Source organism: Haloferax sp. Atlit-48N, assembly GCF_003383015.2.
GTDB classification, from domain to species: domain Archaea; phylum Halobacteriota; class Halobacteria; order Halobacteriales; family Haloferacaceae; genus Haloferax; species Haloferax volcanii.
This window is the reverse complement of the sequence record NZ_CP137693.1, coordinates 343,661-400,961: the sequence shown is the minus strand read 5'-3', so window position 1 is coordinate 400,961 and position 57,301 is coordinate 343,661. Positions and strand designations below refer to the sequence as shown.

General features: G+C 62.3%; 47 protein-coding genes and 11 pseudogenes (2 of these 58 cut by a window edge). 35 read left to right on the top strand and 23 right to left on the bottom strand.

Annotated features, from left to right (window positions below; genetic code table 11):
* Positions 1–373, bottom strand: partial view of a DoxX family protein gene (locus DEQ67_RS19685; RefSeq protein ID WP_115891556.1) — the 5' portion only. The gene continues 71 nt to the left of window position 1, outside the view; 373 of the gene's 444 nt are visible here — the first part of the coding sequence; its start codon is at positions 371–373; the stop codon falls past the left edge of the window.
* Positions 374–1,066: 693 nt separating this feature from the next.
* Between DEQ67_RS19685 and DEQ67_RS19680 the strand changes: the two genes are divergently transcribed.
* The 9 genes from DEQ67_RS19680 to DEQ67_RS19640 all read left to right on the top strand — a co-directional run bounded on the left by DEQ67_RS19680 (position 1,067) and on the right by DEQ67_RS19640 (position 13,333).
* Positions 1,067–1,804 (top strand): 2-phosphosulfolactate phosphatase, encoded by a 738-nt coding sequence (locus tag DEQ67_RS19680; protein WP_006600132.1) that lies wholly within the window; start codon positions 1,067–1,069, stop codon positions 1,802–1,804.
* On the top strand, positions 1,797–2,594 hold the full coding sequence (locus DEQ67_RS19675) for a sugar phosphate isomerase/epimerase family protein (protein WP_115891557.1): 798 nt from the start codon (positions 1,797–1,799) through the stop codon (positions 2,592–2,594). The genes DEQ67_RS19680 and DEQ67_RS19675 overlap by 8 nt, the downstream gene beginning before the upstream one ends.
* Before the next feature lie 282 nt (positions 2,595–2,876).
* The gene (locus DEQ67_RS19670; RefSeq protein ID WP_223174106.1) at positions 2,877–3,740 is read left to right on the top strand and encodes a hypothetical protein; all 864 of its coding nucleotides are present in this window, start codon (positions 2,877–2,879) and stop codon (positions 3,738–3,740) included.
* A gap of 19 nt (positions 3,741–3,759) precedes the next feature.
* The gene (locus tag DEQ67_RS19665) at positions 3,760–5,601 is read left to right on the top strand and encodes an ABC transporter ATP-binding protein (protein ID WP_115861590.1); all 1,842 of its coding nucleotides are present in this window, start codon (positions 3,760–3,762) and stop codon (positions 5,599–5,601) included.
* Positions 5,598–6,557 (top strand): energy-coupling factor transporter transmembrane component T, encoded by a 960-nt coding sequence (locus tag DEQ67_RS19660; RefSeq protein WP_115861588.1) that lies wholly within the window; start codon positions 5,598–5,600, stop codon positions 6,555–6,557. Before DEQ67_RS19665 ends, DEQ67_RS19660 begins: the two co-directional genes overlap by 4 nt.
* A 236-nt stretch (positions 6,558–6,793) precedes the next feature.
* Complete coding sequence (locus DEQ67_RS19655) at positions 6,794–8,050, top strand: sensor histidine kinase (protein ID WP_115891558.1); 1,257 nt, start codon at positions 6,794–6,796, stop codon at positions 8,048–8,050.
* A 120-nt stretch (positions 8,051–8,170) separates the two neighbouring features.
* Positions 8,171–8,812 carry a rod-determining factor RdfA gene (gene rdfA, locus DEQ67_RS19650; protein WP_004041361.1) on the top strand — a complete coding sequence of 214 codons (642 nt, stop codon included), beginning with the start codon at positions 8,171–8,173 and terminating at the stop codon, positions 8,810–8,812.
* A gap of 361 nt (positions 8,813–9,173) precedes the next feature.
* On the top strand, positions 9,174–11,162 hold the full coding sequence (locus DEQ67_RS19645; protein WP_115861584.1) for an archaea-specific SMC-related protein: 1,989 nt from the start codon (positions 9,174–9,176) through the stop codon (positions 11,160–11,162).
* A 956-nt stretch (positions 11,163–12,118) separates the two neighbouring features.
* Positions 12,119–13,333: an inorganic phosphate transporter gene (locus DEQ67_RS19640; protein WP_006600136.1), complete on the top strand. Its 1,215-nt coding sequence runs from the start codon at positions 12,119–12,121 to the stop codon at positions 13,331–13,333.
* On the opposite strand, the gene DEQ67_RS19635 is transcribed toward DEQ67_RS19640, so the two are convergent.
* The gene (locus tag DEQ67_RS19635; protein ID WP_115803374.1) at positions 13,334–13,657 is read right to left on the bottom strand and encodes a hypothetical protein; all 324 of its coding nucleotides are present in this window, start codon (positions 13,655–13,657) and stop codon (positions 13,334–13,336) included.
* A gap of 212 nt (positions 13,658–13,869) precedes the next feature.
* Positions 13,870–14,100 (bottom strand): annotated as a pseudogene (locus tag DEQ67_RS19630) (hypothetical protein); the annotation flags it as partial.
* Positions 14,101–14,323: 223 nt separating this feature from the next.
* On the opposite strand from DEQ67_RS19630, the gene DEQ67_RS19625 reads away from it, so the two are divergent.
* The 6 genes and pseudogenes from DEQ67_RS19625 to DEQ67_RS19600 all read left to right on the top strand — a co-directional run.
* On the top strand, positions 14,324–14,764 hold the full coding sequence (locus DEQ67_RS19625) for a helix-turn-helix domain-containing protein (protein WP_233506099.1): 441 nt from the start codon (positions 14,324–14,326) through the stop codon (positions 14,762–14,764).
* Positions 14,765–14,862: 98 nt separating this feature from the next.
* Positions 14,863–15,009, top strand: a pseudogene (locus DEQ67_RS19620) (SDR family NAD(P)-dependent oxidoreductase); the annotation flags it as partial.
* A 126-nt stretch (positions 15,010–15,135) separates the two neighbouring features.
* On the top strand, positions 15,136–15,918 hold the full coding sequence (locus DEQ67_RS19615; RefSeq protein ID WP_115861582.1) for an SDR family NAD(P)-dependent oxidoreductase: 783 nt from the start codon (positions 15,136–15,138) through the stop codon (positions 15,916–15,918).
* A 50-nt stretch (positions 15,919–15,968) separates the two neighbouring features.
* Entirely contained in the window at positions 15,969–16,334 is a 366-nt protein-coding gene (locus DEQ67_RS19610) for a cyclophilin-like fold protein (protein WP_115861580.1), read from the top strand.
* 292 nt (positions 16,335–16,626) lie between these two features.
* Complete coding sequence (locus DEQ67_RS19605) at positions 16,627–17,304, top strand: helix-turn-helix domain-containing protein (RefSeq protein WP_115861639.1); 678 nt, start codon at positions 16,627–16,629, stop codon at positions 17,302–17,304.
* A gap of 96 nt (positions 17,305–17,400) precedes the next feature.
* Positions 17,401–17,547: pseudogene (locus DEQ67_RS19600) on the top strand (IMP dehydrogenase); the annotation flags it as partial.
* Here DEQ67_RS19600 and DEQ67_RS19595 read toward each other — a convergent pair.
* Together DEQ67_RS19595 and DEQ67_RS19590 are read right to left on the bottom strand one after the other, a co-directional pair.
* A complete protein-coding gene (locus tag DEQ67_RS19595; RefSeq protein ID WP_115891559.1) occupies positions 17,525–19,189 on the bottom strand; it encodes a spermidine synthase in 1,665 nt (554 codons plus the stop codon). The pseudogene DEQ67_RS19600 and the gene DEQ67_RS19595 overlap by 23 nt on opposite strands.
* A gap of 236 nt (positions 19,190–19,425) precedes the next feature.
* Positions 19,426–19,609 (bottom strand): annotated as a pseudogene (locus tag DEQ67_RS19590) (short-chain dehydrogenase); the annotation flags it as partial.
* Positions 19,610–19,931: 322 nt separating this feature from the next.
* Between DEQ67_RS19590 and DEQ67_RS19585 the strand changes: the two are divergent.
* Positions 19,932–20,612, top strand: coding sequence for a helix-turn-helix domain-containing protein (locus DEQ67_RS19585; RefSeq protein ID WP_115861576.1), 681 nt, complete (start codon positions 19,932–19,934; stop codon positions 20,610–20,612).
* A 94-nt stretch (positions 20,613–20,706) separates the two neighbouring features.
* On the opposite strand, the gene DEQ67_RS19580 is transcribed toward DEQ67_RS19585, so the two are convergent.
* The gene (locus tag DEQ67_RS19580) at positions 20,707–21,573 is read right to left on the bottom strand and encodes an oxidoreductase (protein ID WP_233506097.1); all 867 of its coding nucleotides are present in this window, start codon (positions 21,571–21,573) and stop codon (positions 20,707–20,709) included.
* Positions 21,574–22,129: 556 nt separating this feature from the next.
* On the opposite strand from DEQ67_RS19580, the gene DEQ67_RS19575 reads away from it, so the two are divergent.
* From DEQ67_RS19575 to DEQ67_RS19560, 4 genes are all read left to right on the top strand, one after another.
* On the top strand, positions 22,130–22,534 hold the full coding sequence (locus DEQ67_RS19575; protein WP_115861637.1) for a (R)-mandelonitrile lyase: 405 nt from the start codon (positions 22,130–22,132) through the stop codon (positions 22,532–22,534).
* 80 nt (positions 22,535–22,614) lie between these two features.
* Positions 22,615–23,853: an alcohol dehydrogenase catalytic domain-containing protein gene (locus DEQ67_RS19570; protein ID WP_199519419.1), complete on the top strand. Its 1,239-nt coding sequence runs from the start codon at positions 22,615–22,617 to the stop codon at positions 23,851–23,853.
* Between the two features lie 5 nt (positions 23,854–23,858).
* Positions 23,859–24,008 (top strand): DUF7563 family protein, encoded by a 150-nt coding sequence (locus DEQ67_RS19565; protein WP_424020188.1) that lies wholly within the window; start codon positions 23,859–23,861, stop codon positions 24,006–24,008.
* Between the two features lie 200 nt (positions 24,009–24,208).
* Positions 24,209–24,760, top strand: a complete 552-nt coding sequence (locus tag DEQ67_RS19560) for a metal-dependent hydrolase (RefSeq protein WP_115861570.1) — start codon at positions 24,209–24,211, stop codon at positions 24,758–24,760.
* Between the two features lie 136 nt (positions 24,761–24,896).
* Here DEQ67_RS19560 and DEQ67_RS19555 read toward each other — a convergent pair.
* A pseudogene (locus DEQ67_RS19555) lies at positions 24,897–25,061 on the bottom strand (SDR family oxidoreductase); the annotation flags it as partial.
* A gap of 18 nt (positions 25,062–25,079) precedes the next feature.
* On the opposite strand from DEQ67_RS19555, the pseudogene DEQ67_RS19550 reads away from it, so the two are divergent.
* A pseudogene (locus DEQ67_RS19550) lies at positions 25,080–25,383 on the top strand (transposase); the annotation flags it as partial.
* 314 nt (positions 25,384–25,697) lie between these two features.
* Here DEQ67_RS19550 and DEQ67_RS19545 read toward each other — a convergent pair.
* Positions 25,698–25,979, bottom strand: a pseudogene (locus tag DEQ67_RS19545) (transposase); the annotation flags it as partial.
* On the opposite strand from DEQ67_RS19545, the pseudogene DEQ67_RS19540 reads away from it, so the two are divergent.
* From DEQ67_RS19540 to DEQ67_RS19530, 3 genes and pseudogenes are all read left to right on the top strand, one after another.
* Positions 25,972–26,301 (top strand): annotated as a pseudogene (locus tag DEQ67_RS19540) (IS6 family transposase); the annotation flags it as partial. The pseudogenes DEQ67_RS19545 and DEQ67_RS19540 overlap by 8 nt on opposite strands.
* 194 nt (positions 26,302–26,495) lie before the next feature.
* Entirely contained in the window at positions 26,496–27,818 is a 1,323-nt protein-coding gene (locus DEQ67_RS19535) for a DUF7405 family protein (protein ID WP_115803518.1), read from the top strand.
* Positions 27,811–28,923 (top strand): DUF7350 domain-containing protein, encoded by a 1,113-nt coding sequence (locus DEQ67_RS19530; protein ID WP_115861566.1) that lies wholly within the window; start codon positions 27,811–27,813, stop codon positions 28,921–28,923. Before DEQ67_RS19535 ends, DEQ67_RS19530 begins: the two co-directional genes overlap by 8 nt.
* Positions 28,924–29,014: 91 nt before the next feature.
* On the opposite strand, the gene DEQ67_RS19525 is transcribed toward DEQ67_RS19530, so the two are convergent.
* Genes DEQ67_RS19525 through DEQ67_RS19500 form a run of 6 tightly spaced genes read right to left on the bottom strand, consistent with a single transcriptional unit; the run spans position 29,015 to position 35,954 of the window.
* A complete protein-coding gene (locus DEQ67_RS19525; protein WP_115803520.1) occupies positions 29,015–29,326 on the bottom strand; it encodes a hypothetical protein in 312 nt (103 codons plus the stop codon).
* A complete protein-coding gene (locus DEQ67_RS19520) occupies positions 29,316–29,918 on the bottom strand; it encodes a hypothetical protein (protein WP_115861564.1) in 603 nt (200 codons plus the stop codon). The genes DEQ67_RS19525 and DEQ67_RS19520 overlap by 11 nt, the downstream gene beginning before the upstream one ends.
* Complete coding sequence (locus DEQ67_RS19515) at positions 29,915–30,658, bottom strand: phosphate starvation-inducible protein PhoH (RefSeq protein WP_115861562.1); 744 nt, start codon at positions 30,656–30,658, stop codon at positions 29,915–29,917. Before DEQ67_RS19515 ends, DEQ67_RS19520 begins: the two co-directional genes overlap by 4 nt.
* Before the next feature lie 13 nt (positions 30,659–30,671).
* Entirely contained in the window at positions 30,672–33,308 is a 2,637-nt protein-coding gene (locus DEQ67_RS19510) for an ATP-binding cassette domain-containing protein (protein ID WP_115891560.1), read from the bottom strand.
* On the bottom strand, positions 33,305–34,303 hold the full coding sequence (locus tag DEQ67_RS19505) for an ABC transporter permease (RefSeq protein ID WP_004061560.1): 999 nt from the start codon (positions 34,301–34,303) through the stop codon (positions 33,305–33,307). Before DEQ67_RS19505 ends, DEQ67_RS19510 begins: the two co-directional genes overlap by 4 nt.
* Positions 34,304–34,307: 4 nt before the next feature.
* Positions 34,308–35,954, bottom strand: coding sequence for an ABC transporter substrate-binding protein (locus DEQ67_RS19500; protein WP_233506094.1), 1,647 nt, complete (start codon positions 35,952–35,954; stop codon positions 34,308–34,310).
* Positions 35,955–36,357: 403 nt separating this feature from the next.
* Here DEQ67_RS19500 and DEQ67_RS19495 point away from each other — a divergent pair.
* A pseudogene (locus DEQ67_RS19495) lies at positions 36,358–36,471 on the top strand (transcriptional regulator TrmB); the annotation flags it as partial.
* A gap of 42 nt (positions 36,472–36,513) precedes the next feature.
* Here the strand turns inward: DEQ67_RS19495 and DEQ67_RS19490 are convergent.
* On the bottom strand, positions 36,514–36,960 hold the full coding sequence (locus tag DEQ67_RS19490; RefSeq protein WP_223174126.1) for a hypothetical protein: 447 nt from the start codon (positions 36,958–36,960) through the stop codon (positions 36,514–36,516).
* Between the two features lie 513 nt (positions 36,961–37,473).
* Between DEQ67_RS19490 and DEQ67_RS19485 the strand changes: the two genes are divergently transcribed.
* The 3 genes from DEQ67_RS19485 to DEQ67_RS19475 all read left to right on the top strand — a co-directional run bounded on the left by DEQ67_RS19485 (position 37,474) and on the right by DEQ67_RS19475 (position 39,748).
* On the top strand, positions 37,474–38,283 hold the full coding sequence (locus DEQ67_RS19485) for a hypothetical protein (RefSeq protein ID WP_115891561.1): 810 nt from the start codon (positions 37,474–37,476) through the stop codon (positions 38,281–38,283).
* Positions 38,284–38,375: 92 nt separating this feature from the next.
* A complete protein-coding gene (locus DEQ67_RS19480) occupies positions 38,376–38,828 on the top strand; it encodes an ArsR/SmtB family transcription factor (RefSeq protein WP_004061567.1) in 453 nt (150 codons plus the stop codon).
* 272 nt (positions 38,829–39,100) lie between these two features.
* The gene (locus DEQ67_RS19475; RefSeq protein ID WP_206043011.1) at positions 39,101–39,748 is read left to right on the top strand and encodes a hypothetical protein; all 648 of its coding nucleotides are present in this window, start codon (positions 39,101–39,103) and stop codon (positions 39,746–39,748) included.
* Between the two features lie 19 nt (positions 39,749–39,767).
* Here the strand turns inward: DEQ67_RS19475 and DEQ67_RS19470 are convergent, their stop codons facing one another.
* Entirely contained in the window at positions 39,768–40,670 is a 903-nt protein-coding gene (locus DEQ67_RS19470) for a DUF7351 domain-containing protein (RefSeq protein ID WP_004061571.1), read from the bottom strand.
* A gap of 126 nt (positions 40,671–40,796) precedes the next feature.
* On the opposite strand from DEQ67_RS19470, the gene DEQ67_RS19465 reads away from it, so the two are divergent.
* The 3 genes and pseudogenes from DEQ67_RS19465 to DEQ67_RS19455 all read left to right on the top strand — a co-directional run.
* Entirely contained in the window at positions 40,797–42,266 is a 1,470-nt protein-coding gene (locus DEQ67_RS19465) for a M23 family metallopeptidase (protein ID WP_115891562.1), read from the top strand.
* Positions 42,267–42,387: 121 nt separating this feature from the next.
* On the top strand, positions 42,388–43,755 hold the full coding sequence (locus tag DEQ67_RS19460) for a DUF6498-containing protein (protein ID WP_115861552.1): 1,368 nt from the start codon (positions 42,388–42,390) through the stop codon (positions 43,753–43,755).
* Positions 43,743–43,847: pseudogene (locus tag DEQ67_RS19455) on the top strand (IS5/IS1182 family transposase); the annotation flags it as partial. The gene DEQ67_RS19460 and the pseudogene DEQ67_RS19455, both read left to right, overlap by 13 nt.
* A gap of 578 nt (positions 43,848–44,425) precedes the next feature.
* Here DEQ67_RS19455 and DEQ67_RS19450 read toward each other — a convergent pair.
* From DEQ67_RS19450 to nikR, 4 genes and pseudogenes are all read right to left on the bottom strand, one after another.
* Positions 44,426–44,641 (bottom strand): annotated as a pseudogene (locus tag DEQ67_RS19450) (hypothetical protein); the annotation flags it as partial.
* A gap of 398 nt (positions 44,642–45,039) precedes the next feature.
* Positions 45,040–45,327: a hypothetical protein gene (locus DEQ67_RS19445; protein WP_004061579.1), complete on the bottom strand. Its 288-nt coding sequence runs from the start codon at positions 45,325–45,327 to the stop codon at positions 45,040–45,042.
* A 283-nt stretch (positions 45,328–45,610) separates the two neighbouring features.
* Entirely contained in the window at positions 45,611–46,249 is a 639-nt protein-coding gene (locus tag DEQ67_RS19440) for a halocyanin domain-containing protein (protein ID WP_223174124.1), read from the bottom strand.
* A gap of 863 nt (positions 46,250–47,112) precedes the next feature.
* Positions 47,113–47,541, bottom strand: a complete 429-nt coding sequence (gene nikR, locus DEQ67_RS19435; protein ID WP_004041006.1) for a nickel-responsive transcriptional regulator NikR — start codon at positions 47,539–47,541, stop codon at positions 47,113–47,115.
* 596 nt (positions 47,542–48,137) lie between these two features.
* Between nikR and DEQ67_RS19430 the strand changes: the two genes are divergently transcribed.
* Entirely contained in the window at positions 48,138–49,178 is a 1,041-nt protein-coding gene (locus DEQ67_RS19430; RefSeq protein WP_115861633.1) for an ABC transporter substrate-binding protein, read from the top strand.
* A gap of 339 nt (positions 49,179–49,517) precedes the next feature.
* On the opposite strand, the gene DEQ67_RS19425 is transcribed toward DEQ67_RS19430, so the two are convergent.
* Complete coding sequence (locus DEQ67_RS19425) at positions 49,518–51,119, bottom strand: oleate hydratase (RefSeq protein ID WP_115861550.1); 1,602 nt, start codon at positions 51,117–51,119, stop codon at positions 49,518–49,520.
* Positions 51,120–51,287: 168 nt separating this feature from the next.
* Positions 51,288–52,115, bottom strand: a complete 828-nt coding sequence (locus DEQ67_RS19420; protein ID WP_236995439.1) for a helix-turn-helix domain-containing protein — start codon at positions 52,113–52,115, stop codon at positions 51,288–51,290.
* Between the two features lie 114 nt (positions 52,116–52,229).
* On the opposite strand from DEQ67_RS19420, the gene DEQ67_RS19415 reads away from it, so the two are divergent.
* Both DEQ67_RS19415 and DEQ67_RS19410 read left to right on the top strand, forming a co-directional pair.
* Complete coding sequence (locus tag DEQ67_RS19415) at positions 52,230–53,363, top strand: aminotransferase class V-fold PLP-dependent enzyme (protein WP_115803530.1); 1,134 nt, start codon at positions 52,230–52,232, stop codon at positions 53,361–53,363.
* A 210-nt stretch (positions 53,364–53,573) separates the two neighbouring features.
* Complete coding sequence (locus DEQ67_RS19410) at positions 53,574–54,269, top strand: creatininase family protein (protein WP_115891563.1); 696 nt, start codon at positions 53,574–53,576, stop codon at positions 54,267–54,269.
* A gap of 278 nt (positions 54,270–54,547) precedes the next feature.
* On the opposite strand, the gene DEQ67_RS19405 is transcribed toward DEQ67_RS19410, so the two are convergent.
* Positions 54,548–55,522 carry an ABC transporter substrate-binding protein gene (locus tag DEQ67_RS19405; RefSeq protein WP_115803532.1) on the bottom strand — a complete coding sequence of 325 codons (975 nt, stop codon included), beginning with the start codon at positions 55,520–55,522 and terminating at the stop codon, positions 54,548–54,550.
* Between the two features lie 525 nt (positions 55,523–56,047).
* Between DEQ67_RS19405 and DEQ67_RS19400 the strand changes: the two genes are divergently transcribed.
* Positions 56,048–57,301, top strand: partial view of a PAS domain S-box protein gene (locus DEQ67_RS19400; protein ID WP_115861544.1) — the 5' portion only. The gene runs 552 nt beyond the window's last position; only the first 1,254 of its 1,806 coding nucleotides appear in the window; the start codon lies at positions 56,048–56,050; the stop codon falls past the right edge of the window.

Below are 57,301 nucleotides of genomic sequence, written 5' to 3'. Positions count from 1 at the left end.
GTACGCCCTGAAGCGGCAGGCGAAGCCACAGCGCGGCGTCCGAGAGCTCCCGAAACGCCGCCGGAACGCCGTCGAGCACGATGTCGCTCATCGCCATGTAGACGTTCGCGGGGAAGACCGCAATCAGCAGTGCGATGAGCCCCCACGCGGCGACGCGCTGAGTGCGGCGGACGCCGACGCCGACGCCGAGGGCGATTTCGACGACGCCGGAGACGTAGACGAGAGCGAGCGCCGCCGGGAAGACGGGCGGAACGACCTGCGCGTACGCGTTCGGCACGACGAAGTGCATCACGCCGGCGAGGACGTAGAGGCAACCCATCGCGTACCGGAGCGGCGTCTTGAATCGGCGGAGTCGTTCGGTGGCGAGAGTCATCTCGAATCGACGTTGGGCCGGCGGTGGAAGACGCTGTCGGCGGCAACGACGCGGCGGCAACGACACGGCGGCCACGGACGCTTTCGAAGCTCACTAATCAAACAGTAAGACAGTAGATATACTGATAATTTCATCCGTCCGTCTCGTGGCCGAAGCGACCGAAGTCGGGGCAAACCACCGGCGGGCTGGGAGCCGACCACGGGACTCCCGCGTCGATAGCCCCACCCACGACGACGGCGTCGTTTGCCACGAACAGGTGAGATTCGGGCGATTGAGAGTGTTACGGTGATATCTTCGTGGCGGTGTGAACGCGGTCGCACGCGCCGCGGTGGAGCGGGTGCGTTTCGGGGCATCCAACAGTTCGGGAACGCGTCCAAATCACGACCGAGGTGGGACGTTCCCGACTGCTCGGCTCGTTCGAACGAAGAAACGCCGAGTGTGGCGCTGTACGCCCCCGAATCGACAGGGGGTGAGACAGACGATTCGTCGGAGGAACGTCGTCGTTCCAAGCCGCGGTCGGGACCGCGACCGGCGAGAGAGAACCATCAGAATATCTAGTAGAAAATAGTTTGTTTTCCGAGTATTCGCCGCGAATCCGGCGTCGTCGAACGCGGCGTCCGAACTACGGATAGTACGGTCGGATATATATCGCTACTAGCAACTGACTTGTGGGTGTTGTCGAGAGCCTGGGCTATGTCCGCAGATGGACGACAGACAGAGCCGTTCGTAGAGACGTTGATAGAGGGCTGTGAGAACATCCCGGCGGAGCCGACGCCGGGCGACTACGTGGTGGTGGACGTGACCCACTTCTCGGCGACCGTCGCGGAACTGCTCGCGCTCGGTGCGGAGTACGTCCACGTGACCGACGAGCGCGGCGACGAACCGGCGTACCAGGAGGACCACCCCGACTGTCTCATCGGCGGCGGCAAGACCGACGACTACGAGCCGAACCCCGGCTACGACTTCTTCAACTCGCCGAGCTACGTCCAGCAGTTGGACCTCGACGGGCGACCGACCGCGATGACCTCCACGAACGGCGGGCGCGCCGTCTCGACGCTCCGCGAGCGCGGCGGGTCCGACGTCGAGGTGTTCGTCGGCGGCTACACGAACGCCGCGGCGGTCGCGGACCTGCTCGAAGCTCGCGGGCGGCCGGTCACTATCGTCGCCAGCGGGTCGAGCGGCCAGCCGACGCCCGACGACACCCTCGGCGCGGCGCTCATCGACGAGTGCCTCCACGGCGACGGCCTCACCGACCGCGACCGCGAGCGGTACGCGCGCCTCCTCGTGACCGCGAAGGGGCCGCGATACGAGCAGAAACACGAGATTCGGCGGCGCGACCTCCACGAGTTCGAGACGGCTATCGACTCCCGGTCGGTCGTGCCGGTCCTCCGCGGCGACCGACTCGTCCCCGCGAGCCGGGTCGATGTCTGAGGCGACGCCCGTCCAGCGACCGCGGTTCGGTGCGTCGATGGACATCCGCTACGCCGACGAGGTGGCCTCGTTCGCCGGGTTCCTCCGGCGGTTCGACCTGAACCACGTCGAACTCCGCGCGGGGTATCTGGACGTGCAACCGGGCGAGCGAGACGCCGAGCGCCTGCGGGCGGTCGCCGAGGAGTTCGACGTGAGCTACACGGTCCACGGCCCGCACCTCGACGTCGCGCCCGGGAACGTCAACGAGCGCCTTCGGAACGCCGCGGTCGCGGCGACCAAAGAGGCAATCGAGCTCGCCGCGGCAATCGACGCCGGCGGCGTCATCGTCCACGGGGGGTCGGTTCGGACGCGCTACCCCGACCACGTCCGCGAGCACACCCGCGAGCAGGCGGTTCGAACGCTCCGCGAGTGCGCCGAGTTCGCCGCCGAAGTGGGCGTCCCGGTCTGCCTCGAAAACCAGCGCGACAAACCGGGCACGCGTCGGCACACGGCGACTCCGGACCGACTCGCCGCGTTCCTCGACGACGTCGGCGTCGGCGACGAGTTCCTGAAGCTGACGCTCGACGTGGGGCACGCGAAGGCGACCGGCGTCGATTACGAGCGGTTCGTCGAGCGGTTCGGCGACCGCATTCAGGTCGCGCACCTCCACGACAACGACGGCACCGAAGACGCGCACGAACCGCTCCCGTCGTTCCGGTCGGTCGCCGCGGACATCGACGCCCCGTACAACGTCTTGGAGATGAAGTCCCGCGCTGACGTCGAGCACTGCATGAGCGGGACCGACGCCTGACGGTCGGGGTCGACGTCGGCGTCAGCGTCGGTGTCGGCGTCGGCGGCATCGCCACCGCTCGATTCCCGGTTCCGTGCCGTTCTTTTTTTTGACGCGAGCAGTTCGTGCAGTCGCATCCGAAGCGGTTCGCGAGCGCCGCGGCCGGTCGGCGTCCGGAGCGCGATATACTGATGCGATTGCTATGTACTGCCACCGATTACTCCACAGAGTATAGTCGGATATACAGTCGTACGCTGTGCTCATACCAACGATTAACCAATTCGCTTAACGACCACCACCCGGATGGTGACAACGTCCAACAACTCGAGTAGTGCGTTCAGTTTCGACCACAGGGACATGATGGCGTTCATCCTCGTCATGTCGCTGCACGGTTTGCAGAGCATGATTACGGAACTCCTGCCGGAGTTCTCGATAGGCGGGTTAGGCGTCTCTATCGGACCGTTCTGGTTCGTCGCGATGTCGGTCGTTCTCCTCTTCCGGTCGTTTTGGGCCTGTCTCGCGATTCCGGTCGGCGGCATCGTCTTCGGAGAGATTCTCATCGGTGACTTCAGCGCGCTCGGCGCGGTCGAGGGCCTCATCGTCATCACGCTGTCGTGGTTCTTCGCGATGTCGCTCATCACGGACCCGAAGAACGTCAAGCAAATCGCGGCGGTGGGCTTCCTCGCGAAGGCGATGGAAGAGACCGCGGCGTGGTTCATCGACGTCGGGAAGTTCTACGTCGGCGTCGAAGAGCTCGAAGCGATTTCGTGGCTCCCCGAGACCGTGTGGGCAACCGAGGGAATCGGGGCGCTGCTTCAGATTATCATCGCCGGCGTCGTCTTCGGGGCGATTCCGACGCTGTTCCTCTACCCGCGACTCCGCGGGAAAATCGAACCGCTGCTCGGCATGAGCCCCGTCGAGGGCCGCGACGGCCCGATGTTCACGCGCACGTCGCTGAAGCGACTCATCGCGTGGGTGGCGCTGATACCCGTCGCGTTCGCGTTCGAGACGCTGAGCGAGACCAGCGGCGGGCTCGTCACGTTCACGCCGGAGTTCGTCGAAACGTACGGCCAAGCGTTCCTGTTCGTACCGATTGCCATCGCGGCGGTCATCTCGTTCGGGCTCGTCGCCTACCGCCAGCGCAAGGTCGACGGCTTGCAGGACTGAACCCCCATCTTTTGTTTTCATGAGCAGCAACAACATCGTCGTCGAGGACCTGACGTTTCAGTACCCCGGCGGCGACGAGGCGGTACTGCGCGACGCGAGCGTGACGATAGAGCCGGGCGAGTTCACGGCCGTCGTCGGTGGCAACGGCAGCGGCAAGACGACCCTGTGTAAGACGTTCAACGGCCTCATCCCGCACTTCTTCGAGGGGACGTTCGACGGGCGCGTCAGCGTCGCCGGCACCGACACCCGCGAGTCGGACGTGGCCGAACTCTCGAAGACGGTCGGCTACGTCTTTCAGGACTTCGAGAACCAACTCGTTCAGGAGACGGTCCGCGACGACGTGGAGTTCGCGCCCCTCAACCACGGGCTCGACGACTACGCCGAGCGGGCGACCCGCGCGCTCGAAACCCTCGGTCTCGACCACCTCGAAGACCGGTTCATCTGGGAGCTGAGCGGCGGCCAGCAACACCTCGTCGCGCTCGCGGGGGTGCTGGCGATGGACCCCGAATTCATCTTCGTCGACGAGCCGGCCGCACAGCTCGACCCCCGAAACGCCCGCGAGACGTACGAACAGCTCCGACGACTCAACGAGGAGCGCGACAAGACGGTCATCGTCATCGAACACCACTCCGAGTTCATCGCCGACTACTGCGACGAGATGGTGCTCGTCTCCGACGGCGGCGTCGCCTGGAAGGAACCGGTCGAAGTCGGCCTCAACAGGCTCGACGACCTACTCGCCCACGACATCCACCCGCCGCAGGTCACGCAAATCGCCGACGGCCTGCCGTCCGAGGCGGGCACCCTACCCAGTGGTCGGTATCCCGTGACCGTCGACGAGGCGGCAACGGCGTTTCAGCCCGCCACGGCGCGCGGGTCGCGGGCCGCGGTCGACGGCGGCGCGGTGGCGACAGCCGGCGCGGACACCGGCGGCGCGCCGACCGACGGCGAACAGGATAGGGACGCGCTGGTGACGATGCGCGGTGTCGGTCACGGCTACCCCACGCTTCGAGAGGGGTACAACCACGTCCTCGATGGGCTGGACCTCGAACTGTACGCGGGCGACCGGGTCGCCCTCGTCGGTGCCAACGGCTCCGGGAAGTCGACGTTGTTGCGGTTGCTGACGGGGTTAGAGTCCCCCGACCGGGGGACGGTGACGGTTCTCGGGCGCGACACGAGCGAGACGCTTCCCGAGCAGTTGGCCGACGACACCGTCTACATCCACCAGAACCCCGAGGAGATGTTCGTCGAGGACACCGTCCGCAAGGACATCGCCTACTACCTCGAGAACCGCGACGCCCCGAACGTGGACGACCGCGTCGACGAGATTCTCGCGTATCTGGACCTCGAACACCTCGCGGACCGTGACGGTCGCCTGATGAGCCTCGGCCAACAGCGCCGCGCGTCGCTCGGCATCGGGCTCGCGACCGACCCGACGGTCGTCCTCCTGGACGAACCCACGGGCAGTCTGGACCTCCAGAGCCGCCGCGAGGTGACCGGCATGCTCCGGAAGGCCGAGAGCCGCGTCGAAACCGTCGTCGTCGCCTCGCACGACCTGCAACTGGTCGCGGCGTGGGCCAACCGCGTCCTCGTCATGGGCGAGGGTGAGGTGCTCGCGGACGCGCCGCCGGCGGCGGTGTTCTCCGACCCGAACCTCCTCGCCGAGACCGACCTGCGCCAGCCGCAGGTGGTCGAACTGAGCCGGCGACTCGGGCTGGAATCCCCCGCCCTCAGCACCGACGCGATGTGCGAGACGCTGGCTCGGTCGCTCGGTGACGACGTAGTCGAAGCTGGCGGTGGCGGTGGCATCGGTGAGGCCGGCGATAGCGACGACGAAGCCGAGTCGGACGGAGGGGCGCGATGAAGTACGTCGACGCGCTCACCGACATCTCGGTCACCGACATCAAGGTGGACCTGATGCGGACCGCCTACGACAACGAGGACGCCCTGTTGAACAGCTTCGACCCGCGCGTGGTGCTCGTGTGGACCGTGCTGTTCATGATTATTCCGTGGCTGTTCTACGACACGCTCCCGCTGGCCATCCTGCTCGCGGCGGCCTTCGCGCTCGCCGTGCTCTCGCAGGTCAGCAAATACCTCCTCGCGTTGCTCCTGTTCGGCCAAGTCACCAACGTCGGCTTCTTCGTGGTGTTGGTCCCGCTCATCGGCGGGGCGATGCGAGCGGTGGGCCACCTGGGTGACAACGCCGGTCGGGTCGTCGAAGGCGTCACGACGGGTGATGTGAGCGTGTTCGCCGAGACCGGAACTATCGTCGCGGCCGCGGTCGGTCGGGGTATCCACACCGCCACGACCAGTCAGGAAGTCGGAATCGACGCCGTCGGGGCGCTCGTCCCGTTCTTCCTCAAGCTCACGATTATCTCGGTCATCAGCCTCGCCGTCTTCTCGGCGATGAGCCCGCAGAAGCTCAGCAAGGGGATGTTGCGTCTGGGCGTCCCCCGTCAGCTCACGTTCGCCATCGCCTACGGCTACCGGATGATGCCGCTTCTCGTCGAGGAGTACCACGCGCTCATCAACTCCTTCCGCCTCCGGAGCAAGGTTCCCGAAAAACAGGGACTGTTCAGGTGGCGCTACTTCTCCTACCTGCTGACGCTCTCGGTCAAGGCGTTCTACCCGCTGATTTTCAACGTGGCGAAGCGCTCGCGGGTCACCGTCGAGGCGATGGAGACGAAGGGGTTCTCGCGCTCGCTGGGCGACGAACAGAGCCAAGCCCTCCGGACCGAGGGCATGATGGTGCGGACCCGAGACGTCACGTTCGTCTTCGGGTCGCTGCTGTTCGTCGCCGCAGTCTGGGTGTTTACCTGAGCTGACGGCACGCGTCGGCACGCGTCGACCCGCGAACTATTTTCGACTCCGTACGACTACCGAACACGGGGGACGGCTACCGAACGGAAAGTGAGGCAGACAATCCACATAGCAACCACTTCATCGGACATCGCCGTCAACGAGAGTATGCAAGCGAGACAGACGCCGCCGGTCGGACGCGGGAGACGCTCGGGGTGTGGTGAACCGAGATGAAACCCGAAACACGGACGCGAGGAGTGGACGACGAATCAGCGGAGGCAAGCGAGGAACCCGCCGGAGCCACGCATCGATACCTCCCGTGGGCAGTCGCCGCCGGGTCGGCAATCCCGGTCGTCGCGCAGCTCGCGGCGCTCCCGCCGGACCCGACGACGGCGGCGCTCGACCTCGTCGGCGAGGGCGTCGTCGTCGCCGTGCTCTTCGCGTGTCTGTTCGTGGTGCGACGAATCCGCGACCCATCGGTCTTCTATCCGTTGGCGGGCGGCGTCGCGGCCTCGTACCTGTTCGCGCTGACCGACTTCCTCGACGAGTTCGTCGAACAGCCCGTCTGGTTCAGCTACCTGTTCGAAGACGGCGCGCAGGCGGTCGGCGCGGTGCTCCTCGTGTTCGGCCTCTATCGGTGGACCGTCGCGCGCCAGCGACGGGAGACAGAACTCCGCCAACAGCGCGAACAGCTCGCCGTCCTCAACCGCGTCCTCCAACACGACATCCGCAACGACGCGCTGGTCATCCGCGGGTGGGCGTCGGTCGTGCGGAAGGAGGCCGGGTCAGGGGCCGACGAGCGACTGGAGAACATCGTCGCCGCGAGCAACGGCATCATCGACCTCACCGAGAGCACGGCGCAGTTCACCGACGTGCTCACCTCGGACCGCGCCGCCGACCTCGAACCGAAGCCGCTTGTCGAAACCGTCGAGACCGAGCTTCAGAAGGTCCGCGCCGGGTACGACGCCGACGTGGTCGTCGCCGGCGACCTCCCCGAGGTAAACGTCCTCGCCCACAGCATGCTCTCCGCGGTCTTTCGGAACCTCCTCGTCACGGCGGTCGAGCGGGCGGACGCCGAGCGCCCGCAGGTCCGTCTGCGCGCCGATTGCGGCGCGGAGACCGTGACCGTCCGCATCTCCGACGACGGAGCGTCGTTCCCCGAGGACGCCCTCCTCGACGCGGGCGAGACCGTCGCGGAGACGCCCGACTCCCGAACCGGTCTCTCGCTCGTCGCCGCGCTCGTCGAGCAGTTCGGCGGGAGCATCGCGGTCGAAAACGACCCCGACGGCGGCACGACCGTCGCAGTCACCCTCAGAACCGCCGCGGACGCGACGGAGTCTCCCACCGACCGGGTCGCTGAGAACGCCGGCGACGCCGAATCGACGCCCGCGGGGTCGCCTGCGACGAGCGTCGGCGGGGACGCCCGAGACGACTTCGCCGCCGTACATTCGGACCGCGAATCGTCGGCCGGCCGAGGCCCGTCGGCCGGTCGCGGCGACGCCGCCAACTACTGAGGCTCCGTCTCGGCTTCTCGTTTGCACCCGCCGTCCTCCGTCTCCACCTTCGCACCCTCGCCCGGAATCACGTCTCCCCCCGCGTCAAGCATATGTGCACGCACCGAATAGCAGTCGGTAGTGAGCGACTCACACGACTCCCCGGGCGGGAAACGCGGCCCCGAGAGCAAGGTCAGCCGACTGCTCCGCGAGCGCGGCTTCGACGGCTTCGGCGCGGAGCTCGAACGCCGCTGGACCGCTGAGGCGGGCGCGCGGTCGAGCCTCCGCGACCTCGCTGACGCGTTCAACCGTCGGCTCCTCCGCGCGGCGCTCGACGGGCGAAACGAGCGCGCCCTCGACGGCGAAATCGAGACCCTGTACCGCGTGCTCACCGACGACGACGTGTCGAGCGGGGCGCGGACGAAAGCGGTCCACCGACTCGAACGCACCGGCGTCGACGTCGAGCGACTGGAGGCCGACTTCGTCTCGCATCGGGCGATGCGCACCTATCTCACCTCGTACCGCGGCGTGACGCCGCCCTCAGAGACCGACCGCGACGACGGCGACCTCCGCGAGCACCGCACCGAAACCATCCGACGCCTGCTTGGTCGCGTCGAGCGCGTCACCGAGAAGTCGCTGTCCGACCTCGCGGCCGCCGACGAACTCGACGTCGACCCCGAGACCGCCGAGGTGTACGTCGACGTTCGCGTCCACTGCCCGGACTGTAACGCTCACTACACCGTCGAATCCCTCATCGACCGCGGCGGTTGCGACTGCGACTAACGCCGCTTCGCGCATCGTCCTCCCCGATATCGAGCATCCCGAAGCGACTGGGTTCCGAGTTCGAAAGCCGTTCCGAAGCCCGCCGCGGTTCGAAACACGTTCCACCGATATCTGTGGAACGAGTTGTATGCCACCGCCGTCAGACGGAGATACGAGGCAGAAAGACGAATGGCACGAAGGCCGTCGCGGACGAATCGACGACTGAATCGACGATTGACTTCCCGAGACGGCTCAAACCGCGGTCTCAAGACGCCGATACGCGGATTCGAACTCGGGGCGAGAAACACGTTCCAAAGATATCTATGGAACGGGTTTCGGACTCGTCACCAACTGTTTTCACGGACCCCGGTGTGGACACCGTATGGCCACGACGAACGGACCGGCCCGCCTGACCGTCGCCGGAATCGGCGGCTTCGACGAGACCACCGTCGCGTTCGAACGCGGCGTCACCGTCCTCACGGCGGGGGACGCCGCCGACCGAACGTCGCTCCTTCGGGGTCTCGTGACCGCGCTGGGAAGCGACGAGTACTCGCCCGACTGCGACGCCGATACCGACGACAGCCGGGTCGAACTCGCCGTCGAGGGCGAGCGGTACGTGCGGACGTTCGCGGGAGAAGGCGACCGGGTCGTCGCGTCCGGCGACCCGTATCTCGACGACCCGGCGGCCGCCGACCTGTTCGCCTTCCTCCTCGGCTCGAACGAGGCCCGACAGGCGGTCACGGCCGAACGCGACCTGCGGAAACTCGTCGTGCATTCGGTCGACATCGACGCCGTCAACGAGGAAATCGCTGACCTCCGCGCCGAACGCGCCGAGTTGGACGACCGAATCGAGGCGCTCGCGGCGCTCGAATCCGAGCGGCCGGGGCTCCGCGACCGCCGCGACGAACTCGACGCGACTATCGAGCGACTCGAAGCCGAGTTAGCGGACCGGCAGGCGACCCTCGACGGAATCGAATCGGCGGCGGTCGACGGCGACACCGACGCCGAGGCGAACCCCGAACCCGACGCTAACGGGTCCGATGCAGAGGCGCGACAGGGCCGGCGACGGGAGTTGTACGCGGCGCTCGACGACATCGAGTTCGAACTCGAAGCAGAGCGAGAGTCGCTGGACGCGCTCGACGCAGAAATCGACGACATCGAATCGGAACTGGACTCGCGTCCCGCCGACCCGGCCGCCGAACTCGACGACTTGACCGCCGAACTCGCGGAGTCACGGGCGCGAAAACGACGACTGGATGCCGACATCACGGACGTGCAGCGGACGCTCCAGTTCAACGAGCAGTTCCTCACGTCGGAGACATCGCCCGTCGCCGCCGCGAGCGAGGTCGAACGCGAGAGCGAGAGCGAGAACGACGAAAGCGACGGCGAGTCGGACGACGGCGACAGCGTCGTCTGTTGGACGTGCGGAACGTCGGTTCCCGAAGCGAGCATCGAATCGACGCTCGACCAACTCCGGGCGCTCCGCGACGACCGCCGCGAGGAGCGCGCCGAACTCGCAGACCGCATCGAACGGCTCCAAGAACGCCGGTCGGAACTCGAAGCCCTGCGAGAGCGACGACGGGACCTCGAAACCCGACGCGAGGAGTTACGCCGCGAGCGCGCCGAGCGTCGGTCCCGCGTCGAAAACCTTCAAGCCCGACGCGACGATGTCGAATCGGACATCGTCGACCTGCAACGCGACGCCGAGGACGCCGAGGCGGGCGAGGGCGACCGCGCCGCGCTCCTCGACGCCCACCGCGAGGTCAACCGCGTCGAATTCGAGTTGGAACGGCGGCGCGAGGAACGCGACGCCGTCGTCGACGAACTCGAAGCCCTCGACGCCGAACTCGACCGACGGACGGACTTCGAAACACGGAAGGATGAAATCGACGACCGAATCGACGGCCTCCGAGACCGCATCGAACGGCTCGAACGCGCGACGGTGTCGGCGTTCAACGACCGCATGGCGGACGTTCTCGACGCCCTCGAACACGACCGACTCGCCCGTGTCTGGGTCGAACACCGGAACGACGGAGACGGCGACGACGACGCGCTCTCGACCGGACGGTTCGTCCTCCACATCGAGCGCCGGACTGACGACGGGAAGACCTACGAAGACGTTATCGACCACCTCTCGGAGTCGGAGCGCGAACTCGTCGGCCTCGTGTTCGCCGTCGCCGGCTATCTCGTCCACGAGGTGTCCGACGACGTTCCGTTCCTCGTTTTCGACTCGCTGGAAGCCGTCGACGCCGAGCGCGTCCGCCGACTCCTCGACTACGTCCGCCCGCACACCGACTATCTCGTCGTTGATGTGTCCGGCGAGAGCGCGCGAGCGCTCTCCGAGTCGTACCGACGACTTCGGGCTCTGTGACTCTGAACTGCCGGGTCGAAAAGAGCTAGGCATGACTGGCCTATGTCTGTAATTATAACCGCTGAAAACGAAGTACTCGGGGAGCAGCCCGAAGCCACGCAGGGGGTACACGGGTGGGTCTGTTATGCACGGCCGGTCTTCATCGGTACGACGGCAGCGAGAGTCAAACCCACGTGCGACGGTGTCGACTGCGGTAGCTACCGATTTCTCGGTGTGATTCCACCATTAATAGAATTTATCTGTCCCCCGTCGAGGCCGTGGGGTCCGTGTTACTGAACCTGAACGACCCTTCAGGTCGTACTCTTGGCCGAGAACGTGGGGGAACTCGACGACGTTGCCTCCGTTTTCCCCGTGCTGGTAGTAGTTCCATTGTATTCCTTTTGCCGTGCGGGCCAGCGTCGTCGATGGCGTGAGAGATGATTCGTCGTGTACCGACGGTGCAGCGCGCTGAGTCCGTCAACGACTGACACCGAGAGAAACGCCGAGGCGGGGTTACTACGGGGGCCTGTTTGTCATCAGTCATGTAGATAACTAGCACTTCTAATATAGGCCCGGGTGGAGTGAGAATATATCAGTATCTCATAACCCGATGTAGTAGTACCTCAAAAGCACAAAATATAAGCTTAAATCCGGTTTTGGACACAACTATATTTATTTATCCAAATTATCCAACTTATTTAGATTTTTCAGAATATATTATACGTTTCCTCCTCCCAGTAATAATGCCATTAGTAATCAATACTCTTGGTCACTAATCACGTCGCGGACGGCCGGGGTCAGTCCCGCTATGAACTGCATTAGTTATCCAGACGATTCGCTCATTACCAGTCGATATACCCGAATTCGGAGGGTTCATCCGTCCCCTACCACGGTTTTCTCATACATGGGCATACGTCGTTGTAGCCAGTGGCAGTCTCCCTCTTACCGCCAGCGACCGAGGAGGGGGCGTTGACAGCATGGCGTCGGTCATCGCCGTTCTCGCAATCGCACTCTTGGCGGCTCTGTTTATGTCGTTCACCGTCGGTGCAAACAGTAACTCGGCACCCGTCGCGCCCGCCGTCGGCGCGAACGCTCTTTCGGTTCTCCGAGCGGCCCTCCTCGTCGGCATCGTGGCCGGACTCGGAGCGATTCTCCAAGGTGGCAGTATCTCGGAAACCATCGGCAAGGACCTCGTCACCGGCGTGTCGATTACGCCGCTCGCGGCGGCGGCGGCCCTGCTGACCGCCGCGACGCTCATCACAATCGGCAACACCTACGGCTATCCAATCCCGTCGGCGTTCACCGTCACGGGGGCGATGATCGGGGCCGGTCTCGCCCTCGGCGGCGGCTTCGCCGTCGACGAGTACGTCGTCATCCTCGGGTTCTGGTTCGCGATTCCGCTCGTCGAGGGCGTCCTCGCGTACGGACTCGCGCGCGGCCTTCGAAGCGACGCCATCCCCGAAACCGTCGGGATTCCCGTCCTCGGTGGCGCGGTCGGCTACGCGTTGGCCAACATCCAGCTCACGGTCATTCCAACCGCAGCCGGTACACAGGGGTCAGTCGCCCGATACCTCGCCACCACGTACCAGTTCCTTCCGACGGTCGTCGGCGGCTCGTACACCCTCGGGATGGTCGTCGTGAGCGTGGTCGGCGGGCTCGTTGCGCTCGTCGGGACACGGGCGTTGCTCCACCGCGACGAGACCGCGGGCATCAATCAGTTCCTCGTCGCGCTGGGGCTCGTCGTCGTGTTCACGAGCGGCGGCACGCAAGTCGGCCTGGCGACCGGTCCGCTGGAAGCCGTGTTCGAGACTGACCTCCAGCTCTCGTCGATTTACCTGCTCGCGCTGGGTGGCGGCGGCATCCTCCTCGGGGCGTGGATTCGAGGGCCGCGACTCGTTCAAGCCGTCTCGAACGAATACGCGTCGCTCGGGCCGAGGCGGTCGATAGCCGCCCTGATTCCCGCCTTTCTGATCGCACAGCTCGCGATTGTCCTTGGGATTCCAATCTCGTTCAACAAAGTGATGATTGCGAGTATCGTCGGAAGCGGACTCGCCGCCAGTTCGTCGGGCGGAAGCGTCTCACCGCGGAAAGTCGGCATCACGATCGGGTCGTGGGTCGGGTCGATGCTGGGCGCGGGCGTCATCAGCTACGGCCTGTACCTCCTGTTGAACGCGGCCCCGGTCGTGGGGTAGTCAGGAGACGAGTTGGTCGATAATCTCTTCCTCCGCGGCCTGCGTTTTCATCCCCTCCCACGTCTCGAAATCGGTCGTGGCGACGATATACTCGTTGAGGCGGTCACGCGAGATGTCTTGGGCGTCGTCGATGTCGTCGAATTCCCACGGACTCTGCTCACAGAACCCGGCGAACGAGTCGAACTCGGTGTGGTCGCGCATGAACGACTGCGAGAAGAAGGCGTCCGACTGGACTCGGGTGCCCGCTTGCAGTTCACCGATTCGAGTGAGCGCGTTCCCGACTCTCTCCTCGAGGTCCTCCAGCTCGGTAATCTGAAGTTCCATAGCGGGGGTGGCGTCTCGACGCGGGTAAAAGCCACGACCAGTCACTGGCGTCAGTTCGAGGAGACACACGGCCCCCGCGTCCGGTTCGTACCTCGTCGGACCGGAGGGCCTGAGGACTCGTCGGAGCCGGATAGATTCCGAGACACGGAAATGGGCCACGTTCTGGGGATGCCGGTCAGGGCGTGTGTCATCCACCTCTCCGCGTCGAGGGCGGCACAGAGGCCGGCGACGAGCGCGAAGAGCGCGACCCACACGATGACGCCCACCTGACTCGGCGCGAGCTTCTCCGGCGTGTCGACTATCTCTTGTAGCGGCCGCATCTCGGTGACGCTCTGGTCGATTTCTATCTGTTCGCTCGGCGGCTCGCCGTGCAGCGCCACGTACCACGTCGGCAGGAGCACCGCGACGACGAGCAGCAACACGACGACCGTCCCGCGTCTCACGGTGACTCACCCCGCGCACCGACGCCCCGCCTCACACTCCAACCGGGCGTCGCTCCGTTCACCCGTTTGGCCCCGAGCAAGCACGTATATATCATACTCTCGAACACGATTCCCGCGTGTTCGTCATCTATCTTGAGCCGATGGAGGATCTCTCTGAAGACGATCTCTTGGCGTTCGACGAAGTGTTGAGGCGACGGAACTCGGACGGTCGAGCGGGAAGGACGTGTATCAGATCACTCTCAAACTGGCCGACGTCGTCTCGGAGGCGTTCGCGCCGGAACGGTTCACCGCGACACAGATGGAACCGACGGTTGTCACACCGGAGGGCTGGTACGAGAAGAAACACTTCCAGACCTACAATGCGTTCAATGGGATTCGATGTGAGGAGTATGGAATCGAGGTTGAACTGATTTCAATCTCTCAGAATCCATCTGGAGACGATGTGTCATCTCAGTATGGGCTGACTGATCGGCAACACGAGGTGCTCACCCCGGCCATCGGTCAAGGATACTACGAAAGCCAGCGCCAGGTCAGTACCGAAGAACTGGCCGAAGAAATGGGTATCTCGCAACCGTCTATGTCGAGCCTCCTCCGCCGCGGTGAGCGTCAACTCCTTACCTCGGCACTGGGTTCACAACCCGAGATTGACAGCCTTTCTCGATAGTCTTGAATCGTTTCGTGACCCGTATGCCGCGATCCAGTATATAAGTGCGCTTTCAGTATAGCATAATGCGAAACGTACAACCGTTTTACCAGTAACCGATGTCAACAGGTTTCGGTTCGGAACTGGACGGACAGGTCGCAATCGTCACCGGCGCTTCGTCCGGGATCGGCAGTGCGACCGCTGAATCACTCGCTTCTCGAGGGGCGAGCGTCGTGATCGCCGCGCGGCGCGACTCGTGGACTGAGTGACCCGACAGTGACGTGACGAGGGAGCGTTTCGATGTCGGGAACTCGGCACCGAGCCTCTGAATATTTAAATACGCTTTCCAGATAGCACCGAGGCCAAGCCCGCGCCCGCCCTCTGTTCAGTCGATGTCAATAGACACCGAATCAGGCCTGCTGGACGGAAAGACGGCCATCGTCACGGGCGCGAGCAAGGGAATCGGCAAAGCCATCAGTGAGCTCTTCGCCGAGGAAGGCGCCTCGGTAGTGCTCACCGCTCGCGGCGAAGGAGCACTGAACGAAACGGTGGACGGAATCACGTCCGACGGAGGAAACGCGATCGGAGTCGTCGCGGATGCGACTGACCCTGCGTCGCCAGAGCGCGTCTTCGACAGGGCGATTGAAGAGTTCGGCCACGTCGATATCCTCGTCAACAATGCTGGCTACGGCGAGATGGTACCGATAGAGGACACTACTGACGAGCATTTCGAGGAAACCATGTCCCTCAACCTCTTCGCCGCCTTCCGTCACTCCCGCGAGGCCGTGCAGCACTTCCAGGAACGAGGTGAGGGAGCGATCGTGAACGTATCGTCAGTGAACGCCGCCAAGCCCGTCATGGGCGTCTCTTACACCACGAGCAAGGGTGCCCTCAACACGATGACGAGGAACATCGCCATGCGATTCGCCGGGACTGGAATCCGTTGCAACGCGATCGCACCGGGAGTGACCGAAACCCCCTCCGCTGAGGACTGGCGGAGCGGAGATATGGAGGGCGGCAACGAGATAATGGACATCGCCGAGAAGTACGTCAATCTGGACGTCCCGGACACGGAGCCGCTCGATCAGGCGTACGCCGCGCTGTACCTAGCGAGCGATCTGTCTTCGGCGGTCACGGGGCAGGTCCTCCAAATCGATAACGGTGGATGGCTCTGATGACGACCGGTGAGAACAGCCAATAGCAAAGCCACGGAAGTACGACCACTATGGAGCTTCGATTGACCATCGGGGACACAGTCCTCACGGGCAGCCTCGTAGATAATACCACGAGCCATGATTTCCGCGCTCTGCTGCCACTCACCGTGACGCTTCGCGATTACGAGGAGACCGAGAAGGTTTGCGACCTCCCCCGTCGCTTGTCCACGGACGACGCCTCGACCGGTCTCAACCCCGAGGTCGGGGACATCACGTACTATGCGCCGTGGGGAAATCTCGCGATATTCTATCGGGACTTCGACTACGCCTCCGGACTCGTCAAGCTGGGTCACATCGACTCGGGGATCAGGCTATTCGAAAACGCGACAGAGGAGTTCACCGTCACCATCGATCTCGTCGACGAGCCCACGTCCTGATCGCTGTCTTCTCTAACCTACCTGGTCCAGTCCCCGGTGTATTTAAACAAACTCTTCAGATAGCATGGAAGCCAAGCCATCTGACGTTCAAATTGAGAGTAGTACAAGCAATGAATCTCAGTAGGGGTCGTTCGAAACCAATCACCGGGAGATACGACACGGACTCCGCGGAAAACGTTCGGATCGACTCATCGTTCGACCCTCGAGACGAGACCAACGCGGCGGCGAACGTTCCGCTCGGACTACGCGATCATATTTCGTGGCACACCCGCTCGGCCGGATGGTGCATAGTATGACGGTCACGACTGAATTTCGCCTCAGTTCGCCTTCGCTCCCCCTCGTCAGTCTCGCCGAATCACTTCCATCGGACCGAATCGAGTGCGTCCACGGTCTCTGTCTCGAACGCGACTCTAGGGTCTTCGTCGTCTATCTCGACCCGACCGACGACGTCTTGGTAGACGACCTGTCCGACTTCGAGGAAATCGTCGACGCGACAGCCCTCGACCGGTCGAGTGGCAGAGACATCTACCAGCTAACGGTTGAGTTGGACGCCCTCATCTCGGAAGCCTTCGCCCCCGAACGGTTCACCGCGGCGCAGATGGAACCGACGGTCGTCACACCGGGGGCCTGGCACGAGACGAAGTTCTTCGAGAGCGACCGGGCGTTCGATGGGTTCACGGACCGCTGTGAGGACTACGGCATCTCGGTCGAACTCGTCTCTATCGAGCAAACTGCCACATCGTCCAGTACGTCTTCACAGTATGGATTGACTGATCGACAGCATGAAGCATTGATCCTCGCAATGTCTCGAGGATACTTCGAGAGCCCCCGACAGACCTCGACCGAAGAGTTGGCCGAGGAGATGGGAATCTCGCAACCCTCGATGTCGAGTCTCCTCCGCCGCGGTGAACGACAACTCCTCAATTCGACGCTCGGTCCACAGACGAACTTAAGCACGCTTTCAAGATAGCACCAGTTCCGTGGTGACCGGACGCGAACGTGGAACTGAAAGCAATTCATGAAGACTGCTGTCTATCGAGGCCCCGACGACATTCGCATCGAAGCTGAGGGAGTCATGGACGATGTCCTCCAAGGGACGCTCGATCCGTCACCCATCTTCACGAAGACCGTTGACCTCGACGGCATCCCCGAAGGGTACGCGGCGATGGACGAGCGAGAGGCGATCAAGGTCATGGTGACACTCGACGAGTAGGGGTCGTCGCCTGCAATGACCACAGTCCAGCGGGCCGGACCGCGACGGCCGCTGGATCGTTCGCGGTGCCGGTTTCGTTCTCTGCGTTCGTCTCGTCGGTTCCGTCCTCGGGACCCGCCTCCTCGATGATGTAGCGCTGACCGACCATCGGGTCCAGCAGCCTGTCGACGGGCGCACGGTTGTCGCGCAACACGGGCACGTCGTCGGTCGGGACATCGGTCGTGTACCCGTCGATGGCTTCACTGAGGTCGATGCCGATATCCCGGGCACGGTTGCGCTCACGGAGCTGTTCCTGCGTGATTCGCTCCTCGTTCATGGTTGCGACGAGCTCGATGTTCTGGACGACGCCCGCCTCGATCGTCGGGAAGGCGTACACCTCTTCAAACGTCCCGTTCATCGTCCTGTACTCCGCGCGATAGAAGTCCGAGGCCGGGCCCGAGGGCGCGGAAATAACGTTCGCAACCACCATCCCGTGTGGCGAGAGGCGATCGGACGCCAAGTTCATAAACTCGCTCGTCGTGAGCTGGAAGGGGACTTTGTCTCGCCTGTACGCGTCCAGCACGATGAGGTCGTAGGTGGTGTCCGTCTCTTGGAGGAACTGTCTGCCGCCCTGGACGTGGACGTTGATGTCGTACTCGTCGGCCTGGAAGTACTCGTTCGCCACCCGCACCACCTCCGGATCGATCTCAGCCACGTCGATCGTGGCGTTGTACTCCGCAGCGAAGCGTCTTGGACCGCTGAAGCCGCCGCCGCCGATGAACAGCACTCGGTCGATATCGTCCGGGTCCTCGGCGAACAGGTAGGGCAGGTGGAAGTAGCGAGTGTACTCGAAGACGTGTCTGGTCGGGTTCGACGTGTCCATCGCGCTGTGGCGTTGGCCGTCCAGATAGAGAGTACGGGTGTCCCCCGAATCGATGACCTCGAGTTCTTGATAGGCAGTCTGCGTCTCGTAGACCACCTCGCCCCGGGCAGTGAACCCGAGCGCGCCGGTTGTCGTCGCCGCGGTCAGGAGCAACGCCACACCGACCGCAGGGAGCGCCGACACCCTGTCATCGGGCCACGTCAGATACAGCGCGGTGAGGACCGCCACCCCGCCGAGGGTGAGGTAGATGTACGTCACCGAGAGGGAAGGGATGAGGAAGAACGTCGTACCGAAGGCGCCGACGATGCTCCCGATGGTCCCGAGCGCGTAGACGTGGCCGGATGCCTCGCCGATGCCCTCCTTTTGCGAGAGTTGGGCGGCGTAGGGGCTGATGAAGCCGAGCAGGTACGTCGGCGGGCCGAACATGAGTATCACCGCCGGCAGGGAGGCGAACCGACTCGGTAAGGGGAACGCGGTCGTCGAAATCAACAGCTGGTCACCGAAGAAGATGAGCAGGGCGACGTAGGCGGCTGTGCCCAAGAGCAGGCGAACGAGCTGGACGTTGCTCGCCTGCGTCCTGGCGCGCTGGCCGCCGACGTGATAGCCCAGACTGAGGGCCGCGAGGAAGACGGCGATGATGCTGCCCCACGTGTAGATGGAGCTCCCGAACTGCGGGGCGACGACCCGGCCGGCGAGGATTTCGAGACCCATGCTCGAAACCCCGGAGACGAACACCGCAATCTCGGGTCCGCTCAATCGGAACCGATCCGCGAAACTCATTATGCCAACTCTAAGGCGCCCACTCTGTTCAATCCGATTCGAACAGGCTAGCATATTTAAATACTCTGGTGAGAGTCCGGCGCCCGGCCCGCTGTCCGACCACCGGCACCGCTATCTCGCCCAGTCCCACTTTCGAATCTGCTTTGCCCGGGGTGTTTCGATAATCGAGATGGACACGGACTCGACATCCAGTCCGACGTTGGGTCCCTGTTCGAGACCGGCCCAGATTAGTTCGGATCAGCGAGATCGAGTTCGTGCACCGTCAACGACCCCTCTGGGAGTCCCGACTCTATCTCTCCTTTCGCGTCCTCGCCGCGTTCGGTGTTCCGACACGCCATAACGACGTGTGCGCCCTTCTCGGCGAGGGCTTTCGTCACCTCGAAGCCGACTATTCGCACCTGTCACCACAATCGTCCCCATTTGAGGTTCCGACACAGATCCTCCGTCAACCGAACTACTGTGGTCTTGGTCCGCTTCCATTACCTGTATCGATGCAGTGAGATGGCTTACAGACTATGCTACTATGTAAGCCCATGTTTAAATCCACGATACGCCATCCCGGAGACACGAATCGACAATATTGGACGGTAGTGGGTTCAGATGCGGTCTTCGGTTCCCCATCTTACACCCTTACCGCCGAACCAAACACCGGCCTCGTTGACCGCAAGGAGGAACACACGATGTCGTCGAACGACTATTGTCGCCGAGCAGGTATTATATGCTCCAGCGCTGATTGCTATATATGGCCATCGCCGCAGAAATTCTCCTGTCGTCGGACGTACTCCCTTTCGTCAAGCTCGCTCGGACGCTTCCGAGTCGAGAGATCTCGCTCTCTCAGATGATCCGTCTCGACGAGGACCGATACATCTTCATGGTCAGTATTCCAGCTGACGAACGAGAGACGTTCGAAGCCGAGGCTAGCGACCAACCTGAGATGGTTGACGTGCGGTCGGTTGGGAAAGCGCCGGACGGCTGGTTCTACCAGCTCCTCGCCGAGCGAACCACTGATCTGCTCGAGTCACACGACCCGACGGAGTTCGAGGGTGTGCTACTGGACGCGACCATAACCGGAGAGGGGTGGGTCGAACGAAAAGTGTTTGCCGACTACGATGCGCTCAGCACCCTGCGAGACCGCTGTGAAGTGTATGGACTTCCCTTCGAACTCCTCAACATCTCCTCGGATCCTGAGCATCCCGAGGAACGGGCACAGTTCGGGCTGACCGACAGACAGTACGAGGCGATGCGCGTCGCCTTCTCGCTTGGGTACTACGAATCGCCACGGACTGCATCGACGGCCGACGTTGCGCAAGAACTCGACATCTCGGCACCCGCGGCCTCAGATCTCCTCCGTCGAGCAGAACATCGACTGATCAGTCAGACGGTCGCCGATGGACGCGTCCTGCAACCCGTTGCCGGTCATTAGCCTCGCTGAATGATTGTTACCACTTCGTGAGTTGAGATAGACTCAGACACAACGCTCAGGAGGCTGGTAGCGTCTCGCGTTCAGGAACATATATCTACTGCCAGTTTGCTTCGACTAGCGGCAGGTCGAACGAGACGCCGGTGAGATCTTCGGAGACCTCCCAGAGCCGCTTGGCGGTGTCTACGTCGTAGGAGCGGTCGCTCGACTCCTGGATCTCGGGGGAGCCGCGCATATTCCGGAACCCGTCGGGACCGACGTACTCGCCTCCTTCGATGCCCGGGTCGGTCGCGGCGTAGAGCATCGGCTCTGCGCCCCGCTCGGCGCTTTGAGCGATCACGGCGTTCGCGAGTTTCATCATCCAGAGGCGAAGTTGGGAGCCCGACTGTTCGGGGCCACGTCGTTGGAGGTTCGTCGCGGCCCATCCAGGATGGCAGGCGACACTTATGACGCTCGCGTCCGCCGCCCGGAGGCGCCGGTCGAGCTCGTACGCGAACAGGAGGTTCGCGAGTTTCGACTGCCCGTACGCGTCCCAGGCGCTGTAGGACTGTTCGCCCTGAAGGTCCTCGAAGTCAATCTCGCTGTTCCTGTGTGCCACACTGCTCTGCGTGACGACGCGCGTCGTCCCGGGCGTCTGCTCCAAGAGGGGGAGGAGGTGGGCGGTGAGCGCGAAGTGGCCGAGGTGGTTCACACCGAACTGGTACTCGAAGCCATCCGTCGTCTCCTTCCGTGGAATCGCCATTATACCGGCGTTGTTACAGAGGACGTGAAGTTCGTCGTACATCGACTCGAACCACTCGGCGAACGCCGCGACCGAGTCGAGATCGGCGAGATCGAGTTCGTGCACCGTCAGTGATGCCTCGGGAACCTCGGCTTCGATCTCTCTTTTCGCGTCCTCGCCGCGGTCGATACTTCGACACGCCATGACGACGTGGGCGCCCTGCTCGGCGAGGGCCTTCGTCACCTCGAAGCCGAGTCCACTGTTCGCGCCCGTCACGACGACCGTTCCGATATCACGTGACCGATCAGGTCCGTCGTCGACTGATTCGATCGAGCCGTTCGGTTCAGACATTGCTCACGTATACGCGGATAGCGGGCATACGTCCTATGCTAACCAGTTAGTCTATATATCAGTGCGAGCTCGGACGTTCCCCGTCTGAGTACTCGACATCGCGAGGACTGGTTCAGTCCCGCTCGGGTCACTCACCGGAGCGTCCTCGACTGCGCGACGAACGAGGTACATCGTTCCCCTCGTCACAGCGAGTGTCGGTACAGTCCGCGGAGTGGGCTTTTTCTATCGAGTGAAAACCACCAGCGAACGGGTGTGTCTCGAGCAGTGCCCGGCACCTCTATTTAAATGGGCTTTCTGATTAGCATCAATTTCAAGCAACATGTTCTCCCACTAAGAGTAGGTGAACCGCGTGAATAGGCGATCGCTGATGAAGACGGTCGGCGTGATGGGCGTAGTTGCGATGGGTAGCGCGATAGCTGTAGAGAATTACACGACACGACAGACTAACATGGAAATCACGAAAAACAGTTCACGGTCATCGATTGAAGGGCCCGCCGAGTATTTCACAGGGAGTGTCATTATCAACCCCCTGTTCCGTCCACAGGAAGATGCACGCGCGGCCGGGGCCAGCGTTACGTTCGACCCCGGTGCACGTACCGCCTGGCACACTCATCCGTTGGGACAGATTCTCCTCGTGACGAGTGGCTGCGGCCTCGTACAGAGCGAGGGAGGACCGATCGAGCAGGTACAACCCGGCGACGTGGTCTGGTTCCCGCCGGGAGAACGGCACTGGCACGGAGCGACACCGGACCAGAGCATGACGCACACCGCTATTCAAGAGGAATTCGGCGGGGAAGCGGTCACCTGGCTGGACCACGTCACCGACGAGGAGTATCAGCCGGAGGAGGTCTGACCGGTTTGGGGCTAGTAGACGACCAGTGACTCCCGAACCTGCTGACCCCCAGACGACCACGAGATGACAACACACATCCAATGACAGACGACAGCTCGAAGGCGAACGGTGAAGCACAGAGTACGAGAAGAAACGTCCTCCGGAGCTCCGCAGTCCTCGGTGGTGGCACACTACTGGCTGGCTGCTCGGCGATGGCCCCGACGGCAACCAGTAACGAAGGGACTGAACAGCTAACGCAGACCACGACCGGTACCGGAGAAGATGAACAACTGACCCAGACCGACACCTCTCGGGGATACGCTGCTCGTGACGAATCAGGGCATCTGTCGCCCTGGACGTTCGAGCGCAGGTCGCTCGGCGAATACGACATTCGTGTCGACATCAAATACTGTGGCGTCTGTCACTCGGACATTCACCAGCTTCGAGGCGATTGGTGGCCCCAGCAGTACCCACAGGTGCCCGGGCACGAGATGACGGGCATCGTCGCGGAGGTCGGCGACAGCGTTACCCGATTCGACGTCGGTGACCGAATCGGTGTGGGGACGATGGTCGGTTGCCGTGGCGACTGCACGGCCGACTGGGGCGAGGAGCAGTACGGCGAGAACGTGCTGTACACGTACGGTATCCCGGATCCACAGTCGCCGACGGGCATCACCCAGGGCGGGTATGCGAACGATATCATCGTTGAGGAGGATTTCGCTATCGAGATTCCCGAAACGATTCAACTGGAGCACGCAGCACCGCTACTCTGTGCGGGTATCACGACCTACGCCCCGCTTCTCAACAATTCTATCGAGGAGGGGGACAGAGTCGGAGTCGCTGGTATTGGTGGTCTCGGACACCTTGCGGTGAAGCTGGCAGTCTCGAAGGGAGCAGAGGTCTATGCGTTCACCACCACTGAAAGCAAGGTCGAGGATATCCTCTCCTGGGGTGCCGAGGAAGCGGTCTTCGTCGACTCGCCGGAGGCGCTCCAGCCGTATTACGGAACCCTCGATTACATGATCTCGGCGATTGCGGTCAACTATAACCTCGGCTCCTACGTCCCGCTAGTGAGGCCGCACGGGACGTACACGCAGGTGGGCATCCCCGGTGAGGCGTTATCCTTCAACCAGAGTGTATTCAACCGTAGCAGAGTCAAATACGAAGGCTGGTTGACTGGAGGTATTCCCCAGACGCAGGAACTCGTCAACTACTGTGCGGAACACGATATCCACCCGGAGATTCAGATGATAGAAGCGGATGAAGTGAACGAAGCATGGGAGGATGTCGTCGATAAGGAAGCGCGGTATAGATATGTCATCGACACGGAAACAATTTAAAAATCATGTCCGTATGTGACAATTGCGCCCAACACATATCTGAACGCTTCAAACGGGTATTCAGTGATGAAACCGGTCGTGTGCGCGCCTGTCCCGGGTGTGCCACCAAAGCTGGCATCGCCCAGAGTTCACGCGAGCGAAGCAGCGGCGGGTGAGACGCGAACTGACCGACGTCCCCATCCATTCGATAGATCACTATGGTTTTGAATCGTTCTTCAATCTGGACGGAGAACTCACCGCGGCCGTCTCCCGGCGTGAAACGTTTTCTGTGTCGTTTTCGTGATGAGCCGGATCGGTGCGGTCCCCATCGGACACATCAACGACAACTCGCGTTCGCCGCGTTCCAGTTTATCGCATGATGGTCACTACCCACGCGGCAGTTGGTGTCGCGCTGGGGGCTGTCCTCCTTCAGGTACGTCCCGAGTTTGCCGTGATGGCGGCAGTCGCGGGTTTTCTGGGCGGCCTATTTCCGGACCTCGACTTCTTATTCGAGCATCGGAAGACGCTCCACTTCCCGGTCTATTACTGGGTAGCCGCAGTTCCAGTCGCAGTACTGGCCATCGTCTTCCCATCGGATCAGACCATAGCAGTCCTCTTCTTCGTAGTATCGGCTGGTATTCATTCGATGATGGATGTCTTCGGTGGCCCGCGTGAGTTCCGTCCGTGGGAACATACGTCGAATCAAGCGGTGTATCTCCATTATCGACAAAGATGGCTGGCTCCGAGAAGAGGAATCCGGTACGACGGGGCCCCAGAGGACTTACTGGTTGCCACTGCCACTTCAGTCCCCGGTCTATTACTGTTCGAAGGGCAATTCCGGAGTCTCATACTCGTCGGACTCGTCGTCTCAGGTCTATACACCCTTTTTCGAAAACAGATCCCGGAGTTCACTCACGGTAGAGAATAATTCGTGTGGTTGCATTTGCCCACGGAGCAGACGACTCTCAAGGAAGCACGAACGGCCTCAAGCCATGTGTGGCGGTTTACTGGGTGACGATGACTCTACTGAGTGATCCAGTGACAGAGCCGAATGGAAGGGCGATTCAATCAGCTCCGCGGCCACCATCGACGGGTATCGTATGGCCAGAGATATATGTGGCATCGGATGAACAAAGAAACGCCACCACACCGGCTATCTCTTCGGGGGCGGCAATACGGCCCAATGGAACGTCTCGCATAACCGACGCATCGAACTCGGCCCACCTCGGCAGAAACATAGTTCGAATCAACCGGATCACCGGCAGTATTCGGTGTTCATGTGCAACGGTAATGTGGGACTCCTGAGTGAGTACGGCTATCGCTGGGAAATCGAGAGCGGCTACCGGAGCATTAAGCGGTTCATGGCCGCGACAACCTCGAAGAACTTCGTACTGCGATTCTTCTATTCGCGTTCGCGTGTCTCTATACTCGATTTGGCGGGCTGTTGATCTACTTGTACAGGTCGAGTTGACGGGTGAGTACGAGCACTCGCCGATGGTAACTGCGGACAATACGCTCACACTGTTAAAGAAAGAGACTGGAATCGGGTAGTCACAGGGTCCAAGACGACAGAGACTGAGTGGCGGTGAGCGGCAGCGCCGTTCTGATTTCTTTACATACGCAGTTCGAGTTGGACTCCTAACTGGAGCCGGTGTCCAGACCCGAGTCTGAACCGTGTCGAGTCCGTTGGTCGGCTGATATCGCGCATACTGGCGGTGCTATACCCTGTAGTCTCAACTTCCATGGTTGAGAGAAATGAACATCGATGGCTTGCTGAACTCCATCCTCTGTATCAGTCATGACTCTTCTGACGAGAATCAGAGGAGTTCGACTCATTTGGCGTCCCATTCATTGATATCCGCTGTTCAGAGTGACTTGTCGATGTTGTGAGTGAGACAGCCGACAACGAGTTCACGGAACTGCTTCCACCAGTGTCGTGAGCGGACGAATGGGCCATATCTCCGTTTGAGACGAGAGTTCACTGTCTCGTTCTGACTCCGTTGGCCGTAGAGGTCGGCGTCCAGCCGAGCGTTCCACGCTTTGTGAAGGGACGAGAACTCGCGGTGCTTGATGAGCGGACGAACACCAGTTTCACGGGCTAATGCGCGAATCTTCTGGTCATCGTATCCCTTGTCGCCGAGGAGAACCGCCGACCCGGCTGCTGCGTTTCTCCATCGACTCTCGGAGAAACACGATCTCTCAGAGGCTGTGTTTCTCGTTGATGGCTACGGCTACCAGACTGCCCTCTCTCGATTAGGATTGAGCGGTCGGCTTGACTACGTCGAGCGAAACCTCATCGAAAAGTGGTTTCACACCCTCAAAATGCGAGTCGACCGCTTCCATAATTCGTGGGTAGGCAGTCACGGAAGCGTCCGCGAGTGGTTCATACAATTTACGCAATACTACAACCATCAAAGACCGTATCAAGCGCTCAATGGACGAACGCCAGTCGAGGAAGTCACTAACTAGACAGTGCCGTTGAAGCCATCGAATCGCTCTCGTTACCCCACAGTTTCAGCAGTTTTATACACTTTTAGGTCGACCAAAAAGTGATGTCAGAGCGGGACACTTGCCACCGACCACACCGGAATGAACACGTCCGAAACGAGGACAGAGATGAAGAGAACAGCCGTCACGACTGTCCAGCGGATAGCGTACCGCCGATGGACGATTCAGAGAGCGACGAACTCGACCGGCGGGCGTTCCTGAAAGCCGCCGTGGCCGCGGGCGGCGCGGCGGCGTTCAGCGCGTGTCTCAGTCGAGAAGATACTGACGTTCCGCGCGGTCCCGACGACCTGTCGTCGCATCCGGCGCGGCAACACGCGTGGAACCGTGTTCTCCCACGCGATGACTATGGGAACGTTGTCGCCCCGAGACACCATCTCCTCCTCTATTTAGATCTTCAGACGAGTGGCCGTCCGACTGACGCGGACAGAGAAGCCGTCGAAACAGCGCTTCGCGGGGTCGAGCGCGCTTACGAACGAAGCGGTGACGGGCTCTTACTGACCGTCGGTTACTCGCCGGCGTACTTCGACCGGTTCGACGACCCGCTTCCCGCCACGGTCGACGTTCCGCGACCGGAGGCGCTATCCCCCTTCGAAGACCCTGCATTCGACGAACCGGACGCCGTGCTCCATCTCGCTAGCAATCGTGCGAACGTGGTTCTCGGAGCCGAGTCGGCGCTGACCGACGGGCGTTCGACGCTCAACGGCGTCGACCAGCCGATGGCGAACCTGACCGACGCGTTCGAGGTAGTCGACCGCCGAACCGGGTTCGTCGGGACGGGACTGCCAGCGCAAAACGCCGACGTCGACGGCGTGCCGTCCGACAGCGTCCCCGAGGACGCGCCGCTGTTCATGGGGTTCAAATCGGGGTTCGAAAAGAACCAAGCGAGCGAGGACCGCGTGACCATCCGGTCGGGTCCGTTCGCCGGCGGAACGACGCAACACATCTCACGACTGAGACTCAATCTCGACCAGTGGTACACGCAGGACGACCGCTGGCAGCGCGAAGCGAAGATGTTCTGCCCGTACCACGCCCAAAACGACCGTATCGAAGGCGTCGGCGACAACCTCGGAACCGACAGCGCCGTCGGCGACTGCGGCGACGCGACGGACACCGCCCGCGAGACGGGCGTCGTCGGACACACACAGAAAGTCGCCCGGGCGCGAGAGGACGACAGCCCCCTCCTCCTCAGACGCGACTTCGACTCGACCGACGGTGGTCACGCGGGGCTTCACTTCCTCTCAGTACAGCGGGGAATCACCGACTTCGTGACGACGCGAGAGGCAATGAACGGGACGGACCTCGCCGAGAAGTCGTCCGTCGGCCAGCGCAATAACAACGGCATTCTGCAGTACGTTCGCACCGTACGGCGGGGGAACTTCCTCGTACCCCCGCGCCGTCTACGGGCGCTGCCGCCGGCGGCTCCCGCGGACGGGTCGACGGGCGAGGACGACTCCGCGAGGGAGGAGCCTCGTGCGTAGACGCACCCTCTTCCGGACGGTCGGGGGACTCTCTGTCGGCGGTCTCGCGGGCTGTCTCGGCGGTGTCAGTTCCGGGGGGTCCGGCGCTGAGGGGACCGAGTCGAACGGCGGCTCTACGGCGTCATCGGCCGAACCGCCGCTCGTCGAAGACCGACCGGACGCGGTCTATCTGCCGACGCACTTCGAAGGCATGGACGTGGTCGGCACGCAATCGGCCGGCGACTACACCTGCGCACTCGCGTACACGTACCCACACCGCTTCTGGTTAGTCAAGCCCGATGGGCTGACGACCGTCGCCGTCAAGCCCGAGGACACCGTGCACGTAATGCCCATCGTCTGGCACACAGAGACGGGTCTCGTTCCGCCGGACCGCAACCCGCAACTGACGTTCACACGGGACGGCGAGACCGTCGCGGAACTCTCGCCGTGGCCCATGCTCTCACAGCCGATGGGCTTTCACTTCGGTGACAACGTCGCGCTCGGCGGCGAGGGCGTCTTCGACATCGACGTGCGTGTCGGGTCGCCGTCGATTCGGCGGACCGGGGCGCTCGCCGACAGCGGCGGTGACGTCTCGTTTTCCTTCGAGTTCGAGTTTGCGGCGTCGGCGCTCGACGAGATTATGGTGTCGGACATCCCCGCCGACGAGGAGGGGACAGCGGGTGCCGTCGAACCGATGGCCATGGAGATGCTTCCGAGCACGCAGGTCCCGGCGGAACGCGACCTCCCGGGAACGGTCCGGGGAACGGCGACGAGCGGTGACGCCGTCTTCGTCGTGACGACGCTCGCGGACGCGACGCCGTTCGGCGGCACGACGGACGAGACGTACGTCGCCGTCTCCCCGCGGACGCCACACAATCGGTATATGCTCCCCCAGATGGCGCTGTCGGGAACACTGCGACGCGACGGCGAGACGGTCTTCGACGGCTACCTCCAGTCGACGCTCGACCCGGACCTCGCCTATCACTACGGAGCCGTCGTTCCCGAACTCAGTGCGGGCGACGAGTTCACCATCACGGTCGACTCGCCGCCGCAGGCGGCTCGCCACGAGGGGTACGAGACGGCGTTCCTCGACATGGAGCCGATGACGATGACGCTCACCGAGTAAACGCGAACGCCGGGCGGCGGGCGGGGGTAGCTGGGCGGCGTCGTCGGATGCGCCCGCTCACCGCGACGGGCCGAAAAGATCGATGTCAGAGTCAGAACCACGCGGGGTCCGCCGCACCGGCGACCGACAGGAGGGCGGCGGCGACGACCACGCCGCCCCAGCCAACCCGCTTCGAGGCCCGACCGGAGACGACCGCACCGACCGCGGCGCCGCCGACGGCGAGACCCAGCCCGCCCACGGCGGGGGTGAACCACGGGGGAACTTCGTCGGGTTCGAGCGGTTCGCTCGGCGTCGAATCGTCGTGGTCGAGGTGGGCGCTTCCGACGCTCGCCCCGCCGCCGAGCAGACAGACGACGAGGGCGACGGCGACGAGCGCGGCCGTCGCGTCGGTTCTAGAACTCATCGCGGAACCACGGGAGGAATCCCGCGAGGAAGCGGTCGGTCGCGGGCATGAAGTACGACCCGTAGTGGTACGTCGGGTCGAGCGTCGTCGCGACGAGGTCGCCGGTCCACGTCTCCCGGTCGAGGTAGAGGACCGCGTCGCCGTCGACGTCGGTCACGAGCACGTCCGCGTCCGCGGGCGCATCGAACGCCCCGTGGAAGTGCCACGTGCAGTCGCGGGGCGGGACCGCCTCGAAGAACGGGTGGTCGTCGCGCGGGAACCGAAGGCCGCTGTCGCCGTCGGAATCGAGCCACCACCAGAAGTTCGTCGGGCGATGGGTCCACGACAGTTCGGGGAGCCACGGGTCGGGCTGGCCGCCGAACACCGCCGCGTCACCGCCGCCATCGAGAAAGTCGAAGATGGCGTCGCGCCCCTCGTGGAGCGCGCCGAGGTGGAGTCGCGACGGGACGAGGAGTCGGTCGAACACCGAGAGGTCAACCATCGACAGGTCGCGCACGTGAACCACTTCGTCGACGTACCGAGCGTACTCCGAGTCCAAGAGCGTCCGGCGCTGTGGAGCGGTCCCGCTGTAAAGCGCGGCGAGGCGCGTCATCGGCGGTCCTCCCCGTTTCGGAGCGGTTCCGGACTGCCGCCAACGGCGACATCCGACTCGGTTCGAATCCACGAGACGAGCTGCCGCGGCACCCGGGCGGCGCTCGTCTCCCGGCGACCGAACCCGATGAGGTCGTTTCCGCTGTGGGCGAAAATCGTCCCGTCGGTCGTCTCGTCGTCGACGTAGACGACCGGCTCACCACCGGGGAGTTCGAGAATCGCCGTCGCGTGTGCCGGCGGCGGGTTATGCCCGCGAGCGAAGAAGCCGGCGACGCCGCGCTGGTAGGTCAAATCGTCCATCGAGACGCCGTCGAACACCGGATGTGAGGTGACTTCGCTCACGACGTAGTCCGTGTGGTCTTCGATGTCTCGGGGAACGAACGGTTCCGCGCCGGGAAGCCACCGAGTTGCGAGGTGGCCGCTGAAGACGACGACGCCGCCCACGTCGAGGAACTCCCGAATCACGTCGCGGTGACGGTAGAGGTAGTCCTGGTCGGCGTGGCTGGAAATCACCACGCCCGCAAAGCGGGATAGCTCGGTCTCCAGCAGGTCGTACTGGTCGATTCGGACGAGGTGCTCGCGGACGAACGGGGTCTGACAGAACGGGCGCGTAAAGCAGTCGTCGGGGTCGAGAAACCCGACGGGTGACGCCCCGTCCCCGGTCGGCGGTGCCGTCTCGGTCGCCTCGGTCTGGCCGCCGTTCGTCGCTGGTCGCGGTCGCGTTGAGTCGTGTGTCGTCATCGGTAGTCGGTTGTCATCGTTCTGCGTGCGGTTCGTCGCCCTCGGCGGGCGCGTTCTCAGCGCTGGCGTCGGCCGCGTTCGCTTCTGCCGCTGTCGGTGACTTACCGGCGTGGAGCGCCCTCGTCGCGTCGACGAGCGTTCGCGTCTCCTCGTGGGACGGCGTCGAAAGAAGCGTCGTCGGGGGACCGCTTTCGACGATGCGACCGTCAGCGAGGACGGCGAGCCTATCCGCGAACTCGCTGGCGGCGGCGATGTCGTGTGTCACGTGAAGCAGCGTGATGTCTCGGGCCGCGACGAGGTCGTACAGGAGTTCCAAGAGGTCGCGGCGGAGCGGTGCGTCCAGCATCGAGGTTGGCTCGTCCGCGACGAGGACCGCCGGTTCGAGAACGACGGCGCGAGCGATGGCGACGCGCTGCCGCTCGCCCCCGGAGAGCGCGGTGGGTCGCCGCCCCGCGTAGTCTTCGGCCGGCGCGAGGCCCACGTCGGAAAGCGCGTCGAGCACGCGGGCGTCGCGGTCGCCCGGCTCGCCGATGTCGTGGATGTCGAGCGGCTCACGAACGACGCGCCCGACCGTTCGGTTCGGCGACAGCGAGGCGTAAGGGTCCTGAAACAGATAGTGGACCGTCCGCCCGAGCGACGTGCGGTCGGTCGCGGCCCACGACGGGACCGACCGACCCTCGACGGCGACGGTCCCCTCGTCGGGGGTGACGAGTCCGGCGGCCATGCGGCCGAGCGTGCTCTTTCCCGCACCGCTCTCACCGACCAGCGCGACCGATTCGCCGCGGCTGACGCGGAGATGTACCCCCCGAAGCACCGCGTCGCCGTCGTACGACTTCGCAACGCCGTCGTATTCGAGGTGGGCGTCGCCCGTGTCTGCGGACCCCGAGTCCGTGGGTGCAGTGGAATCCCCGGAGGCACCCCGCGATGCGCCGATATCGGACGGGAGCGTCGGTCGCGCGCCGAGCAGTTCGTTCGTGTACGGGTGGTCGGGCGACTCGTGGAGTCTGTCGGTCTCACCGACCTCTACGACGTGGCCGTCTCGAACGACGGCGATTCGGTCGGCGACGCGAGCGACCGACGAGAGGTCGTGGGTGACCATGACCAGCGAGAAGCCGAGTCGGGCCTGAAGCGATTCGAGCAGGTCGAGCAGTCGAATCGTCGTCACCGTGTCGAGGCCGGTCGTCGGCTCGTCGGCGACGAGCACGTCCGGGTCGTTCGCGAGGGCGGCGGCGATGACGCCCCGCTGACGCATCCCGCCGCTCAGTTCGTGGGGGTATCGCCCGTGACTCTCGGCGTCTAACCCCACGTCCGTCAACACGTCTTCGGCGCGTTCGCGGGCGTCGTCGCGGGAGCAGTCGCGGTGGGCGACCACCGCCTCGACGACCTGTTCGCGGAGCGTCCGCCTCGGGTCGAGCGCGTTCATCGCCTCCTGCGGGACGAACGCGACGGCGTCTCCACGGAAGTCGGCCGTCGTCGGGGACCGGGCGGCCCCCGCGTCGTCGATGCGGTCGGTCCGGAGCGTCACGGACCCCGAGGCGACACGTCCGGGCGGGTCGAGAAGCGCGAGGAGCGCGAGCGCGAGACTGCTCTTTCCGCTCCCCGACTCGCCGACGACGCCGAGGGTCTCCCCGCGTCCCACCGAGAGGTTCACGTCGTCGACCGCGGTCGGGGCGGTATCGTCGTCGCCGTAGACGACGGTGAGGTCGGTCACGTCGAGGACCGGAGCCGAATCGGGGGCCGGCGGCATTACGGTGAGTTCCGGGCCGTCGTCGACGGCGGTCGCGGCGCGCCGGTCGCCCGCGGTGCGCCGCTCGATACCGAGCGCGAGAAAGGTAAACGAGAGCACGCTTCCGCCGATGGCGACGCCCGGCGGGAGCACCCACCACGACCACGCGTCGGTGAGGAAGGCGCTCCGCTGTTGGGCGTAGAACAGTATCGTCCCCCACGAGGGGGCGGTCGGGTCGCCGAGGCCGAGGAAGCTCAGCGACGCTTCGAGGAGTATGGCCGAACTCGCGGCCTTTGCGAACTGGGCGACCGCGATGGGCAACAGCGCGGGGACGACGTAGTGTCGGGCGACGTAGGTCGGCGAGGCGCCCATCGACCGCGACGCCCGCACGAAGGTCCGCGCTCGAATCGAGAGCACCTGCGAGCGAAGCTCTCGGGCGGGACGCGCCCACATCACCGCGACGAGGACGCCCACGGTCGTCGCCAGACTCGGGCCGAGCACCGCGGCGGCGACGATAACGAGCGGCAAAAACGGGAGGGTCAACACCACGTCGACGACGCGCATCAACACCGTCTCGGTCCGCCCGCCGACGACGCCCGCCGTGACGCCGACCAAAAGCCCGGCGAGCACCGCGAGCGACCCGGCGAGCAGGCCGACCAAAAGCGACACGCGCGCCCCGACGAGGAGGAGCGAGAGGAGGTCGTGTCCGGCGTCGTCCGTCCCCAACGGGTGGGCCGAACTCGGCGCTTCGAATGGGTCGCCGACGGCGACGTCCGCGGGGTACGGCGCGAGCATCGGTGCGAACACGGCGATAACACCGATAGACAGCACGCCGGCCGCGCCGACGAAGACGAGCCAGTCGCGCCGCGAGAGGGTGCTCGCCGCGGCGACGAGGCCGCCGAGTCGGGAGGTGGCCGCGCTCACTCGCCGGCCCCCCCATCAGCCGCGCCCGTTCGCGGGTCGACGAGCGGGTACGTGAGGTCGGCGAGGACGTTGGCGGCGATGACCGTCACGGTGAGGACGAGGAACGCGCCCTGCAAGAGCGGGTAATCGCGGGCGAGCGCCGCGTCGTAGACGAGCATCCCGAGTCCGGGATACGAGAACACGGTCTCGACGACGACCGCGCCGCCGACGAGCGTTCCCAACTGAAGGGTAAAGCGCGTGTAGATGGGCAGCAGGGCGTTCGGGAGCGCGTGTCTGAACAGAATCGCTCGCTCGGAGAGTCCCTTCGCCCGCTCGAACCGGACGAAGTCGGCGTCCGTCGTCGTGAGGACGGAGCCGCGGGCGACGAGGTAGATGCCGCCGGTCCGGGCGAGCGTGAGCGTGGCCAGCGGGAGCGCGAGATGCATCGCGCGGTCGACGAGCGTGTCGAAGACCCCCGTCGTCCCCGCGACCGAGGCGATGCCGTAGGAGGGGAACCAGCCGAGCCGGAACGCGAACACCGAGACGAACAGCATACCGACCCAGAACGCGGGCGTCGAGTTGGCGGCGACGAGGGCGGTCAGGAGCGCCGCGTCCGTCTCGGACCCCTCGTTCCACGCGCTCCACGCGCCGAGGAGCGTCCCCACCAGCGTCGACACGACGAGCGTGAGACCGACGAGCACGAGCGTCGAGGGGAGGTGTTCGAGGATGACGGCGGCGACCGGCCGCCCGAACATCACCGACGAGCCGAGGTCGCCGCGCACGATTCCGAGCAGGTAGTCCACGTACTGGATATGAAGCGGCTGGTCGAGGCCGTACGTCGCCAGCAGTTCCCGTCGCTGGGCGGCCGACAGGTCGGCGACCGCCTGCCCGACGACGTACCGAAGCGGGTCGCCCGGCGCGAGGTGCGGGAGCGCGAAATTGACCGTCAGCGCCGCGAGAAGCGTCGCGCCGTACTCGACGACGCCGCGTCCGACCGCCCGGAAGTGCGCGGTCATGGGCTCAGTCGAACGACCGGGTCACGGCCGTGCCGCGTTCGTCTTCGGGGAGGAGCGACCACTTGTGATGGATGCCGAAGCCGGGCGACTCGGCCCACGCGTCGTGCGCCTCGGGGTCGTAGCCCCAGCGCGGCTCGGGGTACCACAACACGAGCGACGTGGGCTGGCTGTTGAACAGGCGCTGCATCTCGAAGAGCACCTCCTTTCGGGCCTCGACGGTCGTCGTCTGTCGCCACTCGTCGTAGAGGGCGTCCCACTCGGGGTAGTCGATGTCGTTCCGCCAGAGGTAGCCCGAGCGGTGGGACATGACGAACTGGTCGGGGTCGGCGACGCCGTGCGGCGAGATGTCGCTGACGTACATATCGAAGTCGCGGGAGCCGAACAGGCTCCCAATCGAGCCGGGGTCGAGCGTCCTGACCTCGACCTCGATACCCACTTCGAGGAGGTCGGCGGCGACCATCTCGGCGGCGCGAATCCACGTGGGCTGGTTCGACGCGACTTTCAGCGAGAACGACAGCGGGTCGCCGGCCTCCGTCTCGCGGACGCCGTCGCCGTCGTCGTCGGTGAAGCCGAGTTCGTCGAGCGTCGCCCGAGCACTCTCCGGGTCGTACGGCGTCGACAGGTCGGGTGCCGTCCACGGCGATTCGGGGTGCGGATAGCCCTCGACGCCGGGGCGCGCCATCCCGAGCGTGACGGTCTCCGTAATCGCTTCCCGGTCGATGGCGTCCGAGACCGCGCCGCGGAACGCGTGCTGGTCGAACGGCTCGCGCTCGTAGTTGATTCGGATTTCGACGAGCGAGAGCCAATCGGTTCGAACGACGTCGACCGACTCCGAGGACTCGAACCGGTCGATGGCCTCAGGCGGAATCTCGACGTTCGCCGTGTCGACTTCGCCGGTCTCCAACGCCGTGAAGATGGTCGAGTGGTCCTTGATAATCGGGACCAAAAGCTCGTCGACGAGCGGTGCCCCGCCGAAGTAGTCGTCGTTGGCGACGAATCGGAGCCGCTCGCCCGCCTCGTAGTCGACCAGTTCGTACGGACCGGTCCCGACTGGGTACTCGGCGTACGTGTAGGGGTCGTCGACGCTCTCCCAGATGTGCGCCGGGAGGATGGGGAGGTCCGCGAACGTGATGTCCGCCAGCGTCGGTGCGGGGTACGCGCACTCGAACCGGACCGTCTCGTCGTCGACCGCTTCGATGGCGTCGATTTCGGGGGCGTCGCTCACGTGGTGCGTGTAGCGATTCGGCTCGGCGTCGCGGAAGTAGCGATAGGTGAACACCACGTCGTCGGCGGTGAACGGTTCGCCGTCGTGCCACGTGGCGTCCGGGCGAACGGTCGCGGTCCACGTCGTCTCGTCGACTTGCGTCGTCTCCGTCGCCAGCCCCGGCATCGGGTCTTCGACGTACGGCGACGGCGCGAGCAGGCGGTCGTACACGAGGTCCTTCAGCCAGTCGAACGAGCTGCCGCTACTCACGTAGATGTTCAGCGGCGAGCTCGGGTCGGCGTCGGTCGCAATGCGGAGCGTCGTCGACTCGCCGTCCCCGCCGAGGTCCTCGGCAGCACCGGTACAGCCGGCGAGTCCCGTGAGCCCCGCGAGCGCGGTGGCTCCAGTCTTCAGGGTCGTACGCCGCGTTAAGTTCCTGTTTATCATCATTTGTTTAGGTCGGCCTAAATCATATAGAGTTTCCGATTTAGGTGAGCCAAAAGTATCTGAATTCGAGGATTAAACAGCCCATTGAACCGGATAATGGCAATTGGCTGTCTAGTTCGGAGCGCGTGGTGACAGCAATGGGCGTCCGTTCACCGACGATAATGACAATAATACAATATATTCGAGGGAGGCGGGTCGGGGGAGTTGATGAGTAAGGACCGTCTCCAATATTCGAAGATTAGATGTCTCCCTCAGAGCGCTTGCAATTGCTGACGTGCTAACTGCCACGTCGCTCACACAACGTGGTGCGCTCACACGGCAGAGGTCAGATGAACACTAAGTATGATTTCTGTGTCGCTCGCCAGCTTGATTGTGCTGCACTCACGGCGTCAACACAACTGGTCTCGAGGGCGTGCTGCGCTATCTTGAGACGCACGGCGAGGTCGATGACGGCCGACTCCCGGAGCGGGACGGGTTCCAGCAGTTGGCGGCTGACTACGGTGTGCGACTACCTCGAAATCCGATATCACCATTATTTTTATTGAAATTCTCTCGTCTCTCATCCGGTTGGGAGCGCGAGGAGAAACGCGAAAAACGCTAATGGGATGACGAAGACCGCAGCGTACCAGAGTGCCGCGGTGACGAGTAACAACCACGTGCCGAGTCCGTAGTTGGTTGGGTCCCAATCAATGCCAACCCGCGGTAAGCCGATAACCGAAGTCAGTGGCAGCACACCCATGTATGCAATCGTGAGTACGAACGCCATAGCCAGCAGTGCATTCGAGAGCGCGGCACCCTCTGTACTCGTTGTCGTGAAAACAATGCCAGTACCGATCGCGAATGGGACCGACAGCGCAATAGCGACGAGGAGATAGCTTGCGACCGTGGAGCGTACTGGTGGGAGTCCGTGGAATAATGAACGAATTCGGCTGCTGAGTAGGATCGGGCTCCACAGTACCGCAGCGACGAGTCCGGACCCGAACACGAGAGCGAGCGTGTCGAACATCGGTACCTACTGGACCAACACCCGTATGACTCAAAAGCATACAGGAGACTTAAAACCGATTTTGAACAGCGGCTCTGCTTAGCTGAGCGCTTATTCTTGGAAAAGAGCAACCAATACACGCATCCCCGTGCTCACGTCGGCATTCTTCACCCGTCTCTTCGATGAATACGAGTCGCTCAACTGGCGCGAATTGGTGCGTGACTCCCGCTGTCCCGAGTGTCGTCAACACTGTCCGTCGAGTATATCGATCACTCGTTTGTCGCGTCTACTGATCATCGATAGGGTTCGGAACGGTTCTCTCTCACGGAACTGGTCGAACGATAGATGATACTGACGTAGTATCACGAGTCGGCAGTTGTCGCCGGGCGGGATGCTTCAACACCCCGATAGCTCAAATCGAAACTGTGCTCTGCGTCGTATCCACGAAACAGGCGTGAGAAGGGGCCAGATGGTTAAATACGATTTTGATACTACGTTCGACCTAAGATATCACAGCGGTAACTCGTAGATACGATGGTCACTGCCTCCGCATTCAAAGATGGAGTAAGCGCCCTCCGCGCGAATCCGGTCCTGCTCATCGCTGGCCTGTTCGTCGGGGCAGGCAGCCAGCTGCAATACGTCGACCACCTCATCGAGTCGCCGTATCTCTCGGTGAGCGTGTCGCTCGCCTGGCTGATCGTCTTCCCGTTCGTTATCGGCGGGTTCATCGGCACTGCCCGAGCTGCGATCGACGGCACAGACCCGTCCCTCACTCACTTTTTCACGGTAGCCCGGACTCATTACTTTCGGCTGCTCCTTGCAACGGTGGTGTTCGTGCTACTCGTGTTTGGAACCGCGGTCGGATTTGGACTCATCGGGTTCATCCTCGGTATCGGTTCGATGGCGCTCACCGCGATTCACGAGATGGCTGCGTTCGCAGCAGGCGTCATCTCGCTGCTCGTCTGGCTCGTGTCGATCCTTGGTGTCATTATGTTCGTGCAGTTTTACGACACGGCAATTGTCATCGAAAACGCGAGTGTCACTGCTGCGTTCCGGAGAAGTGTTGGGCTCGTTCGCTCGAACCTGAAAAGCGTCACTGGATTCTCCGTGACGTGGCTCGTCCTGCTGAACGTCTTCTTTGTTCCCGAATACCTGGTCCAGTTGACGATGACAGACGCTGGCCCAGCTGACGCATTACCGATCGAGTTCGGGATTCCGATTGCTGTCCTGCTCCCGATCGGAATCGCTCTTTCCGCGGTCGGCTTCGCGTACTTCTACACGGTGTACACGGCCTACTATCTGCGATTAATCGCTGCCTCAACTGAGACTCCGGACTCAGTATGACCATCCACCAACAATTACGTACGATAGTTTCGAACAGCCACCGAACAGATCAAACCCCCGCAATCGCCGCCCGCAGAAACTAACCAAACCCTATGTCACGGATCCTCCCGACACGAACTGACGCGACCGTTGAACGAAGCGATACGCCGGCCGTCCTGAGTCTCGACGACGACGGGACGCGAGACGTGATCGAAGCACTGTCTTCCGAGACCGCCTACGAGATTTTTCGACTGCTCAACGAAACGCCGGCGACACCGTCACGGATCGCTACTCAGCTCGACCAGAGCGTGCAGAACGTCCATTACCACTTGGAGCATCTCGAATCGGCCGGCGTAATCAAAGTTGCGGACACCTGCTATTCGGAGAAAGGCCGGGAGATGAGCGTCTACGTCGTTTCTGAAGACCCGACACTGCTCTTTCTCGGCACCGAGGACGATCGGCCGAGTCTCAAACGCGCGTTCAAATCCTTCGCCTCACTGCTTGGTCCACCGTCGATCCTGCTTGCCGCCGGCGAATGCATCTCCCGGTTCGTTACTGCCGAATGAGTAAACATACCGACACACCGGTCCGAGCTTCTACTGCCGGCGACCCAACCGCGGATGACGCGGCACCGACGATCAAGGCCCGAGACGATGTCGATGGCTGTGGGTGTCTTGATTGCCGCAATATCGAGACCCCTGCAACTCGTCGAAGCGTTCTCGATTCGTTAGTCTGGTCCGTTCGCCTGTTTCGGTCCTATCCGTCAATCGTCGTTTTCGCGGGTGTGATCATTTTTGCTAGACGGCTTCTCGAAACGGACGGTATCGACGCGCTTCCGATGCCCGCAATCGCCGTGGTTGAGACTCTGACGGCGTTTGCGTTCATCATCTTGATCCGTGCCTACGTAGGAACGATCGTCGCCGGTGAACTGACCGGCGAGCCCGTCACGAGACGTGAGGGGTTACATCGAAGCCTCGCTCGGACGCCATCACTAGTCGGAGTCGTCATTCTCACCGTATTCTTGGTGATGACGGTTCCGTTCTTCTTAGCACTACCACTCTTCCTTATCGTCGGTGTGCTCCCGGTCATACCGGGAGAGACGATCAGTTTCCCCGTCGCCGCAGCGGTGGGTGGAATCGCCTTTGTCGTGCCGTTTCTGTTTCTCCTGTACAAGTTCTGGTTCGCACTCGAGGCGTGTGTCATCGGCCAGTACGGCCCGCTTAGATCATTCCGCATGAGTTGGCGCATCACGACGAACTACCGAGGCAGATTCGTGCTTATCGGGGTGATGGTGATCGGAAGTGCAGTCAGCCTCTTTCTCCCGACATATCTCCCCGAGATTGGGACGAGTCTAGCCTCGTTAAACCCCGTTTTGAGCGTCATCTCATCGAGTGTCAGTGAGCTCCTCTCGATCGTGTGGGCGAGCGCCTACGCGCACATCTACGTCCAAGGTATCGTGTCGTCATCTACGCTACGACCGACCTAACGAACGGCCATCTAGCCAGTTATTCAACGGCAGCAGAACAGATGTTGAGGTCGTCGCTGACAGTAATCTCAGCGACGGCATCGCCATACGTGATGCTGATCGTGGCATAGAACGGGTCGCCGGAGCTGACCCAACCGGTTACGTCAGGGAGCACCCGCTCCGTCGCTCGCATGCTACTCGACTTACTGAGCGGAACACCAAGCTCGGTCAACGCCTTCGTCACCTGCGGTTCGAACTGGAGTGCACTGACGATATCGACAGTAATGAACCACGAGCACGTCTCACAGGTGAACTCCGCAGTCGGTGTCGAGTCCTCATCGAGTCGCTCCCGCGGCACAGTGACGCTGGTGATGCCAGCACACGACGGGCATTGGCCCGTGCGAGCCAGTCCGACGTGGTGCATCATCCGGTCGTAGAGGGCTTTGTAAACCCCCTCTCCCTCGCGGACAGCGAGCCCGTTTTTCGGAAACCGGTACGTCGCTCCCCAGAACAGGTCACACGCGGGACATTCGACGGTGAGAAATTCCTGCTCGTACTTTCCTCGAAGCCCGGATTCACAGTTCGGACAGGACTCCTCAATATCGAAGTCGGCCGGTATCGACTCTGTTGGTCGGTTCGCAATGACTGCCTCGTAGAGCGCGATCGCGCTCGCCGTCGGAACGTATCCCTCCGCCACCTCTTCGATGTAGACGTCGCGGAGCTTTTCGAGGTGGTAGTTGAACTTCCCGCTGTCTTCCATCTCTGTTGCTGCCATCAGTTCGGCGTACGAGAGCGTGCGCTGCTCCCGTACGTCCGAACGTGAATCCGGATCGACTGGCGAGTACCGCTCGAAAAACGCGCGCAGAATGTCGAGTCTGATTTCGTGGCCGAGCAACGCGAACGCCTCCTCCGACGCCGCTCCCCCGCGTTCACTGTTCGTCATACAGACTCGTTGAACGGTGGGGTCATTGAGTGCTCCCCTCCGCGATGCGTGTGAGCTGTTCTTGTGAAGTTGAGCTCACAGAATGCTTACGCACCTGAATACCCATCTCTCACGCAGTACCTACGTATGTCGAATCAAGCTACGTCACCGTCTCTGGGTTCGCGTCTCCGCGAGCGAATCCAGTCTATCAGCCCGTTCTCCCTGACGCTGCTCGGGTTAATCGGGGTCCTTGGAAACCTGGTCCCCCAGCTTGAGATACTCAAGTTGTTCCACCTGTTCTGGTTTTTCGCACTCTGGCCGTTCGTGTCGATGCTACGCAGCGGCACTAAGCAATCGCTCGGATTCGGCGCTGACGACGAGGGTCCCCGAGACTGGCTCGAAATGGACACCGGCTGGCGAGGCCAGATCGCCGTTCTGCTCGGTATCCCACTATCGTTTTTTAATCCACTCGTGTTTCGCCAGGACGCGATGCAACTGCTGGGAAGCCTCGTCGCTATCGGGAGACACCGTGGTTCGCTTCCCAATCCAGAAACGTACGACCAGACCGCGAGCTATCGACTGCCCGTAGAGGGGACGTGGACAGTCGTAAACGGAAGTCCGATCAAAGAGTACTCCCACTCGTGGTTTCCGGCGACCCAGCGCTACGCCTATGACCTCGTGATTACGGACGGAGAAGGGCGCAGCCGTCCAGTAAGCACAGACACGAGAATCGAGAACTACTACTGCTACGACCAGCCCGTCCTCGCACCCGCCGACGGCGTCGTCATCGACGTACACGACGATGGCCCGGAACTCGGCCGAGCCGGTGGATTCTCGCATCCGTTCAAACGGAGTCTGACGGGGAACGCCGTCACGATCCGGCACGCGGAAGACGAGTATAGCACTCTCGCTCATCTCGTCCCGGGGAGCATCGAGGTTGAACCCGGAAATCGCGTGAGGCGCGGCGAGCAAATCGGCCGGTGTGGGCATTCGGGAAACTCCGCAGAGCCACACCTCCACTTCCAACTTCAGGATCACCCGACGTTCGAGATTTCGGCGGGACTACCGGTCCGGTTTGACGACGTTGACGTGAACACGCCGGGGGGAGACGTTGTCGAAGAGACGAGCTGGACGGAACCGGATGGTTCTGGCCGCTACATTCACGTCGGCCAGCGGGTATCACACACGACTGACGGTGAGCCCCAGCAGTCCGAGGACACAGCTAGTCCGTTCGAGACGGCTTCCTCGGGGCTTAGCCGCGTCCGGACGCTTGGACGGGTCGCTACGGGTGTCTCCATCGGCGGCTTCGTCACCGTACTCGCGGGGGTTGTCGTGCCATCGTTACAGACGACTGCACTCGCGCTCGCAGGACTGGCCGGCCTTGGACTCGTGTATCAGGCCGGGCGAACCCTCGTGGACGGTACCCGAGTTCGTCTCGGGGTCCTCGGAACAGTTTGTGGTGTCGGCGTGGCGTCGGCGTTGGTCGGTGTCTTTGCCGCCCAAGAGAGACTCCCGACACGTGACTCGTCCGGGGTCGGAACGGGGGTGTTCGCGGCTGGGTTCCTGTTGTACATCGCGGTGTGGGAATACGGGCGGCGAGGAGGTGGAGGCGATTGATTCGTCGCCACGTGGACGACTGCATCGTCACAGAGGCTTTACAGCAGCGGATACACGGGGAAGGTGGCCTATATCGATGAATAATAACTCGGCGGGGCCAGCAGCAAACGATTCGTCTGCCGTGTTTCTGGTGACGGTCGCGGCGAACATCGTCCCGCTGGTCGGCGTGTTCCACCTCGGGTGGAGCGCACAGACGTTCGCGGTCGTCTACGCGATGGAACTGGTCGTCGCCGTCCCGTTCGCCGGGTTGAAGGCGTTGTTCGCGCGCCGCCCGCCGAACTACGACGAACTGGAGCGCCCACAGGAGGGGAACCCGCTCAAGCCCGACGAGTGGGGCGGGGTCTCCGCCGGACCGAGCGACCTCAACCGCCGGCGTGGGAACGTCACGGTCGTCGACTCGCTCCCGCCGGTCTACCCCCGGAACGTCCCGTTCGTCTTGCGAGCGTTCGGGGCTGCCGTGGCGCTCGTCGGGATGTTCCTCTTCGTACTGAGCCGGGTCATCGACGTGCCGGCGACGCTCGCCGATCCGGTTGTGGCGACGAGCGCCGTCTCCCTGATCGTCTCGCACGTCGGTGTCATCAACCGCGAGTACTTCCGGAAGCGGCGCCACGAGACGAGCACTCCCCGGGATGTGATCGGAAGCGCGAAGAACGAGGCCGGTGTGGCCGTGGTGGTGCTCTGGTTCGCGGCCGCCGGTGGTCCGACCGGCGCGCTGGCCGCGTTCGTCACGGTGAAGCTACTCGCGGAGTGGCGGGACTACCGCGGCGGGCAGTCGTCCGACCCCGACGAGGAGGCGGGGACGCTCCCGCCCGTGGCGGCTCCGGACGCGTCGCCGACGGCTGAGGTCCATCCGAACCGGCGCGCCGTCCGCGGTGCCGCGCTCTGGCGGGGCGCGACATCCGCCGTCGGCGGCGGCCCGGCGTACCTCCTCGCGTGGGTTGGGCTCACCGGCGGATCGACAGGGGCGGTCACCGCCACGGTGGTCTGTTTCGGCCTCCTGCCGGCCGGCCTCGGCGGGCTAAAGGCCGTCGAGTATGCCGTCACTCACGGTACACTGGCGTACCAGCGCCGCGACGATGCGGTAGTCGCGTACGACGACTTCACCGGGGCGGTCCAATGGGCTATCCCCGTCGATGACCTCCGGGACGCCGAGCTGTGCGAGGGAGAGCTCGTCGACCGCGCCTGCGACACCCGAACGTTCTCGCTCATACCGTCCGCGGGGGAGTACGAACTCAGTGTCGCGCACCTCCAGGAGTATGGCCGAGCCGTCGAGGCGTTCGAACTTCCGGTGGAGACGACGGCATTCGGCCCACTCGACCGACGCGTGGCCGGGATAGCGGCCACAGTCGGAGCCTGTGGCATCGCCGTCGTCGCTGGCGTCGGCTACTACGCTCCCTCCATCGCGGCGGTCGCCGCCGGATTCGGCGGCCCGTTGGGCGTCGTCGCTCTCAGATCGGCGTGGCGGTGGGCGCTCCCGGCGACGCCGTGAGAGCGCTCGGCTGGTCTCGACAGTTCCATAAGGTCGTTTTGATGTGCGCCCTCATCAACAGTGAATCGCTACGTGAATCGCTGGAACCGTAACTCAGCATCGCACGAGCATCGGGCGACCTTGCTCCGAGAGGAGGTCGGTCTTTCATCTCGTCGGGCTGGAGGTCCGCAGGACGCTCCTCACCGTACCGGTCGTCTGCTGCCTTGTGATGGCGGTGGAGCCGGTCGGCCGACTGGAGCCGTTCCTTGTTACCCGTGATCGACGTACAAACAGAGAAACCCAAGAGGGGTGATAAGGAAAAATATGTAGACGCTTGTCGAAGTAATCGCAACCACGCTAACGTGGTCTAGAATAGCTAGGAGAACGACAGCGGCGAGAATAATGTCTACTACTCGTCCGGGACGTGTTTTAGAGAGCATTGTAACCATCTATTCAGGTGCAGTTCAAGAAGGCTAAAAGGCATTTTGTTCGGATATATAGCTGCCGAATTTTACAGATATCGACGTATTTGGGGTCGCACTTGGAACGATTTACTGGGAACTCCCCCGTTCGATTTTGGCCTTTGGATAGCTGACCCAACGGAAGCAGGCAGTATCGTTTATACTAACCAAGGGATTCAAGGACATTTTGGTAACGATAGGAAGGCCGCTGTGGAATGAGCTCAAACGAGTCAGGACTCGTCGAGCAACGAGCGAGCCCGCTGCACGTAACTGTTCGCACCCCAGCCACGGGCGTCGCTGATGTCATCGAGGAGCAGCCGTGCCTCGGCAGTCGAGAGCTGTTCAGTTCGAACGAACACCGAGAGCAGCGTCGGCGTCGTGACGAGTCGGGTGTCAGCGAGTGAGGCGTGGATCAAACCAAGTTGGTTGAACTCGTCACAGAGAAACTCATTCGGCTCTCTGGGTGACGTACCGATCTCGTATTCTTTTCTTCCACGGCGGTGCGCATCGAAGTCTTGCGTTTAGTACGTCACCGCTCCACTAGAACAACACCAGGTACAGAGCTGGAACGGTCCTTCGAGATGACCAGTTCAAGGAACCGACGGACAAGCGTGTCCGGGTAGGCAGTAGTAAGAACACGGTGTGTTGGGTCGGTCTCTGTGATTACGATAGAGCCCGCATCAACACCCGCGAGAATCACGCTCATGGGCCACCGAATCATAGCTGTAAACCGCAGATAGTCGGCGGAGCGTCCGTAATTGGCTTGCAATGTTCGTTCATCGCTATAAGTTGCAACGACCACATCAGTCGCTCGACAGTCGAGACGGCTCGTCCCTGCGGAAAGTTACTCGTCTGCCTGGTTGCCGACCTCTGCAATGACCAGTGCGATTCCGAAAACTAACAGCCCGTAGCCCACGATACCCGCCGCGAACGACTGCTGGGACAGGCCGGCCGTGCTTCCCGCACCGATGCCGCCGCCAAGCATCCCAATCTTCCACGAGGTACCCTCGCCGGACAGGGTTCGAATCGTCTCTGCGTTGTCGAGCGCAAACGCCGTTGTCGTCCCGTATATGAGTGGAATCATTGCCACGAGACCGAGGTTACCGCCGTCAACGACGGCCGTCAACGACATTACGCCCAGACCGACAATCGCCGATAGAACGTACCGAATGGGTCGTCGCACAGCGGCGTATCGTCCGAGCGTTACTTCAATGTCCGAGGTTGTCTCTCGTACGCCATTCGTGTCAGGTTCTGAGGGTTCAACAGAGCCGAGTCGTCTGAAACCCTCTTGTCGAGTTCCGAATCAGCGATAGCATGTCGCGAGCGCACGGGCGTCTCCTGCGTTTCGCACCTTGCGAGAGGGCTCAAAGAACTAGCGCTGTCTAACTCGCTGCCGTCTCAATGAGCGGCAATAGTCATTCGACGATAATCGCTCCTTTCTGGTCGAGTGATCTGTGGGGCTGACAGGCGTAGCGATACGTTCCGCTCTGTTCGAACGTATGTCGGAAGTGGACTCCGGATTCGGGCGTAACCTGACCGGAGTGGATGTCTGAATTCAGGAACACCACGTTGTGCCCGCCGCCGACTCCGGTCCAGTTCCACTCGACCGTCGTACCCGTCGTAATCTTCAGAACCGGGGGGTCGAACGCAAAATGACCTCTGTTGCCCTGCGTTCCGACAGAGACTGTCGCCGTGTCGACGTCGGTTCGGTCAACCACCGTACCGTCGAAGTTGCTGCTGTCGACGACCCACCTGTCGACGGTCTGGTTCCCCGTCGACGGAGGCTCTTTGACGAACACGGCGCCGCGCATCCCTTCGTCTCGGTGCGGTTCCGAGACGAACGGGTACGTCCCTGGTTCTTCGAAGATGTAGTGATAAGATGTCCCCGATTGGGCGTTCGGTCGTCCGCTGTCGAAGGTCCCATCGAGCGCAACGATGTTGTGGAGCCCGCCGTGACCGGTCCAGTCCCAGGTCACATTCGTCATGGGAGCGACTTCGATTACGGGCGGGTCGAACGACAGTCCGTCCTCGACGGGGTGGCCAACCTCAATCAACGGTTGGGAACCAGGCCCGTATCGAAGCGCATCGCCTCGGTAACCGTTGGCATTTGCCAGCCAGTCGTCGATTGACTCGGGGGGTGTCAGGGTTGACTCCGTGGTCGTCGTTGCGGTGGTTTCGGAGTCGTTCGTGCTCGTCGACGACGTCGTACTGGTACTGGCGGCGTTCGATTCACGATTTGTTGTGCTACAACCAGCCATCGCCACGATGCCAGCGAGAGCGGTGCTGCGGAGGAGTTGCCTACGAGTCGGGGACCGTTTCATTGCAGTTTGACGGTCGAGTTATTGTCAAATCAACGCGATGACGCTTCCCCAGCACTGGGAGTACGCCCACACCTACATATGTATAGAGCGTGTAAATTCAGGGTTTTAGTATTGAATGAGAGTCGCGACCGGTCGACCGATTATCTCGTTGTGATTGACAGAACACAGATTCCGTGCGAAGACGAGGAAAGCGACATCCGATACAAGATGGGCGGGAGGACTCGCGGCACCCGTCAACTAGCGACCCCAGCCAAGGCGGCTGGATCGGATTTCCGAGGTCTGATCGGGAGACGTCCAAGACGGATGGCGTCGAGACATAGTGTTGCACGGCCGGGGAAATCGGGACGTACGCGACCGTGACAGTATCGAGCGTCCACCCCCTCCACCGAGATAGCCAGCGACTCCCGTTGCAGCAATCGTGGGTGCGCCTGCCTCCTAGCGTAGTCTTCGACGCGAGATTTGAGCCATTGGTTTTGGCAACTCTCTCGACATATCAACCGGTTCTTGTGAGTTTCCCATCTAGAGCTGATACTAACGAAGATTGAAGTTCGTAGATGTTGCTAGGGGCGGCGTGAACGCAGAGAAGGGCAGCAGAATTAGTTCATGTCGGCCAGCGGGCCGAAGTCGTCGACGGGGAGTACTGAGTAGTCGATTGTGAGCGTGTCCTTCGTCGCTCGAATCTTTCCGACGAACGTCGAGATTTCTTCGAGCGACCCTTCCAACACGAACAGTTCCATGCAATGATGGCCGCCGACGTGGCTATGGAAGTTCGATGCGACGATGTCCTCGTGCTCGTGGCGGAGGTGCATCATTTTCTCCTCGACACTTGTCGTTTCGTAATCGAAAACGACTGTAACGACGCCCATTAACTCTCGGTCTTCGAGTTTCTTGTCCTCGAACTCACCGAGAAGGTTTCGGCTCGCCTCGCGAATTACTTCACTGCGACCAGTATAGCCGTGGTCGTCCGCGAACTGATCGATTCGATTAAGCAATTCCTCCGGCATCGAGACGCTGACCACGCTCATATAACAACATAGAGCGGACAAAATATTAAACATTATCATCCTCAGCTTCGGAAGAACGGTAATTGTGGTCTGCCCGCTCACGATGGAGGGGCACCAACACTCGGTGAAATCGACGCCAAAGGCGAAGAAACGTCGGCGCTCCTCACCGACCGCGTACAGCTCTGTCAGCACTATTTGGGGAACGAGTCGTCCGGGTCGGTTGCAGCGGGAGTTGGTACAATCAAGTCTGTTCGGGATGGGACCGACGACGCGGTCGAGGAGATGAACGCTCCTGACGGCAGAGTGTGTCCGCGTTGCGGACCCGGTCTCACCGAGAGTGGGCCGTCGATGTGCCCACGCCGCGGTGCTCCTCGCTGATGTTTTTGGCCTGCCTAAAATTCGGAACGCTTTTGCGTATTTAGGTGGGCCTAAACCATATGCCAGACGGTTCCAGCGATCACGAGACACCGACGCGACGAGACGCAATCAAGTACGGTGGGGCAGTCATCGGTGGGGGACTGCTCGCTGGCTGTATCGGACAGTCGAACTCTGCGTCACCGTTGACTGAGACAACCGCGAACGACTCGTCAACCGCGACGAAGACCACAGAACCGGAGGTGGAGAGTTATTCGGTGACGATGGCACCAGCCGGTACTATCGAACTCGACGAGGTTCCCAAGAGCGTATTCACCGTTCTCGTTCACCACGCAGACATGGTCGTCGCTCTCGGTCACGGTGATGCCCTCAATGCGATGTACAGCCCGTCCAACTTCGAGGGCAATTACCACAAGCTTCTCGAACGGCTCAATGGAGTCTCGGTCGATTGGTCGAATCTCTACAACTCGTGGAATCCGGACAAGGAAACCCTGTACGAACTCGACAGTGACCTCCACCTAGCCGACCCGGCATACGTCTCGACAATGGATGCGTGGGACACCGCGGATGTCGAGGAAGTCCAAACGGAAATCGCCCCTTGGTTCGGGAACTCCCTCAGTCGGAACCACAGCGAACCGCCGGCAGACTGGGCAGACCAGTACCAGTATTATTCCCTCTGGGATATTTTCGGCAAAGTAGCGCAAGTCTTCCGAGAACAGGAGCGGTACGAAGCGCTCTCCGACGTCAAAACCACTCTCGACTCGACAATCTCGTCGAGTCTCCCAGCAAGCGATAACCGGCCGCAAACGGCGCGAATCATGACGACTCCGGAGCTGGATACCATCTGGACCTTCCACATGAACGGCCCGGGATTCATTCGGTCGCACACGCGTCCGTTCGGCGTCCCCGACGCACTCTCGGATGTGGAAGAGAGCAGCACGATTGACCTGGAGACCCTCGTCGAGACCGATCCGGAAGTCATCCTCGTCGAAAACGCGTTTGCCAGGAGCGACGATTGGCGAGCAGTAAAAAAGGAGTTCCACAACGACCCGGTTGCGGGAGAAATTTTGGCAGTGAAAAACGACCAGGTGTATCCGCTTAGCGCCCGGTACGGCGGCCCAATAATGAACCTCTTCCAGTTAGAGATGGTCTCCAAACAGCTGTATCCGGAGCAGTTCGGTGAGTGGCCTGATTACGACGGTGGTCCGTATCCCGACTTTTCCAAGGAGGAACAACTGTTCGACCGCGAACAGGTCGCGAATATCATCAACGGCGACTTCTAACTGAATTTGACCCCAGGTCCCTCAACGGGTAGAAAGCGGGTCTACCGCAGGTCCGATTCAGTCTCGATGTTGCTGAACGCAAGTCGCGCATCAAAATCAGCCTCCGAGGTTGTTGATCGGTGATAATGCAACAGCCGCACTCACTAGCTCTCGAAGTTCAGGAAGAGCCCTGAAGTCATCAGTAATCAGGAACGGTGCATCCACCTCACGGACCGCGGGCAACTGGCTTCACCATCGTCGATTCGGCTCGTTGCGAACACAGATATCGCCGTCGAGGAGTTCGAACGCCCACGGTTCGAGACGGCCGCCGAATCCGAGCCAGCGTCGTCTTCGAGGTCGCTATCTGAAAGCGGCCCGTACCGTGTCGAGAAGCACGTCGGGCTCGTACTGATGGGTGCTCACCGGCGGCACATCGCCCTCGGCGTCGAACAGTTCGTGAACCGCCATCAGTGCCGAGCGAACCGAGTACTCGACGGTGAACACCACGTCGTCGGGAACCTCGGCGAACTGGCCGAGGAACGCGAGATTGTTCGATCCCGTAGGGACGACCTCGGGGCGGTCACCGGGCGTCCGCGGCATGAACTGACTCGTGATGAACGGCATCATACAGGGGATACAGGTGGCCGTCTCGCGGAGCTCTTCGAGGCGGTCGGTGTAGCCGAGGTGGTGACAGAGCTCCGCCAGAATCTCCTCGCCCGTACAGTCCTCCATCTTCTTGTTCACGTGATTCCCGCGTTCTTCCGGGAAGAGGCCGTACCCCCAGATGACCTTCACGTCATCCGGCTGGTTCGCGAAGTGGGGCTGGACGGCGGTGACGATGGAGAGCAACCAGTTCGACTCCGTGAACGTCACGAGCGCGTTCCCCGGCTCTTCGCGGGTGACCTCCACGACGTGTTCGAGGAAGTCCGACTCGCGGAGTGTGAGCGTGAACGACTCCCACTTCGACTCGGGCACGTGGTCGGCGAACACCGAAGGCCTCCCGAACTCGGGGAAGTCGTCCGCGAGTGCCTTCCAGAGTTCGAACGAGGTGCCGCTGTCGTGCAGGTCGGGGGCCTCGGTCATCGACCCGAGGCTCAGCGCGTCCGTCATCGACCCATTCGTCACGAAGACGACGTCGGTCGGCTCGACGGTGATAGTGCCGGCGGAGCCGTCTTGGTCCTCGTAACGGATGGTTTCGACCGTCTTGCCCGCGCGGGCCGGGACGATATCGAGGCCGGTGACGGTGTGGCCACCCAAGAAATCGACGCCGCGTGCCTCCAGCCAGCGGCGGAGCGGTCGTACTACGGAGTCGTACTGGTTGTACTTCGTCCGCGACACGCCGCTCAGCGTGTGGAGTCGGGGAAATTCCCGTGTGAACCGCTGCATGTACCGTCGCATCTCCGCCGCGCTGTGCCACGGCTGGAAGGCGAACGTCGTCGCCCACAGATACCAAAACGTGGTGTCGAAGAAGGTCTCGTCGAACCACTCCTCGATGCGTGTCTCACCGAGCCTCTCCTCGGGAGTGAGAAGGAGGCGGAGCAGCGATAGACGGTGTTGCGTCTCGAACCCGTAGGAGGAGACGTCGAGTATCTCTTGGTCCGCGCCGACGAGGCGGGCCTCGGCGTACGTCTCGTGTTTCTCGTTGAACTCGTCCATCTCCCCCTTGATGGTCGTGTCGGGGTCTTCGAGCGACGGAATCGACCGGAAGAGGTTCCACGTACACTCGTAGGTCGGAAAGTTGAACATGCGGCCGCCGGGTAGGACGTAGCCCTCCTCGGGGGTTCCGCGCCCGTCGAGCGCGCCGCCGAACACCTGCCGCTTTTCCAGCACGTGAACGTTTTCGCCCGGTATCTCGGTGTCTCGAAGGAGGAACGCGGCCCCGGCGAGAGACGCGATGCCGCCGCCGACGAAGTAGGCGTCGCGTTCGGCCGCGTCCGCTTCGGTGCCGACCGTATCGGTCACGCGCAGGTCACCCCGTCAACCGTCGTCATGCGGCGGCCTACCCGCCGATTCGGGTGGCGTCCGACGCCGTCCACGGAGAGGTTTCGCACCCGTGATTGTAGCTTCGATGCCATGTCTGTATCCCGGGGGCGTGCGGCGATAAGTACTGACTCTAACCTGTTGTGGTGTTTAAGACGTCTTTTTATCTGAGGCGACAGTGTGCCGGACGAGTCGGTCTTGTGCCCGCCGGAGTCGCTCGGAGACGGACGGGGCGGTGACGCCGAGTTCGGCCCCCAACTCCGCCAGCGAAGTCGTTCGCGGAACGGAGAAGTAACCCGCCTCGTGGGCGGCGAGCAGCGTTTCGCGCTGTTTCGCGGTGAGTCCGTACTCGTTGCTGTCCGAGGGGGCGACGTCGACGACGCGGTCGAGTCGGAACGTGATACCGTTCTCTTCGCAGTCCTTGTTGAACTCGGCGAGCGTCGCTCGGTCGGAGAGCCGCGTCCGCACGTCCCATCCGCTCGGGGTTATCGTCGCTGAAATGGGGGCGGTGTCCAGCCGGATAAACTCCGTGTAGATGGCCGGCGGCCGCTCCGAGAGTTCGACGCGATAGAGACGGCGGTCCACGGTCGACCCGAGCACGCTGTGAGTCGCCACCGACGCGTCCCGTAACGCCGCGTCGACCGAGTCCAACCGGCCGCCATCAGCCCAGAAGATAAGCACCGGTCGGCTCCGCGCGGACGTCAGCGTGTTCTCTACCCGGAGGGTCACGTCCGGTACGGCGGCGGCGACGTCGGTCAGCGGCAACCGCTCCGAGACGAGACGACACTCGACGACGAGGGTCATGGTCAGTGGAAGACGACGGACGAGGTCCCCAAAAGTCCTGAGGTCAGAACGTCTCGGCTCGCTCTGTTTGATGAACCGCGTTGACTTCGTGTCGACATCGATCACCGCCGACGCGTGTGCGACGACACCCATCGCCGGCGCAGAGATAACCTCTCCAAGTACCTCACGAAGCACGGTGCGGAGGGACGTTCTCGATAGTGGATACAGATACCCGGTCGGCTTAGGAGATAAGCTCGACACAGAATGCTTCGGGCGAATTACTAAGTCGGCTCTAGGGCTACGAGACTCATGGCGGATTGGAATGCGGATTTCGGGCCGTTCGATGGACATACTTGGCTGAACTGCGCCCATCAAGGGCCCTTACCGAAGCGAGCCGTCGAGGCGGTTGACGATGCGGTTACATTGAAACGAGCGCCCCATCGGCTCCCAGAACAGGCCTTTCGCGAGGTACCAGCCGGGGTCAAACGGGCACTCGGGACACTCATCAACGCCTCTCCCGACGAAATTATCCTCGGAAACAGCTTCTCGTACGGGCTGCACCTGCTGATTCACGGGCTTGAGTGGAACGAAGGTGATGAAGTAATCCTCGTCGAGGGTGATTTCCCGGCGACAATTCTCCCGTGGCATCTGCTCGAATCCCAGGGGGTCCAACTGCGGTTCGTCGATGCCGAGTGTTCGACACCCTTGACACAGCAGCTCGCCGAGACAGCGACCCCGCGGACGCGCGCCTTCTGTACGACGTGGGTGGACTCGTTCACTGGGCGGCGGCTCGATATCGACGAGATCGGAACCGTCTGTCACGAACACGACGTGCTCTTCGTGCTAAACGGCTCGCAGGGCGTTGGGGCGCGGCCGATTGACGTATCGCGAACACCGGTCGATGTGCTCATCAGTTGTGGCTACAAGTGGCTCTGCGGACCGTACGGCACGGGCTTTACGTGGCTCACACCGGAGGTCCTCGATGCGCTTGGTCCAGTGAACGCTTATTGGTTATCGATGCAAGCCGGAACGACGCTGGACGAAATGCAGAATCTGTCGCTTGATACGGAACTCGGTGCGTCCGGATACGACGTCTTTGGAACGGCGAACTTCAACAACTTCATGCCCTGGACTGCGGCGGTCGAGTATTTGACCGGAATCGGCATCGAGCAGATCAGCACTCATGGCGAGCGACTCGTCGGTCAGCTCATCGAGGGGGCTGAATCGAGTTCGTTCGAGGTTGTAACGCCGGAAGACCCTCAACGGCACGCCAACATCGTCGTACTCAGCCATTCGTCGGAAAGCGTGGCCCGTGAAACCCATCGAGCGCTTGCGGATGCTGGCATCCATACAGCCTTGCGCGAAGGGAATATTCGTGTCAGTCCTCACGTGTACAACACGCACGCCGAAATCGATGGGCTGGTCGAGCGACTGCCGAAATAATCCAGGCTCGCCATGGTGTCGCGCAGATCCGTGGAACTGTCAATTGAGCGCTCGTCACACGGGAGCAATCGAACGATTTCAGTTGGGAATCGCATGCAAGATTCGCGCCCCGAATCAGCACAACGTACAGTATTGGCCCGCGGCCGACACGGTATGCCGCCGAGTGACCGGATTGGTATCGCTTATGTAGCGTGCTCAGCACCGAACGGTATGCACCTTGAGACGAGTTCCTGGACGGACGTCAAAGACGCGGCACCGACGGTAGCGCTGCTCCCCGTTGGAAGCACGGAACAACACGGGCCACACGCACCCGTCGGTACGGATACGATTATCGCACAGGAACTGGCGAGCGAGGCTGGCCGGCGCAGTGATCTCAACTCGGTCGTCCTGCCGACGATTCCAGTCGGCATCGCACCGTATCATAGTCACTTTCCGGGGACGCTATCGGTCTCCGCGGAAACGCTTCGGCGGTACAGCTATGAGATTCTCACCTCGTTGTCGGACTCGAGCGTGGAGATGGTCGTGTTCGTCAATGGCCACGGTGGAAACGGTGAGACGCTCCGAAACCTAACGCGTACCGTTGCCGACGACTCGACGGTTGACCTCGAAGTGTTCCTCTGGGAGTGGATGAGCGCCGTTGACGACCACGTCAACCACGCCGGTGAACTCGAGACATCCATGCTCCTTCACATCTGTCCCGACGAGGTCGGCAGCCCAACCGACGGCGACGCCGCAACCTGGGACGACACGGTCGATGGTGGCGTCGTCAATCGGTTCACAGAAGAGTTCAGCAAGAACGGTGCAGTCGGGGATGCGACGTCTGCGTCCGCCGAGCAGGGCGAACAGTTGTTCGAAACGGCCACCGACGCACTCTGTTCGTTTCTGCGTCAGGTCGATGACCTCTGAGTGCCCTCGGTCGAGCCGAGTGGAACCGATTCACTGGAGGCCAACGTTCAGAGAACGAGTGCGACTGAGTTAGCGAGCGTGGTGACGGTCGCCCTCCTGCGAACCGACGGTGAGTATCGTTACACGCCCGGAAATGTCAAAAATTCAGTATCTTTTTGTACCCTCGCGTCGCGTACCCGGGTGACTTCGAACTGAGCACGCTGAGGGCGAACTAGCGATACTCGGCGTAACTGCCCGAAGCAGAAACGGTCCCGCGGTAGGTATTATTCTAACCCGTCTCAGATGTTTCCGTGGACGATTTCTGCGACGCGTTCACGGTCGAATAGCGTCACGTTCTCGAACGAGTCCGGGTAGATATCTTTCGCCGCCCGGTCGGTATGGTAGAAGTTGATGATTGGCCCTTGATCAAGGTAACCGGCACTGTAAACCGCGTCGTCCTCAACCGCCTGCACGCTATGGGACCCCGCTTGGTCTTGGAGTGGTTCGACGACTTCCTTCTGGAACGTTGACTCGGACGCCCCGCCATAGTTTCGCACCAGCAGCACCTCGGGGTCGATTTCGATCAGGGCTTCGATATCGAGCGTCCCCCTGTCAGAGAAACTGTAATGACCGACATCCGTCGCCGCAAGCGCATCGGTCAGCCCGAGGTCACGCCACTGCTTGGTGCTGACTCCCCCGTCATCAAACCGGAACGGGTAGAACTGGAAGCCCGCTCCGTCGGCCGGATATACCAGTAAGGCGGTTGGACGCTGGTCGGCTGGCGGCAAGTGCTCATCGACCAACGCAAGCATCTCCTCGTGGAGTTCGACGAATGCCTGGTATCGGTCCTGTGCCTGAAAGACCTCAGCCATCAATCCGAAGGCCTCGTACAAGGTGTAGTAACGGTAATCGTGCCAGTCGTCGCTGTGGCGGCGGATAAAGTTGCCAAAGAACGGGCCGACGTTGTCCGCAATCTCATCGACGTCAGACTGATCCCAGCCGTACCAGAGTCGCAGTATATGGGGGTCTATGAAATGCACGTCCGCGTTCATCTCATAGAACAGTTCCTTACTCACACCGTCGGCAACCAGTTCCACGGTGTCATCTGCGTCGAAGTCTATCCCGGGAAGCTCTTCGAAGGCCTCGCTCGCAAAACGGTCGTGGTTCTGAATACCAAGCGTCTGTCCACCACCGAGTGCGAACGCCATATCCGCAAAAGTGGGTAGTAATGCGGTCCACCGCTCGGGCGGGCCGTCGAACGCAACCTCACCCATTGGTTCGATTGTGACAGTGTACGGCTCATCTGACCCGGTCGCCGTATCCGTCTCCGAGACCGTCTCCGAAACAGCCGTCTGCGTCGATGACGTACGCGACTTCGGAGACGAACTGCTTGGCTCGGAAGTACCAGAACAGCCTGCAAGGAGCCCGCTTCCCGCGATTGTTCCGCCGTACTTCAGACAGCCACGCCGTGTCAGTGTCTTGCTGTTTTCGGAATCGTCCACCATAGTATTTAGGCCAGCCTAAACATACAAAACAGTTCCGAACGTTAGGCCAGTCAGATATTCAGGAACGTCAAAGCAACCACCGGGGGCGACTGGCTTAGCGTATTCGTTTTCGCAGAGAACAGCCGTCCGCAAACGCGACCCGGTTCACGCGTTCACGTCGCTTCGAAATCCACCAGAAAGCACTCGTCGAGCAGGTCGGTGAATGTGAGCCCAACGTGACTCAACGACCTGCTCGGTCCTCAAACTGCGACTATCGTTAAGTACCTTCTCAGCACACGTCTAAGCGGGATAGACATGAGCGAGCTAGTGGACGAAGTGGTCGTCTTGTACGTCGACGACGACGAGGATTTCACCGAACTGACGGCGGCGTTCCTCGAACGGGAATGCGACCGGTTTCGCGTCGAGACGGCCACGTCCGTCGCCGAGGGACTCAATCGCGCGGGGGATTCGACGTTCGATTGTGTCGTCTCGGACTACGACATGCCCGAGCGCGACGGGTTAGACTTTCTCGAAGCCCTCCGCGAGGACGCACCCGACCTCCCGTTTATTCTCTTTACCGGCGAAGGAAGCGAGGAGGTCGCCAGCGATGCCATCTCCGCGGGCGTCACCGACTATCTCCAGAAAGAACAGGGAACCGGCCAGTACACCGTGCTCGCGAACCGTATCGAAAACGCAGTCGAGCGGCACCGCTCGCAACGCGCGCTCGAAGCGAGCGAACAGCGCCTCTCGTTGTTCATCGAACAGTCACCGCTCGGCGTCCTCGAATACGACAGCGACTTCCAGATCATCGGGCTCAACGAGCGCGGCGAGGAGATTCTGGGCTACACTGAGGAAGAACTCCGCGGCCACAGTTGGGAGGTCATCGTCGCGGACGACAGCTACGACAACGTCGACGCCGTCACGGACCAGCTCGCGGTCGCGGAGGGCGGCTACCACAGCATCGACGAGAACGTCCGGAAAGACGGCGAACACATCCGCTGTGAGTGGCACAATCGAGTCATCACCGACGACGACGGCGAGGTCGTCGGCATCATCTCGCTGTTCCAAGACGTGACCGAACGCGTCCGCCGCGAGAACGAACTCGAACGGACCAACGCGCTTCTCTCGACGCTCATCCGGTCGCTCCCGGTCGGCGTCCTCGCCGAGAACAGCGACCGGACCGTCCTCGCGATTAACGACCGACTGCTCGAACTGTTCGACATCTCGGAACCGTCAACCGGGCTTATCGGCGCTGACTGCCGAGAGTTGGCACGGAAGACCAGCGAACTCGTGGTCGATTCGGAGGGCTTCGTCGAGCGCGTCGACGAACTAATCGCCGGGACAGAGTCGGTCCACAACGAGTCAGTCGCCCTGACGAACGGTCGGACGCTCAACCGAAGCTACGAACCGATCGAACTCCCCGACGGGACCGGCCATCTCTGGATGTATCGCGACACGACCGAGCAACGCGAGCGAGAACAACAGCTTCAGCGCCAAAACGAGCGACTGAGCGAGTTTGCGAGCGTCGTCAGCCACGACCTCAGAAACCCGCTGAACGTCGCCGCGGGG

What these genes read in the sequence shown, in the direction of transcription:
- DEQ67_RS19680 (WP_006600132.1), top strand. Translation starts at nt 1,067, where the DNA reads ATGTCCGCAGATGGACGACAGACAGAGCCGTTCGTAGAGACGTTGATA.
- DEQ67_RS19675 (WP_115891557.1), top strand. Translation starts at nt 1,797, where the DNA reads ATGTCTGAGGCGACGCCCGTCCAGCGACCGCGGTTCGGTGCGTCGATG.
- DEQ67_RS19670 (WP_223174106.1), top strand. Translation starts at nt 2,877, where the DNA reads ATGGTGACAACGTCCAACAACTCGAGTAGTGCGTTCAGTTTCGACCAC.
- DEQ67_RS19665 (WP_115861590.1), top strand. Translation starts at nt 3,760, where the DNA reads ATGAGCAGCAACAACATCGTCGTCGAGGACCTGACGTTTCAGTACCCC.
- DEQ67_RS19660 (WP_115861588.1), top strand. Translation starts at nt 5,598, where the DNA reads ATGAAGTACGTCGACGCGCTCACCGACATCTCGGTCACCGACATCAAG.
- DEQ67_RS19645 (WP_115861584.1), top strand. Translation starts at nt 9,174, where the DNA reads ATGGCCACGACGAACGGACCGGCCCGCCTGACCGTCGCCGGAATCGGC.
- DEQ67_RS19640 (WP_006600136.1), top strand. Translation starts at nt 12,119, where the DNA reads ATGGCGTCGGTCATCGCCGTTCTCGCAATCGCACTCTTGGCGGCTCTG.
- DEQ67_RS19635 (WP_115803374.1), bottom strand. Translation starts at nt 13,657, where the DNA reads ATGGAACTTCAGATTACCGAGCTGGAGGACCTCGAGGAGAGAGTCGGG.
- DEQ67_RS19615 (WP_115861582.1), top strand. Translation starts at nt 15,136, where the DNA reads ATGTCAATAGACACCGAATCAGGCCTGCTGGACGGAAAGACGGCCATC.
- DEQ67_RS19610 (WP_115861580.1), top strand. Translation starts at nt 15,969, where the DNA reads ATGGAGCTTCGATTGACCATCGGGGACACAGTCCTCACGGGCAGCCTC.
- DEQ67_RS19605 (WP_115861639.1), top strand. Translation starts at nt 16,627, where the DNA reads ATGACGGTCACGACTGAATTTCGCCTCAGTTCGCCTTCGCTCCCCCTC.
- DEQ67_RS19595 (WP_115891559.1), bottom strand. Translation starts at nt 19,189, where the DNA reads ATGAGTTTCGCGGATCGGTTCCGATTGAGCGGACCCGAGATTGCGGTG.
- DEQ67_RS19585 (WP_115861576.1), top strand. Translation starts at nt 19,932, where the DNA reads ATGGCCATCGCCGCAGAAATTCTCCTGTCGTCGGACGTACTCCCTTTC.
- DEQ67_RS19575 (WP_115861637.1), top strand. Translation starts at nt 22,130, where the DNA reads ATGGAAATCACGAAAAACAGTTCACGGTCATCGATTGAAGGGCCCGCC.
- DEQ67_RS19570 (WP_199519419.1), top strand. Translation starts at nt 22,615, where the DNA reads ATGACAGACGACAGCTCGAAGGCGAACGGTGAAGCACAGAGTACGAGA.
- DEQ67_RS19565 (WP_424020188.1), top strand. Translation starts at nt 23,859, where the DNA reads ATGTCCGTATGTGACAATTGCGCCCAACACATATCTGAACGCTTCAAA.
- DEQ67_RS19560 (WP_115861570.1), top strand. Translation starts at nt 24,209, where the DNA reads ATGATGGTCACTACCCACGCGGCAGTTGGTGTCGCGCTGGGGGCTGTC.
- DEQ67_RS19535 (WP_115803518.1), top strand. Translation starts at nt 26,496, where the DNA reads ATGGACGATTCAGAGAGCGACGAACTCGACCGGCGGGCGTTCCTGAAA.
- DEQ67_RS19525 (WP_115803520.1), bottom strand. Translation starts at nt 29,326, where the DNA reads ATGAGTTCTAGAACCGACGCGACGGCCGCGCTCGTCGCCGTCGCCCTC.
- DEQ67_RS19520 (WP_115861564.1), bottom strand. Translation starts at nt 29,918, where the DNA reads ATGACGCGCCTCGCCGCGCTTTACAGCGGGACCGCTCCACAGCGCCGG.
- DEQ67_RS19515 (WP_115861562.1), bottom strand. Translation starts at nt 30,658, where the DNA reads ATGACGACACACGACTCAACGCGACCGCGACCAGCGACGAACGGCGGC.
- DEQ67_RS19505 (WP_004061560.1), bottom strand. Translation starts at nt 34,303, where the DNA reads ATGACCGCGCACTTCCGGGCGGTCGGACGCGGCGTCGTCGAGTACGGC.
- DEQ67_RS19500 (WP_233506094.1), bottom strand. Translation starts at nt 35,954, where the DNA reads ATGATAAACAGGAACTTAACGCGGCGTACGACCCTGAAGACTGGAGCC.
- DEQ67_RS19490 (WP_223174126.1), bottom strand. Translation starts at nt 36,960, where the DNA reads ATGTTCGACACGCTCGCTCTCGTGTTCGGGTCCGGACTCGTCGCTGCG.
- DEQ67_RS19485 (WP_115891561.1), top strand. Translation starts at nt 37,474, where the DNA reads ATGGTCACTGCCTCCGCATTCAAAGATGGAGTAAGCGCCCTCCGCGCG.
- DEQ67_RS19480 (WP_004061567.1), top strand. Translation starts at nt 38,376, where the DNA reads ATGTCACGGATCCTCCCGACACGAACTGACGCGACCGTTGAACGAAGC.
- DEQ67_RS19475 (WP_206043011.1), top strand. Translation starts at nt 39,101, where the DNA reads ATGCCCGCAATCGCCGTGGTTGAGACTCTGACGGCGTTTGCGTTCATC.
- DEQ67_RS19470 (WP_004061571.1), bottom strand. Translation starts at nt 40,670, where the DNA reads ATGACGAACAGTGAACGCGGGGGAGCGGCGTCGGAGGAGGCGTTCGCG.
- DEQ67_RS19465 (WP_115891562.1), top strand. Translation starts at nt 40,797, where the DNA reads ATGTCGAATCAAGCTACGTCACCGTCTCTGGGTTCGCGTCTCCGCGAG.
- DEQ67_RS19445 (WP_004061579.1), bottom strand. Translation starts at nt 45,327, where the DNA reads ATGTCGTTGACGGCCGTCGTTGACGGCGGTAACCTCGGTCTCGTGGCA.
- nikR (WP_004041006.1), bottom strand. Translation starts at nt 47,541, where the DNA reads ATGAGCGTGGTCAGCGTCTCGATGCCGGAGGAATTGCTTAATCGAATC.
- DEQ67_RS19415 (WP_115803530.1), top strand. Translation starts at nt 52,230, where the DNA reads ATGGCGGATTGGAATGCGGATTTCGGGCCGTTCGATGGACATACTTGG.
- DEQ67_RS19410 (WP_115891563.1), top strand. Translation starts at nt 53,574, where the DNA reads ATGCACCTTGAGACGAGTTCCTGGACGGACGTCAAAGACGCGGCACCG.
- DEQ67_RS19405 (WP_115803532.1), bottom strand. Translation starts at nt 55,522, where the DNA reads ATGGGTGAGGTTGCGTTCGACGGCCCGCCCGAGCGGTGGACCGCATTA.